The organism is Streptomyces sp. NPDC001348 (assembly GCF_053597535.1).
On sequence record NZ_JBSFIK010000045.1, the window covers coordinates 1 to 57,671 of the forward strand.

Genomic DNA, 57,671 nt, shown 5'->3' on the forward strand with positions numbered 1-57,671 from the left:
CCAGGTGCACGCAGCAGGGCAGGTGCATAGCAGTCCGGGCCGTGGTCCACCCACACCGGTGCGCCTGCCTTGAAGTGGCCGTCGTGCTCTTCTCCATGCGCCACCCGCACACCGTGCTTGCTGCGCAAGCACGGTGACGGTCCGTCCGCTGCGCTCCCGGACCGGCGGGACCCCGTCCCGCTATCAGGCTTCCGCTTCGCTCCAGCCTGACCGGCGGGTCGCTGCGCTCCCCCGCCTGACGGTCCTTCCGGCTGCGCCTCCAGAACTGTTGGGGCCCGCTATCGCGGGCCGGGCTGGCTACGAGAGGAGGGGTCGCTCGTTCGTGTCGGGTTCCGATGTAGTGGCTGCTCCAGGCTGATGCAGCATGTACCGTTGGCTAAAACAAGAGACTCCCCCAACGTCCTTCGGGGGACAGTGCTCGGAAGCGGAAAAGGGAAACTGTATGTGGAGTGCTCAGGATGTGGCGCGGGATCAGGTTAGTCGCCAGGCAAACGGCCTCGATATGGCCGCCGTTGCGGAGAAGGTCGCGGAGGCTGCTGCCCGCGAGCGTGAGACGGCGGAGCAGTTGAGGCGAGGCGGTTCCTTCTCCGAGTTCGAGACGGACCCGGAGCGGCTGGCCGCCATCTGGGCGGCCAGGCACGTGGAGTGGCAGCGCGTCAGGGACTTGGTGGCTCAGGCCGGTTGGGGCGCGTACGAGCCGGAGCGGGACACCGAGGGCTCCACGTGGGCTCGGGAGCGCGAAGAGCGGCGTGACGGTGCTCTCGCGGCCCGGGCCGCGTTCGAGGCGCGGCGTCGCGAGGAGGCGGATGAGCTGCGGGCTGAGCTGTGGCTGTCTGCCGCGTCCAGTCGGCTGATCCGGGCGGTGGCCGATCGGGCCGGGCTCGGGCCTGCCCAGGTCCTGGCGCAGCTCGCGGAGCGGGTCGTGGTGGGCGAGGGCGGTACGGTGTCCGTCCCGCCCTTCACGCCGTCGCGGTGATTTCTCGAAGCGGTTGGAAAACGAGTTGGGGGAGGATTGCTAAATGCGGGGTATTCAGCTCAAGGAACACCAGGCTGACCAGAAAGCGGCTTTCCGCAAGTGGGTGGGATTTCCTGCAAGGTCATCTGTGCCCCCGGAAGGGTCGCGGGGCACGATCGTGTCAGCGACCGGTTCGGGCAAGACGATCACGGCGGCTGCGTGCGCCCTGGAGTGCTTCCCGGCCGGGCGGATCCTCGTGACCGTGCCGACCCTTGATCTGCTCGTGCAGACCGCCCAGGCGTGGCGCTTGGTGGGCCACCGGGCCCCGATGGTGGCGGTGTGCTCGCTGGAGAACGACCCGGTGCTGAACGAGCTGGGGGTGCGCACCACCACGAACCCGATCCAGCTCGCCCTGTGGGCCGGGCACGGGCCGGTCATCGTGTTCGCCACGTACGCCTCTCTCGTGGACCGCGAGGACATCGAGGACCCGTCGGGCCAGGGCACCGTTCGCGGGCCGCTGGAGGCCGCGCTGGCGGGCGGAGAGCGCCTGTACGGGCAGCGGATGGACGGTTTTTCGCTCGCCATCATCGATGAGGCCCACTCAACCGCAGGCGATCTTGGCAGGCCCTGGGCGGCGATCCACGACAACGCCCGCATCCCCGCCGACTTCCGGCTGTACCTGACGGCGACCCCGCGCATCCTCGCCGCGGCCCGCCCGCAGAAGGGCGCGGACGGCCAGGAGCTGGAGATCGCGAGCATGGCCGACGACCCGGACGGTACCTACGGCGCGTGGCTGGCCGAATTGGGGCTCTCCGAGGCGATCGAGCGGGAGATCCTCGCCCCCTTCGAGATCGACGTCCTGGAGATCCGCGACCCCTCGCCCGTGCTCGGGCTGTCGGAGGAGGCGCTGCGGGGCCGACGCCTGGCCCTGCTGCAGACTGCCCTGTTGGAGCACGCGGCGGCGTACAACCTGCGTACGGTCATGACCTTCCACCAGAAGGTGGAGGAGGCGGCGGCTTTCGCGGAGGTGCTGCCGAAGACCGCTGCCGAGCTGTACGTCACCGAGACCGATGACGCGACCATGGTCAAGGCGGAGAAGGAACTGCCCCCGTCCTCGATCGACGCGGAGTTCTACGGGCTGGAGGCCGGCCGCCACGTACCCCCGGACCGGGTGTGGTCGGCGTGGCTGTGCGGCGACCACCTCGTGGCCGAACGCCGCGAGGTCCTGCGGCAGTTCGCCAACGGCATCGACGCGAACAACCGGCGCGTGCACAGGGCGTTCCTCGCCAGCGTTCGCGTGCTCGGGGAAGGCGTCGACATTACCGGCGAGCGCGGAGTGGAGGCGATCTGCTTCGCCGACACCCGCGGCTCCCAGGTGGAGATTGTGCAGAACATCGGCCGCGCGTTGAGGCTGAACCGCGACGGCTCCACCAAGGTGGCCAGGATCATCGTGCCGGTCTTCCTGGAGCCCGGCGAGGACCCCACCGACATGGTCGCCTCCGCCAGCTTCCGCCCCCTTGTAGCGATCCTCCAAGGGCTCCGCAGTCACGATGAAAGACTCGTCGAGCAGCTCGCCTCCCGCGCCCTGACCCATGGCAAGCGCAAGGTGCACGTCCAGCGCGACGAGGACGGCCGGATCATCGGCGCCGACGGCGCGGGTGCCGGCGAGGACCAGGAGCACGACGAAACCCAGGCCGCCGCCGAATCCGCCCTGCTCCACTTCAGCACCCCCCGGGACGCCGCGACGATCGCCGCGTTCCTGCGCACCCGCGTCTACCGGCCGGACTCACTCGTGTGGCTGGAGGGCTACCAGGCACTCATCCGCTGGCGGAAAGAGAACAAGATCACCGGCCTCTACGCCGTGCCCTACGACACCGAGACCGAGGTCGGCACGACGAAGTCCTTTCCCCTGGGGAGGTGGGTGCACCAGCAGCGCAAGGCCCTGCGGGCCGGGGAACTGGAGGAACGGCGCAAGACCCTGCTGGACGCCCCTGAGGCCGGGATGGTCTGGGAGCCGGGTGAAGAGGCGTGGGAGGCCAAGCTCGCCGCGCTCCGGTCCTACCGGCGGGCCACCGGGCACCTCGCCCCGCGCCAGGACCAGGTGTGGGGCGAGAGCGAGGCCGGGGGGCTGGTACCCGTTGGGCAGCACATGGCCAACCTCCGCCGCAAGGGCGGCCTCGGAAAGGACCCCGAGCGGGCGGCGGAGCGCGCGCAGCAACTGGCCGCGATAGACCCGGACTGGAACTGCCCCTGGCCACTGGACTGGCAACGCCACTACCGCGTCCTCGCCGACCTCGTCGACGCCGACGGCCACCTGCCCGACATCGCTCCGGGCGTCCTCTTCGACGGCGACGATATCGGGCGCTGGCTCCAGCGGCAGTCCCAGTCGGGTACTTGGGCGCAGCTGTCGACCGAGCAGCAGGAGCGGCTGTCCCAGCTGGGCGTCACGCCGCTTGAGGCGCCGTCCCCCGCCCCGGCGGACGGGCGCGCGGCGAAGGGCCAGGGCAAGGCGCAGCAGGCGTTCCAGCGTGGCCTGACGGCCCTCGCGCAGTGGGTGGAACGGGAAGGCGCCCACCGGCCTGTACCGCGCAGCCACAGCGAAGAGATCACGCTCGACGGCGAGGCGGCGCCGGTGACCGTGAAACTGGGCGTGTGGGTCTCCAACACCAAATCGAGGCGGGACAAACTCGCCCAGGACCAACTCGACGCACTGCGGGAGCTGGGCATCGAATGGGCGTGACGCTCCCATCGGCAAGGTCCGTCCCGTTTGGCAATGATCCGAGGCTGGGTCAGGGGCGCGGGGACGGGGTGGTGAGGTAGGGAACGAGTTGGGCTTCAAGGTCGGCGATGCGTTTGTCCATGAAGCGGTTGTTCTGGCGTGCACTGGTCAGGCGTTCTTGGATCTGCTGGTTGTCGTGGGTGAGCTGTCGTACGTGCTGCTTCAGCGTGGTGTTCTCGGTGACGATGCGCTGAAGTGAGCCTTCGGGGAGATCGTGTTCGAGGTCGCGGATCTTGCCGAGGAGTTCTGCGATGTGGGTGCGCTGGGTGCGGATTTCGCGGTGGGCCTGGGCGAGTGCGTCTTCGGCGTTGAGTGCACGTTCTCTCCAGGCGGGCTGGGCGCGGCTGCCGCTGTCGGAGACCGCGGGGTGAGGTCTGTTTACGTGGTTGGCCTGCTCGATCAGGGCTCTGGCCTGCTGGTTTTGGTAGAGGAAGGTGCGTGAGACGCGGGCGGTTCGGGCAAGGGCTGCGACGGTGACAGGCGTATGGTCGCGTGCTGCGGCCGCCAGGGCGGCCTGGAGGCGCTCGAGCATCTCCTGCGTGGCGTGGCGGCGGGCCCGGACGGCCGCGTCGGTGCGGGACGTACTCATGGCTTCCCTGTGGGGCCGGATGCCTGCAGTGCGGCGAGGTCTCGGGCGCGGAAGGCGGTGCTCCAGGTGCGGTGGAAGTAGTCCTGGGGGCGCCGCAGGTCCAGGGTGAGGGCTTCGTCGAGGATGCCGAGGGCGGCCAGGGCCTGCTCGAGTCCTTTGATGGCCTTGGCGGTGGGTTCGAAGACGGTGTGGAGGTAGTCGGCGGTTGCGTCGTCGGGGGCGTTCTCGGCGATGGAGCGCCACTGTTCGGCTTTGCGTCGCCAGTAGAGGAGGTCTGCGCCGGAGAGGACGAAGTTGTCGCAGTTCTCGCAGTCGAGTTTCCAGGGGCAGGATCCGCCGTCGACGACGGGTTGGTAGGTGCAGAAGCCCCCGTCGGCGGGGGTGCTGCGGCGGGAGAGGTCCAGGGCCAGGGCGAGGGCTGTCTCGCGGTCCATGGGGGTGGTGTCGCCGGAGAGGAGTTCGCCTGGGTTGGGGGCGCCGGGCCCGGCCACCCAGATGGTGTTCAGGACGTCTTCGAGGTCGCTGTTGGTGATCTTCACGTAGTGCTCGGCCATGCGTTCGGAGAGCTGGCCGAGGTAGCGGCGGATGTGGGTGAGTGTGGCGCCGGCGCGCAGCAGGTTGGTGGCCAGGGTGTGGCGGGCCTGGTGAGCGACGTACGCGCCGCCGAGGTCGAGGTCGGAGATCCAGGTCTTGAAGCGCTGGTTGAAGTGTCCGTAGGAGATCGGCTGCCGGCCGTTGGGGTTACGGACGCGAGAGGGGAACAGGGCCAGGCTGGGGCGTTCGGCAGCTGCCGGGGTGCGGCCGTAGCGCTTTTCGAAGAGCTGGAGTGTCTTGGTGCGGCGGGCATCCAGGCGTTGGTAGACGGGTTCGGGGATGCGGATGCCCTCGTTGTAGTTGCCGACCTTGGTCTGGTCGTGCCACAGCATGGCCAGACCGCGGTAGCGGCCGATGCAGTCCAGGCGCAGTCCGACGACCTCGCTGCAGCGTCGCCCGGTGGCGACGATGGTCTCCCAGATGTCCCGCAGGCCCCGGTCGTTGAGGTCGAGTTCCTCCAGGCGGCGCAGGTTGGTCTCGTCCATCAGCGCGCGGGCGACGTCGTCGCTGAAGGGGTTGCGGGAGCGCTGTTTGAGGCCGGTGCCGCCGAAGGGGATGGCGGTCAGGAAGCCGGTGTCGATGCCGAGGCGTTCGGCGTGGCCGGCGGTGATGGCGCTGTAGAGCAGCTTGCGGGCCTGGTTGAAGACGAATTGGCAGCTCAGGTCGGTGACAGTGGGGGATCGTCCGTCAACCAGGACCAAGCCCAGGGACGGCAGGCCGTGGCGGGCGCGGTGGCGCTGGTCGGCGACGAACCGCTCGGCGTGTTCACGGCGCAGCACGGTGGGGTCATGGCCGGCGTCGGGGGCGTCGGTTTGGAGGAAGACGCCCAGTTCGACGGCGGCGCGGCGCATCTGGTCGAAGGGGCCTCTGGTGCGGGGGCACTGCGGGGATCGTAGCCACTCGGCGAGATGGTCCCAGAGCAGGTCGCGCAGCCACCGCTGGGGAACGGCGGTGATGTTGAAGTGGCTCTGGGCGTTCTTGAAGCGCCGTCCGAAGTGATCGGTCTCCAGGAAGCCGGCGTCCTTGGTGTCCGAGGGGCTGTAGTAGACGCAGCGCAGACCGCTGACGATTTCCCAGATGATCTTGCGGACCTCGGAGTCCATCTGCTTGCGCGTCAGGTCTTTGTAGCCTCCGTCGTGCAGATCCATCAGGGACGTGATGCTGCCCCGCCAGCAGTACCTGACGAGATTCCTGATGCCGTTGGTGGTCCACTCGGAGTGCTGCGCGGACTGGGTATGGGCGTGCAGGCCCCACTGGATCTCGGCCCGCACCAGCGGGGGCAGGCAGTGGAGGTTGACCAGCCCTGGCTGCGTGACCGGCTCCGCAGTGGCGCACCAGGCGCGGAATGCCTCCTCGTCTCCGTAGGCCACCGGGAGCGGCCGGCCGTCCTTGAGGGGGCCGCGTAAGTTGTGCGACCGGGCGTCTCCGGGACGGTTGTCGATCTTGTACCGGTTCAGATGCTGCAGACACAGCCCCAGCGAAGTGCAGGCCAAAAACGAGCACCGCGCCTGGCACAGGCCGTAGCCGGGAAGCGGGCGCTGGGTACGGGACCAGTCCTCGAACCGGGCGCGGTCCATGCCGGCTGCCTCGCCGTACTGCCACCTGGTCTGGTGCTGCTGGCACAGCCGGGTGGTGGGGCTTACCGCCGGGCGGTTGGGACAGATCAGGCACCGGCCGTAGTCCACTCCCCGCGCGGCGGGGAGAGCGGTGGCCGCGTCCATGAAGGCTCGCTTGGTCTGCCCCGCCCGCTCGGCCTGCTCCCACTCCAGGTTGTGCGTGTTGCACAGGTTGTGGCTGACCCGACGGATACGCAGGCAGCCGTCAACAGCGCACTGCCAGGCGTAGACCGGGTGGTAAGGCGGGATGAAGATCAGCGTGTCGCGGAAGAGCGGGTCGAATGCGGGGGCCTCGATGAGGGCTGTGAGCAGTTCGAGCCGGTCGCGGCCGATGCGAGTGGTGTCGGTGCGGCCGGGAAGCAGCGTCAGCGGGATCACGGCCGTGTCCCCCACACCTGCTCCAGTGCCGCGGTGAAGACCGGGTCGTGGACGTCCACGTGGCCGTAGACCTGCTCGACGGTCGCGGCCGAGGCCCAGCCGCCGGCCTCCCGCGCGATCACCGCGTTGCCCCGTGCGGCGTCCAGCACCGCGGTGGCGAAGCTGTGCCGGAAGGCGTGCGGGACCACCCGGCCGATCTGACCACGGGCTGCGGCCCGGCGCAGCATGCCGCGGGCCGCGGCGGTGGTCCATGGCTGGCCTCGGGAGGGGCCGTGCAGGCTGATCAGGAGCATGCCGTGAGCGCTCTGGGCGGGGTACTGGGTGGTGATGTACTCGAAGTAGGTGTGGATCATCGCAGGGCTCGCCCGCCGTACCGTCCCGCCGCACACAGTGTTGTCCTGCCAGACCCAGGGTGTCTTCGTCTTGACCCGAGCCCGGTTGGCGTTGTCCTCGCGGTGGCAGATGTGCACGTGCGGCCCCCGGCACTGACCGCACGCCGCCTGCTCGCGCAGGTGCAGGTCGACCAGACGCAGCCCGCACAGCTCACCGATCCGGAAACCGCCGTCGGCCAGCCACGTGACCACCATCCGGTCCCGCGCGCACGACACCGCCCCCAGCAGCAGATCCCGGGCGCCCTCGGGCAGCATCTTCGGATGCCGACGCACCCGTTCCGCCGGAGCCAGGGGGTTCGCGGGCATGCTGTGCAGGACGTGTCCGAGCATCGCCCGCCGCCTATCCGCCCGCGTCGGCAACCTCGTGACGCGCAGTACCTCCGCCAGTGCGGGGTTCACGCCGTGCATGCCAAGGTGAAGGTAGAAGCCCTTCAGACAGGCCGCTGCGGTCTTCAGTGCGCTGTGTCCGTAAGGGCGCTTGCCTTCCCGCCACGGCAGACCGAACGGCCCCGGGTAATCCGCCCCGAGGGCCGCCATGTAATGCCGAAGGTCCTCAAGCGACACTGCTCCTGTGTCCAGGCCCGCGAACCGCAGCCACCGCAGGTGATCCACCAGCACATACGCGTACGTACGATCCGTACCCGCCGCGCAGGTCCGCAGGAACCCGTCCGCCTCTGCCACGACCGAGCAGTCCGTGTCCACGATCGTGTAGGAAACCCGCCCGCCGACACGCACGATCTCCTGCACCCGTAACTCGCACATCACAAGCCGACCACCCACCCGCGCGCCGTCCCCTCCGAACCGGGAACCGCCCCGGCGGATCCCTCCGGCCCCGAGTCCACACCCCTCCCCCACACCGACGGACCACTCCGCGCGAACGTCACACACACCCAGGTGACGGTTGGTAAAGTCCGTCACCCTCACACGCCAGAATGCCCCCTCGGGTCACGTTGGCGGCAGGCATGCTCAGGGGCAGGCATGGCCGACGGACCGGTGGTTCATCCATACCGCCACATCGCACACCCGCAGCGCACTCACCGTCTCGGGTAGCCCGGCGGCCTGCCTCAGTTCCATCAGCTGGCGGTGCAACGCGGCCTGGTCCTCGCGCAGCGCGGCATGGAGAGCGAGCCAGAAGGACGGCGGCCGACCGACGGCACAGCGGACGATTCGGTCGTAGACGGGGAGCAAGCGGGGACGCTTGCGGGCCAGGACCTTCCCGGCGATGACCCAGTTGACCCCGTACTGCTCGCAGAGCAGATCCCAGGCCTGATCCGCCGGCGAGCCGTCGGCCACGACGACCGCGTCGGCGTCAACCATGTCGATGTCCCTGGGAATGGCGTGCAGCAGACCGGACAGCCGCGCGCCGAGGCGGCCCTCCAGAATGTCCAGCGCGACAGGCGCCGGAACGGTGACCGACAAAGTCTGCACCGCGACCAGGTCCTCCGCCGTGATCCGGTCAGCGACCTCCGGCCGGTCTCCCCCACCCGCCAGATGCTCGAACCGGCTCCCGGTGAACGGCATCCCGCCGGGCGGCAGACCGATACCGAAGTAACGCCGCAGGTCACTGATGACGCGCTCGGAACTCAGCAAGACGCGCAACCGCTGCCCCAACGGCGACAACGCTCCACCGGGAACACCGAACGCTGGGAGGGAAGTGGCCATGAGAACTCCGTCCTTCATCGAGATCGTGAGCGGGTGAGCGGCGCCAGATAGTCCTGTCCGAGAAGCATGCGGCGAACCGGTCGGTGGGTCGCGCAGGGGCACCGGCCATCAGCTGGTGGTGGAGTTCGGATGCGGCTGCGGCAGGGCGTTGACGAGTGGCCTGAGGGCACTGTCCAGCAGCCCAGCGTGTCGGGCTGGTGCGTCGGGCTGTACTCGCATGACGTGCAGGATGTGGTCGCGTACGGCGGCGTTGCGCAAGCTGCCGGACTGCTTGCTGCGCAGGATGTCGAGGAGGCTGGGGCCAGAGGCTTCCTGCAAGGCCTCGATCATCTCCAGTTCTTCGATGTCGACGATCTCCACCGGGTCCGTGTCCGGCTTCGTGAACAGCCCCTTCCTCCGGGCGCGTTCACGGATCACAGTCAGAGTGATGGGGTTGACGGGGAAGCCTTCCGGCAGCACGAGCAGCGGCAGGAAGCGACGGTCGCCCGGAGCAGGTGCACCGGTGAGGTCGGCCTCGTCGTCGCGCAGCGCTGTGATGGTCGCGTCGATCTGGTCAAGTTCCTCGACAAGCTTGTCGATGTCCTGGATCTGTGATTCACCGGGGACGGCGGTGCGGGCTTCGAGGCGTAGCTGGGTGGTGGTGACCTCGATAACGATCCAGGCGCCGGGATAGTCGATCGCGGCGTCGGCGATGCGCTGGCCTGGGGCGGTGTAGGCGGCCCTGAGGTCGGCGTCGTCGTATACACGGCGGGTGGTGCCTTCGTCGCGGGTGATCGTGTGCAGGACCTCGCTGACGTAGACCTCGCTGCAGTGGCGCAGGGTCTGTTTGGCCCGGGCGGCCATCTTGCGGTGGCCGGTGGGCTTGGTACGCCCCGGCGGCGGGAACTCGATGTCGAAGATCGGCAGCCACCCGAAGGGCCGGCTGATCAGGTGGCGGGGATCGAGGATCAGCAGCCGGTCCTCGGGCAGGCGGATCACGGGCCACTGCTGGAAGGGGTCGAAGGACCATTCGGTGCGCTGTTCGGGGCGTTCGCCGCGTACGGCCTCCCGCATGCCGGGCAGATCGTTGGTGATCAGCACCAGGACCGACTCGACGCGCTGCGCGGGCAGGGTCAAGCCAGCCAGTTCGCCCGGCTCGATGACGAACCGTCCCATCGTGGTGCGCAGCCACAGGTAGCCGGCGACGGCCGCCAGGTCCTCCAGGCGGACGCCGGTGCAGTCCTGGTAGGTCTGGCTGAGGTCGACGATTCCCGGCTCGCCGTGGCGTTCGGCGGGCATCTGCAGCCAGCGCCGCGCGTAGCGGGCGAGGACGCCGGGGACGGACCAGCTGCGGTGGAAGTGCTGGTTGGCGATGAGTTCGCGGCCCAGTGTGCCGGGCCGGTCCGTGATGACGCTCGGGCCGGGATCGGGATGGTGGCCCATGACCTGGGTGAGACTGAACAGAGCGCCGACGATGTCGCCGTCGGGTAGGTCGTCCGGCACGGTGTCCGGGGATACCTCCATGGCCCTGCGGGCCAGCAGCATGAGGGCCTGGGGCACGAGCAGCCTGCGGGTCTCGTCCCGGAGCAGGTTCCGAACACGGCTGCGGACCGGCTCATCCAGCCACTCGCCAGCAAAGTGCGCCTCGACGGCCTGCACGGACACGCCCGGAAGCTCCAAGGCGTTGAGCACCTGGGCGCAGAACCGTATGACGCCTTCAAGAGGAAGGCGCTCCAGCTGGCGCACGGCGTAGTCGGCAGGCAGCTCGAACCCGAAGATCTCATCGGGCGTGAGGTACGCCGCGCCCAGGTCGATGGGCGCGGGCGGCACGGTGGTGGCGGGTACCAGCAGGCCGCTGGGGTGCTCGTTCCACCGGGGCACGAGAGCCGTCGCAGTGGATCCCTGCAACACCGGGTGCCCGGCCGAAGGGTTGGTGGCCAGATAGCCGGTACGCAAAGACGCAGGCTCGGCATCCGTGAACATCCTGCTCAGCGTTTCGATCTTCTGGGCGATGCCCTCCGCGGCGTCCATCGGCACTCCCGTCGTGCGTGTGACCACTTGCCATGGACTACCGGCTGCCAGTGAGCCTTTTCCAACCTCAGTTCGAGCCGGTGAGGTGGAGGGTGAGGACTGCCTGGACGAGGTGGGTGATGCGGGTGGTCGAGCAGCGGAGTTTGCGCAGGAGGCGCCAGGTCTTGAGGGTGGCGATGGCGGGTTCGACGAGGGCCCGGATCTTCGCGTGGGATCGATTGACGGCCTGCTGACCTGTGGAGAGCGTCTCCCAGCGACCCCAGCAGGGGGTGCGGACCGTGCCTCCGGCGCCTCGGTAGCCCTTGTCGGCCCAGCACTTGATGCCGGCATCGGCGAGGGTGTCGATGATGCCGTGCTCGCGGGCGGCGCGGACGTCGTGGATGGCGCCGGGCAGGGCTGGTGAGGCCCAGAGCAGTCGGCCTGCCGGGTCGGCCAGGACCTGCACGTTCATGCCGTGCTTCTTGTGTTTGCCGGAGTAGAAGGGCCGGTCCGCGGCGATCCGGTCCGTCGGCAGCAGCGTCCCGTCCAGGAGCACGAACGCCTTCGTCGATGCGCTCTGTACAGCCTCGGCAAGGCTCGGTGCGAGAGCGGCCAGGACGTCCACGGCCTCGGTGATGTAACGGTAGGCGGTCGTGGTCCCGATGCCGAACCCGGCCGCGAGCTGGGCGTACGGATGCCCGTTGCGCAGGTGGGCGAGTGTGAGCAGGGCCTGCCGGTCGGCGCTCAGCCGGCGCCACCGGCTGCCGATCGCGCGGCGGCGTTCCCGGAGACGGGCAGTGAGGAAACGAAGGTGCGAGCTGGACAGGTCCAGCCCGGACGGGTAGACAAGCACGTGAAGCCTCTGGCGGAACGGGTGATCTTGGTCGTGAACCCGTCTACCAGGGGCTTCACTCGTCTGTCACCCCAACTACCGTACCGAATCTGCAGGTTGGAAAAGGCTCACTGGCTGAAGGGCACGCTGCGCGCGTCCTTCCGGCTCGTCGAGCCCAGCGACGCCGCCCGTCACGGAATCGTCGGGCCCGGCGACGCCGCCTCTCACCAGGCGTGTCCCCGGCTGGAGTACCTGGTCTCCGTGATCGCGGTGCACACCGGCAACGGCTTCCTGGCCTTCCCCCGGGGCGGGGAGTTCCACCTCGACTCGCACTGGGGGTAGGGGGGGTGACGGTCTCGGCATGTCAACGAGGGGGAATCCAGAGGCACTCGGCCGCTCCTGTGCGCCGGCGCCCTCGCAGGGCGCTCCCCCGCGTCCAGCAGGCCCTCGACGCGCTCAGGGGACGCAGAAGCAAGCACTCGCCAAGATGGTCACGCCCGCTGCCTTGGCCGGGCCCGGATGCCCTGTGCCGGTGGGTGCCGTCGTACAACATCACCAGCCAACGGGCCGGCCGATGAGCGTTGCAAGGTCATCCGTATCGAAGCGCCTACGGGTAGCGTCGCCGACACGGATGCCCGCGCAGGGTGCAGGTGGTGACGGGCCGCACAGATGATCCGTGCGGCCCGTCTGCCATTCGCCGGTGCTGGTCAGATACGCCGCAGGGCAGCGATCTTGTGGTTGGCGGTGTTGATGGCCCGCTCCAGCGCGACGCGGGCGAACTCCTGCTTCATGGCCTGGGTCATGAGTGTGTGTGCTTCGGCGTAGACGATCCCGGCGGTCGACGGCGGCTCGGGCAGCGCGGTCTCGACGTAGGACTCCGCGCACTCGACGACGCGCTCGAGTTCGGTCCTGATGCACTCGGTGTGCTCGATGCGGCCGCTGATGGCGTTGGCCAGACGCGTGATCTCGGCGAAGTCGGCCTTGCAGCTGGGCGTGCGGGCCAACCGGCACTGCTCCGTGTACAGCCCGTCGAGCGTCGCGGCGGGGCCGGCGAGTTCGGCGGTCTCCTCGTCCTTGCGGCGGATCGCCTTCGTCCAGGCGAGTACCCGCTTGTGGTGGATGGCCGTGAGGGTGCCCAGTGAGCCGGTAACGAGCGAGGAGGCCGCCGTCACGAACACGGTGGTCTGGCTGGGGTTGCTGATGAAGGAGCTGAGCAGCATTGCTTCTTTCCTTGGGTCGGAGCCTGGGCCGCACGCCCGCAAGCGGGGTGGTGAGTGCGGCTGTGAAGCTGGCGGGTCCAGGTGATGACAGGTCAGGCGCTGATGGCGCTGTCGTGGAGCGCGTCCAGGTCGTGGACGATGAACTTACGGTATCCGGCGTCGATCGTGCCGTGGCGCCGGAGGCTGCTGATGGCGTTCTCCACGGTGGAGACGCCCAGTTGGAGTGCCGCGGCGAGGTCCTTCTGGCTCGGGCCGCTGATGGTGGTGCGGCGAGTGACGGTGGGGTCGGGGATGCCGACGGTTTCCGCCAGGTGCGCCAGGAGCGTGCTGACTCGCTGGAAGGAGGCCTGCGCGAAGGTGGCGTAGACCCGTTCGTCCTGCCGGTTGCGGTCCTCCAGGCTGCGCAGCAGCGCCAGTTGGACCTCGGGCCGCTTGCGCTGCAGAAGGTGCATGTAGCTGACACGCCAGGGGATGACGTAAGTCTTCGACAGGCACGTCGTGGTGACGGAGGAGGCCGGCTCGATGAGCTTGGCCTCCCCGACGATCTCGCCGATGCCGCGGAAGCGGACGATCGAGGGAAGCCCTCGTGCCGAACCGAGCGGGAAGCGCTCCTGGCGGACACATCCCTGCACGATGATGAAGACGTCCTGGTCGTCGGGGCCCAGAGGGAGCGGCATGTCCCGGCCGAAGGAGCGGATGCGCTGGTCCCAGTCCTGGCTCATCGACGTCCAGGTGAGCGTGGGCAAGTGTTTGAGGAAGCTGCCCGATGGCATGGCGGCGCGGCCCAGGAGCAGGTCGTTGAGGCGAGGCGCTCCCGCTTTGATGGGCATCTGTCACCCCTCCTTGTGGCAGGGGAGGCGCCGGGCAGGGAGACAAGCCCGGTGGGAGGTGGCGAGGTGACGCGGTGGCAGCCCATCGTTGCGGCGGCGGATGCGGCGGGTACGCACGATGAAACTACCGCTGGCGGCGGTACGCATGACGGTCCGAGTCCCTTACGTGTGGCGGGTGGGTGCGCCCCCATACCGGCGGGCGCACCCTGGTGGGTCCAGCGCCCCCTCCCGTGGAACTCCGTCCGGCATGGTGCTGTGTGGTGTGCTGGAACGGCGCCGGGCGAGAACGTCAGGCAGTAAACGTACCCCCAGCAGAGACAAAATCGCCAGTCACGCAAGGGACTAGTGGACGGCTTTCCCGGCACACAGACCCCACCGCGAGGGTTTTTCCGGCGCGCCCCCGTAAAAGGCGAAAGTGACGCAGGTCACAGAATCCTGGAATTCTGAGCCGCAGCGCATGAATGGCGATATGCGATGCTGCTATTTTGGGCATATTCCCTGACATGCGCGCAGCGAGTATCAGATGAGCGCGGGGGAACCCAGGTGAACGCCCCCCCATAAGGCGGAAGGCCCCAGAGCACCACACCCCAGAGCCTTCCAATGGATCTGGACCCACCAAGGCTCAGATCGCCGTTACAGTTAACCACTGGTCACCGGCCAAGGACACGCCGAACCAAATCTCTCCGCCTCAGAAACCCCAACAAGAGGGAAACCCGGGGTCCTGTCGGAGTACAGCCTCCGCTGCGGGATGCGAGACGAGCACCGGTCTCGTTTGTCCGCTTTGACGGTTTGGCTGCTTACGCTCCCCTGCCGGCCCGATGCCGTCGAGAGCCGAAGGATTACTCCCAGCCATTTGTGATCAACGTTTCACCACGTCTCACGAGTAAGCAAGGACACCCTAACCCGGCACAACCCCAGGCCAAAGGTTCGACCCTAGAACACAAGGCCGAACACGCAACTTCCCATAATCGACCAATGAGGCGCATGGGAATTGGCGAGCACATTGAAGAAGTAATTCCCTGGACGGATTCCCCGGAAGGAAAAATAACCTTTCTGACGCTCGCCTTTCCTCTCCGCCTCCGGTGCCGGCTCCGGACGTCATGTCGATTCATAGCCTTGACTGCACGGCAGGAGGCACAAGCACGCCCTCATGACGCCCCGGTGCGCAGAAACTTTCCTGCCGTCAGATTTGTTCGGTACGGCGCGAGTTACCGTCACGCAGCGCCACGGAAGGAAGCGAACGTCACATGAAGCGCACACATGGTGACACTTGGTGAGTGTCCCGGAGTGCCCTGCCCCACAGACGGGCGGCCGGGCCGCAGCGGGACGGCTACCGTGCCCCGCTCGCCGTATGCGCGGACCGACGGATGCTGCCTGCACTCCCGCCGGGGACCGCAGACAGCGGCCCTCGCACCGCTGCCGGCCGACACCGGCTGTGGATCAGGTGATGCGCACGCTCGGCGGGACCGCCCGGCGCGGGCGCGCCGGGACGAGCCGTCGACCGGACGGCCACCCTCTGCAGTCCCTCCAGCGGGCAGGTCACCGCGGCCTTCGCGGGCGTCGCGAAGTACTACGGGACCGGTGTCGGCATCTGCCCGCCGCGCGGGAACCGCAAGGGCATGGTGGACAAGGCCAACCACACCGCGGCGGCGCAGCGCCGGCGGCCGGACCGTTCCGGACCACCCGACGGCCAAGCAGGCCCGGTCCGGGCCCGGCAAGCCCCGCCTTCCGCATGGACGAACGCCGCCGCAAGGCCGACGGGATGCCCCTCACCGTCGCAGAACTTCGCCGCAGGTGCGCTTCACCGCCCAGGGCGTCAACGCCCGGCACCCACCAGATCTGCGCGTTCTTGCGGCTCTTGCTGAAAGGCCGCTGGATGCTCCCGCCCATCGCAGACGAGCGGCTCTGCCGGGCGGCCCTCCCCTTCCCACTGCCTGGCAGCCAGGGCCCTCACCAGCATCTCCGCCCGGTAGGGGTCCGACGCACCAAGGGCCCCCGCCGCCTCCACGGCCTCCTCCAACAGGGCCAGCCGCCCCTCACGCAACTCCCCTACCAGAAGCGACGCGCTCGCCTCCACCAGGACGTACGCCAGCCTCGACCCCTGCACCTCCGGCTCGGCCCACGCCAAAAGACGGCAAATCCACAGCCCCTCGGCACCACGCACCACCCACCGGTCGGCACTGAACAGCCCGACCCTCGCCAGACCGGCGAAGCAGAACGTTTTCCCGCGGGAGACGGCTCATGGGCTGCGGGCCGCGGAGCGCGTCAGCAGCTCGACCACCTGATCGTGCCCAGTGCCGGAGCGGGCGTCCCGGATGAGCCGGTCCCGGGCGGGCGTGCGGGGCGGGTCGGTGACTTCAAGGCAGCGCTTTGAGGTCCAAGCAGCGCCACAGGCGCATGGAGCGCACCAGCAGGGCACTGCGCACCATGTGTGCCGGCGGTGTAAGCCCAGCACACATGGTGCCCGGCCTCTTCGTCGGTAAGACCGTTGGGCCGCCCCAGCGGCGAGCGCCGCTCTGCTGACGCCCGCTGGTCTCCTGCCCGAAGACGATGCAGGCGACATCCACGCCATGCCGGTACAGCGCCTCCACCAAGCCGAGGCACCCCTCGGGGGGCCGGAACGCGCCCCCCCGCAGGCGGCAGCCGTGCAGGAAGGCAAACGCGGACACCGGGAAACCCACGGTGCGGGACCGGACACCCCCAGAGGCACCTTCCTGGGACCAGCACCGCCGCGCCACCCTGGACCTGCGATGCGGCCATTGATCAGGATGACGAAACCGGCTGCCCATTCAATTCCCGACCCGCTGAACTCGACGGTGCAAGGCGGCCACCAAGCCCTTGGCCGCCGCCTGATTCACACACCGAACCGATGAGCGGAGACGAGAGCCAGTGTTCAAGAAGAAGATCAGTGCGCGCCTGGGAACGGCAGGAACGGCAGCGGTCCTCAGCGCTCTGGGCGCGTTCGGCGGACAGGCGAGTGCCGGCCCTGTGCACCCCGGCAGTGTCACACCCGCCTCCGTGGTGTTCGAACCCTCCTCCGTGGTGACCGACGCCAGCTGCAAGGGGTGGATGAACACAGAGAAGCAGAACGGCAACTGGTTCGCGCAGGGGCTGGTCCAGTCCTGGAACGGCCAGTCGTGCCACATGTACCTGGAGCGCAAGCACAACGGCACCTGGACCATGGTCTCGTCGGTGCACCACGTCGCCGGCAGCGCCGACAACACGGGCTGGTACTGGGACGACTCCGGCTACACCTCACGCGTCTGCATCTACAACGAAAACGGCTCCCAGACATGGAAGTGCGGCGGCGCCGTGTGACGCGTACTCAAGGCGGTAAGAGGCCACGGCACCCTGACCGCCGTCTCACTTCTGCGACGGCGGCAGGACACACGCCCCGCGGAACGGATGGCAGAGTTCCAGCGCCCGGCATCGGGAGCGTGGGTCCCGACCGTGGTCGAAGCCCCACGCTCCAAGCTGCACATCCGGGAAATCAGGCACCGCTCCATCCAGACAGCGGAACCGGCCCCTCCCTTACTTCACCGTCCAGGGAGTCAACACCCACCCACAGAGTCATGCGCGTCCTTGCGGCTCTCCTTGAAGGGCCGCCCGGTGCTCCTGCCCGCCGGGCGCCCCTCAAGTTCCCGCTGCCTGCCAGCCAGGGCCCTCGCCAGCATCTTCGCCCGGTAGGGGTTCGATGCTCCGAGGGCCCCCGCCACCTCCACGGCCTCGTCCAGCAGCGCCAACCGTCGCTCAGGCAACTCCCGCACCAGCGATGATGCGCTTGCCTCCACCAGCACGTACGCCAGCTTCGACCCGTACACCTCCGGCTCCACCTGCGTCAGAAGCCGGTAGATCCACAACCCCTCGGCACCGCGCACCACCCGCCGGTTGGCCCTGAGCAGCCTGACCCTCGCCAGCACAACCACGTCCTGATCCATCGATCCCCCTCGTCTCGCCCACCCCCGGCCGGTGCACGTCACACGGCGAGACAGCACGGCGAACGCGTCGGCAGCCGAGAACGACTGCCGACACGCTGGCCGGAGAATGGATGACGATGAGTGTGGCGCGCGCGCCAACTGCCCACAAGGCCGAACGGACGTGCGCTGCGTCCTACCGAGACCACCACCGAACAGGCATAACGGACCTGACACTCGCGCAAGGCCCGCCTGGCACCCCTGACTCAGACCCAACCACGGCATCTCGTGCACGGAGCACCCGCCTTATGAGACGCGCTGAAGCGCAGCCCGAGCCCTCCCAGCAGTCAGGGCCTCACCATCGGCCTGTCTGTCGAGATGTACAAGGCAATCCCGCCCAGCACAGCCACGCGCGCCATACGCGAGTAGCAGGAGGTTCTGACCAACTCAATCCCCGGTTCAGCCGCCTGCCGGGCAACCCCTGCACCCGGCCGCCGTGGGCTGCGGCAGTCACGTGCCGACGCCGCTGCGCGGTGAAGGACCCGGAGCGTTCGGCGAGCATCGTGAGGACTTCGTCGCAGACGGCGTCCACCGCCTGGTGCTCGATACCGGTGACAATCCCGAGCCGCCACACACGTCCCTACCCGTCTTCGTCCTTCCACTGCCAGCTGATCAGGTCGGAAGCGACGACCAGGTCCACGGTGAGGTCGAAGGTGAAGTTTCCCCGTGATCTCGGACACGTGATCGTTATGCCGCAAGGGCGTGCTGATGCCGCTGTCTGGTCTCGGCCAGGGTGAGGTAGCCAAAGGTCTTGTGCTTGCGCAGGCGGCGGCGGTTGTAGAAGGTCTCGATGAAGTTGAAGACCTCCGCGCGGGCGGTGGCCCTGTCGGGCCAGGTGCGAGTGCCGATTTCTTCTTTGAGCAGGGCCCAGAAGCTCTCCGCGGCGGCGTTGTCGAAGCATGATCCGGTGCGTCCGCAGCTCTGCCGCAGCCCCAACTTCCCTGTTCTTTCTCGGAACTGGGCCGACGTATATTCACTGCCGCGATCGCTGTGGATCACGCAGCCGAGCTCCAGTCCGCCCCGGCCGTGTGCCATGTCGAGTGCATCGACGACGAGCTCGGCGCGGTGGTGGTCGGCCATCGCGTAGCCGACGACCTCGCGGGTGGCCAGGTCCAGCCAGCAGGCGAGGTAGAGCCAGCCCTCGGCGGTGGGCAGGTAAGTGATGTCGCCCACCAGCCTGGTCCCGGGACGCTCGGCACGAAAGTCACGGCCGATCAGGTCCGGGGCCGGCTTCGCCTTCACATCCGGCCGCGTCAGCGAACGCCTCTTGCACCGGCTGATGCCGCGGATGTCGCGCTCACGCATCACGCGGGCGACGCGCTTGCGGTTCACCCGTCGGCCCAGGCGGCGCAGTTCGGCGTGGATGCGCGGGACACCGTAGGTGTGGCGGGAGGCGATGTGCAGCACGGTGATCTCGTGCGCGAGCGCGTCGTCGGCGGCCTGACGAGCGCGGCGGGCGGCCTCGCCCTCGCACCAGGCGTAGTAGGAGGAGCGGGCGACCGTCAGAACCCGGCACAGCAGGACGATCAGGTAGGCCGCCTTCTCCGCGTGGATCAACCGGTAGAGCTCGCTCACCGGTCGTTCTCCTTCACGAAGAAGGCCGTCGCTTTTTTCAGGATCTCGATCGTCTGCTGCTGTTCACGGACCTCCTTGCGCAGCCGCTTGAGCTCCTCGCGTTCGGCGCTGGTCAGCTCACCGGACTCGCTCTCGCCCCGGTCCGCTTTGGCCCGGCGGTACCAGCCGCGCAAGGACTCCCAGCTGATACCGAGCTCCCGGGCGACGGCGGTGACCGTCTTGCCCGAGGAATCGACGAGCGCGATCGCGTCCCGCTTGAATTCCTCGGTGTACCGCTTCGTGTACTTGCTTCCCACCTGGTGCTACCTCCTCTGGAACCTCAAGATCCCAGTCTCCAGGTGTCCACGATCAAGGGGAAGCTTCACCTCCCACCCCACCCTCTTGACGAACTTGCAATCGAAGAATCCTTGTTCGGTATCACGAGTTGCCCTTCCCGATCCCCTGGCGAAGGGCAAGCTGGCATGTCAGAATACAGTTTCGCATGTGTGCACAGTTGGGGGATCGGTGACCACGGAGACAATTCGACTACGTGTTTTCGCTTCGACCGAAGACGATTCCGCGGATGACTTTCTGGCCTCACTCCGAGAAGCAGGACTGGAGCCCAGAACTGTATATGCGCGAGGTAGCGCGCCCCTTGGAGAGATGCTGATCACCGCTACTGCAGGCGCTCATGCGGTGGTGTATGTGATTAATTCGCTCCGTCGAACGCTTCGTCGCGGCGTTGTGATCGACGCGCTGGATCAACAACTGGTGATCAGGGCTGACCCAAGCCTTTCTCGCGGAATGGTAATCATCCGATCTCAGGATGGAGAAGTAACCTTCCGTGATGGAGAGGGAATCCCGGAGTCTCTACTGTCGGCCGTGACCAACCGAAGTACGGCTGACGGACAGGGCGAGCGGCCTGGATCGGCTGGTGTGAATTGAGCGATGCACGCGACTATCCTGTCAGTGAATTTTTCACTGACGCACAGAACCCCGAACTTGCACGTGAAGCATTGAGTCTCTGTCGCGCTTTCCATGACCCCCGATACATAAAGGCCTGGACGTCGAACATTGACGCCACTACTGGTTGGCAGCGTCATTTCGAATGGAACGCTGATGTGCGAATCCAACTCGACCGACTCCTTATGGCTTCATGGGTGGAAAACGACCGGACGGCCAGGGAGATGGCATCCCAGGTGGAGGGCTTTCTGCTCCCGTCCTTCGCTTTGGAGTCCCAGGTTTTCGAAAATCCTGGAAACTCCCCGGGCTATATCATCGGAATATCGCCGGTCGCGGTAAGCCTGACCACGGATATAGCATGGCACCTCTCCGTTGCGTACCGGCACGTCGAAGATACCTACGTGGCCGTGGATCGGAATGCCAGTGCTGTCCTCGATGTCATCGTTCTGGCTTACCTGAGGCTCCTGTCGTCCGGTGTTCGCCAGGGCGCCGCGAAGGCACCCCTCATCGGAGGGGTGCCTTCTGCCTTTCTGCCGCTAACCGCGGGTATTTTCGACGAGCAAATTTGGCTCGATGCGGTCGGAGAATACGACCCCAAAATGTTGATGCCGCTCGGTAGGATCTCCACAGGAAGACGCAGGTTGCAAAGTTTCCTCGAGCGCATGAATGACTTAACAAATGCAGCTGCCTGGATTCACCCAGTTAGTCAACCTAGGGCTGTCTGGAGTGCGGCATTGCGGTTCTCGCTCGCCCACGAGATGGCCCACATTCAGGGTGGTCACCTCATTGGATTACCGGAAGATGACCTTCCTGTAGGTGAGGGGGAACCCGAAACGACTTCTGTGCAGTACGACAAACGGGAAGTGGAAGCAGATCGCGCCACATTCACGGCCAGCCTCGACGCCACCATCGCAGAGGCAGGTGAAAGTCAGCGTACGCCCGGACTGTTCAGACTCCACACGATCGCTGGCGCCAATGTCGCGTCCCAGCGCAGAATCGGAAAGGACCTCAAGGAGGGTTTTGAGATAGCACAATTGGCTGCAATGCCGATGAAGGCCAGAGAGGAACTACGCTGGGATGGACACTCTGGGGCCATCGCTGTCCACAGGGCGACAGAGGCATTCGAGTCCTTCTACTCGGCGATGTTGATGCTTGCGTGCCTCTCTGCATGGAACGGGGAAGAGCATCGGGCGGAACGATTGATGAGATCCGCCCAGCGACGCTTTCATATGCGGACCCATGTGCAAGCCGCAAGAGAACAGGTCCTGTCCGCCAAGTACGGGCACAAACTGTGGAATCAAAAAGATCTCGACTATCGAATCATTCACGACCACTTCGTTACGCACGTGACTGAGGATCTCTTTCCCAGGATCTGACAATTCCTGCTACTAGCATCGGGAATTCAAAGTCTGGCGAATGTGATCCTTTTTCGACATCGCGCTGATTGCGTGATGAAGGACGTGAACGACCTTCACGATGTCGGTGATTCGATTAGTGGCTGCAGCAGAGTTTCGCAGGATGCGCCAGCCCTTATTCACTTACAACGGCTAACACGATGAGCTGAGTTGTCGGTGGGTGATCAGACAGCAGGCGAGCTTGAGGAAGGCTTCGTGGATGTCGGCTCGGCGTTCCCAGCGGACGCGAAGGCGGCGGAAGCCGTGGAGCCAGGCGAAGGTCCGCTCGATCACCCAACGGTAGGTGCCCAGGCCGGTGCCGTGCCGGGTGCCGCGGCGGGCGATGGCGGGGACGATGCCGCGGGCACGGACCTGGTCGCGGTAGATGTCGTGGTCGTAGCCGCGGTCGGCGAACAGTGAGTCCGGCCTGCGTCTGGGGCGTCCCGGTCGGCCGCGGACGGGCGGGACGGCGTCCAGCAGCGGCAGCAGTTGGGTGACGTCGTTGCAGTTGCCGCCAGTGAGGAGGACCGCGAGCGGGGTGCCGTGCCCGTCGGTGATCAGGTGATGCTTGGAGCCGGCCCGGCCCCTGTCGACCGGCGACAGGCCCGTGTGGAGCCCCCTTTTAGACGTCATTTCACTTGGCCAGTCGGCGGTGACATATGAGAGTCGCGGCGATGGCTGTGAAGGCAAGGAAATGTTCCGGCTTGCGCTCGTAGCGGCGGTGCAGGCGGCGGCAGCCGGACAGCCAGGACACGGTCACCTCCCCCACCCAGCGGTGCCGGCCCAGCCGCCGGGACGACTCGATGCCCTTGCGGGCAAGGCGGTGCCGGATGCCGCGAGCCATCGCCGCAGGTGGCGGTAGTCGTATCCCTTGTCACCGTGCAGCTTGGCGGGCCGTCGGCGTCGCGAGCCGCGACGTGAGCGGATGAGTGGGATGCCCCGGACCAGCGGGATGAGTGCCTGGCTGTCGTGGAGGTTGGCGGCGGAGATGCCGACCGACAGAGGCAGGCCCTGGCGGTCCACGATGAGGTGGATTTTCGACCCCTTCTTGCCGCAGTGGGTCGGATTCGGTCCCGTCAGCTGCCCCCTTTGAGGGCCCGGACGCTTACGGAGTCGATCGCGCACCGCGACCAGTCCAGCTCACCTCGGGCACCGAGTTCATCCAGGACCAGGCGGTGAAGCTTGGCCCACACCCTGGCCTCGGTCCACTCGGTGAACCGGCGGAAGGCCGTCACGCCCGACAGCCCGAAGCCTTGTGGCAGTTGGTTCCAGGTGCAGCCTGAGGTGGCCACGAAGACGATGGCAGCCAGCACCTCGCGGTCCCCTCGCCGCCGGTGCCCTCCACCCTGAGGGCGGACCGGCGCCGGCGGCACCACCCGCTGGAACAACGTCCACGGGTCTTCCGGCGCCATCCGCTCGACAAGCGCAGCAGTCATCGCCCCAGACTGCCGCAAGATCACGCCAACTGAAATGGCGTCTTACTCCGATCGTGGCCGTAGGCTCTGTCGCCGACGCAGTGCTGGACGGATTGCTCCTCGGTATCTTTCCGGACCTCGTCCTCATCCCCGCCCCAGCTAGCCCCTGTCCGGCAAATCATTGCCCGCGGCAGGTGAGCCCGGGCAGTGATCCACCGGACGCGACCGGGGAGGGGGCGTCAAGCACATGGAGAACTGGGCGACGTACTCGTCGAAAGGCTCGATGCCGACTTCCGCACGAAGTTCGTCCATGCGCTCGGGCTCTTCACAGGGCCACGGAACCGGCGCCCCGTCCTTCACGCCGGCGATCTGAGTTCCGTAGATCTGCTTGCGGCCCTCGTTGACCAGCGTGCGGTCGCGCAGGAAGGCCAGCTCGCGCGGGCTGGCCGAGCCTGTCGACACCGCCTGCTGCATCAGCTGGAGGGCGCGACGCTGAACGTCGAGCTGCCGGTCGGCGTGCTGAGCGATGAGCCACGCCGCGCGTGCGGCCTCCTCGCCGACCAGTTCCGCCGTCGGCCAGCCGTATTCGTCCATGATCTCGCCCAGCCGGTCACCGTGCCGGGCGGTCAGTCGCCGCCAGGCCAGCTGCTCAGCAGGGTCGTCGCTGTTCGCGCGGACTGCCAACCGGTGATCGGCCGCAGCCATATCCGTGAGTTCCGCCGTCAGCGAGGCAACGCCTTGCGCCACTCTCAACTCCCAAACTGGTTCAGTGTTTTGTGTCCGCCCGCAAGCCTAGAGTTGCAAATCGGGTGTAAAGATCATTCCGGAGAACGGTGACAGGCACCTCGCCGCATAGGGATAATGGATCTACCCTCGGAGCCAGAGCCGGATCGCTGCGACGGTCACGGTGCCCTGGAAGACATAGCCACGCTTGTCGAACCTTGTGGCAACGGCCCGGAAGTTCTTGAGGGCGTTGATCGTGTGCTCGACTTCGTTTCTGCGCTTGTAGATCGTTTTGTCGAAGCCGGTGAGCCGTCCGCCCTTGCTGCCGCGGCGTTGCGGTTGGCCTGCAGGTCGTCGGACATGTCGTCGCGCAGGTGCTCCCCAGCGCGGATGGTCCCCCGGACGCGACACCGGGCAGGTTCCGGCTCAAGTGCTCACCGCGCCCGCGGGGATGGTCCCCTCATCCGGCCCCGCGACGCTCCACAGCGGCTGCTCCCCGCGCCCGCGGGGACGGCCGCCCGCTCCTCGGCCGTGGCCTGCTCCCCGCGCCTGCGGGAATGGCCCCTCGGGAACCTCGCCCGGGGCGACCACGGGGACTCCGCGCGGGTAGGAGCTGATCGTCTCGGCCACGATGCGTCCGGCGGCCGACGAAGGCAGCGATGCGCCGGTCGATGCTTATCCCACCGTCGCTTCCGCGGTCCGAAGGTCGCGGTGGATGGGCGTCCGGGAGTCGGTCAGGGGCACGCCGGTGCCACCCCGCCTGGCGGCGACGATCTCCGCCACGATCGACAGGGCGGTCTCCTCGGGCGTACGGGCACCGAGGTCGAGGCCGATCGGAGAGCGAAGTCTGTCCAGTTCCCGCGCACTCACCCCCTCGGCCCGCAGACGCCTGTTGCGGTCCTCGTGGGTGCGGCGCGAGCCCATCGCGCCGACGAACGCCACCGGCATGCCGAGGGCCAGCTTGAGCAGAGGGATGTCGAACTTGGCGTCGTGGGTGAGGACGCACAGAACCGTGCGGGTGTCGGTCGCGGTGCGCCGCAGGTAGCGGTGCGGCCAGTCCACGACGACCTCGTCGGCATCAGGGAAGCGGGCCCGGGTGGCGAAGACCGGGCGGGCGTCGCACACGGTCACGTGGTAGCCGAGGAACTTGCCGGCCCGTGCCAGCGCCGAGGCGAAGTCCACCGCCCCGAAGACGATCATGCGTGGTGGCGGCACGTTCGACTCGACCAGCAGGGTGAGGCCGCCGGGGCAGTGTGAACCGTCCGTCGATATCTCCACCGTGCCGGTACGGCCCGCCTCCAACAGGGCGCGGGCCTCGGCCGTCGCCGCGCGATCCAGTTCCGGGTGACCGCCGAGAGCGCCTTCGTGCGCGCCGTCGTGCCGCAGTAGCAGGGCCCGGCCCAGGAGTGCGGCCGGGCCGCGAGCGACCCGGGCGAGAGCCGCCGGCCGGCCCTGCGCGGCGGCCGCCACGGCCGCCGCGAGGACCGTCCGGGCGGGCTCCTGGCCGGACACCGGAGTGACCAGCACCTCGATCGTGCCGCCGCAGGTCAGTCCGACGGCGAAGGCGTCCTCGTCGCTGTAGCCGAACCGCTCGAGCACGCTCTCCCCGGTGCGCAGCGCCTCCAGGCACAGGTCGTACACCGCGCCCTCGACGCAGCCGCCGGAGACCGAGCCGATCACGGTGCCAGCGCTGTCCACGGCGAGGGCGGCGCCGGGGCCGCGCGGTGCGCTGCCGCCGACGGCCACCACGGTGGCGACGGCGAACTCCCGGCCCTCCGTGATCCACCGGTCCAGCTCCCCGGCCAGCTCAAGCATCGAGCGCTCCCGTCGCCGAGGTCAGGACCCGGTCCGGCCGGATGGGCAGGACCCGGTGGCGCACGCCGGTCGCGTGCCAGACCGCGTTGGCGACGGCGGCCGCGGCGCCCACGATGCCGACCTCGCCGATGCCCTTGATCCCGACCGGGTCGTTCGGGTCGGGGTCGTCGATCCAGTCGGCCTCGACGTGCGGGATGTCGGCGTGGGTGGCCACGTGATAGCCCGCGAGATCGGCGCCGACGTGGCCGCCCGAGGCGCGGTCCCGTACGGCCTCCTCGTGCAGCGCCATGGAGATGCCCCAGATCATGCCGCCCACGAGCTGGCTGCGGGCGGTGAGCGGGTTGACGATCCGGCCCGCCGCGAATATCCCGAGCATGCGCCGCACGCGCACCTCGCCAGTGGTGACGTCCACGGCCACCTCGGCGAACTGGGCTCCGAAGGAGTGGCGCTCGGCGGGCGCGAGCGAGCCGATGGCCTCGGTGGTGTCCGAGCGCACCGTGATGCCTTCCGGGGGGATGTCGGCGCCCGGAGCCAGTGTGTCGCGCAGTTCCGCGGCCGCGGCGGCGACCGCCCAGGACCAGGAGCGGGTGCCCATGGAACCGCCGGCGATCATCGCCGGTCCGAAGTCGCTGTCACCGATGCGGACGCGGACCCGCTCCGGGGGCACGTTCAGCGCATCGGCGGCGACCAGGGTGAGTGCGGTACGGGCGCCGGTGCCGATGTCGGCCGCGGCGATCCGCACGGTGAAGCCGCCGTCCGGGTACGCGGTCACGGTCGCCGTGGAGGGCGCCGCTCCCGCGGGGAAGGACGCCGCCGCGGTGCCGGTGCCGAGCAGCCAGCGGCCGTCCCGGCGCAGGCCGGGGCGCGGGTCCCGGTCCGCCCAGCCGAACCTGCGGGCGCCCTCCCGGAAGCAGGCGGCCACGTTGCGGCCGGCGAACGGCAGGCCGGACACCGGCCCCCGCTCGGGGTCGTTTCGCAGCCGCACCTCGACCGGGTCGATGCCGCCCTTCTCGGCGAGTTCGTCGAGCGCCGCCTCCAGTGCGAAGGAGCCCGGCGCCTCACCCGGGCCTCGCATCCACGTCGGGGTGGGCACGTCGAGCCGGACCACACGGTTGGCGGTGTGGTGGGCGGCGGCGTCGTACATCACCCGTGCCACCCCGGCGCTCGGCTCGACAAACTCGTGCACGGTGGAGGTGAGGCTGAGGGAACTGTGCTCCAGCGCGCGCAGCCGCCCCTCGGCGTCGGCGCCGAGCCTGACCCGCTGGATGGTGGGACTGCGGTAGCCGGCCAGCGAGAACATCTGGCGGCGGGTCAGGACGACTCGCACCGGGCGCTGCAGTATGGTCGCGGCCATCACGGCGGCCACCTGGTGGGCCCGTACGCCCTTGCTGCCGAAGCCGCCGCCGACGTGCTCCGAGCGCACCCGCACCGACGCCGTGTCGAGCGAGAAAAGGTTCGCGAGTTCGCCGATGACCCAGGTGGCGCCCTGGTTGGAGTCGACCACCTCGAGCCGGCCGCCGTCCCAGTGGGCGGTCGCCGCGTGCGGCTCCATCGGGTTGTGGTGCTCTTCGGGGGTGCGGTACTCGGCGTCCACGACGAGGTCCGACGCGGCCAGTTCGGCGTCCAGGTCCCCCTTCTCCGTCACCGCCGGCATGTGCCCGTCCACCGGGTAGGCGCCCGGATGGCCCGCGACGAAGTCGATGTCGTGGGGCTCCTGTTCATAGTGCACCACGAGCGCCTCGGCGGCCTCCCTGGCCTGCTCGGACGTCTCCGCCACGACCAGCGCCACCGGCCAGCCCAGGTGCGGCACCCGGTCGTGCTGGAAGACGGCACAGGTCGGGTCCGGCTTCGTGCCCAGCAGACCGGTGTAGTCGGTGTTCAAGCGCAGGGCGTTGCGGTGGTCGAGGACGGCGAGGACGCCCGGCATGGCGAGGACCGGGTCGCTGTCGATGGCGCGGATGCGGCCGCGGGCGACCGTGGAGAGCACCAGCCAGCCGTACGCGAGGTCGGTGAAGGGGATCTCACCGGCGTAACGGGCCGCTCCGGTGACCTTGTCCCTGCCCTCCACGCGGGTGTGGGCGGTGCCGACGGAAGGCGTCCGCGTGTGTGCCGCGGTGGTGACGGTGGTCATCGGACGGCCTCCTGTGCGAGTCGGGTGAGCTCGGCCACGACGAGGTTGCGCATGAGAGTCACCTTGTATCCGTTCTGGGCCAGCGGTCGTGCCGCCGCCAGTTCGGCGTCCGCCGCGGCGGCGTAGGTCTCGGCGTCGGCCGGAGCGCCGATCAGGATGCGTTCGGCGGCGAGGGCCCGCCAGGGCCGGGAGGCGACGGCGCCGAAGGCCAGGCGCGCGTCGTGTACGACGCCGTCCCGCACGTCGAGCGCGGCCGCGAGCGAGCCGATGGCGAACGCGTACGAGGCGCGCTCGCGTACCTTGCGGTAGCGGGAGTTGGCGGCGACCGGAACGGGCGGCAGGACGACGCCGGTGATCAGGGCACCTGCAGGCAGGGCGGTCTCGCGGTGCGGGGTGTCGCCGACGGGCAGGTAGAAGTCCGCCAGGGGCGCCTCGTCCGGCCCGTCGGCGGTCTCGAAGTGGACGACCGCGTCGAAGGCGGCGAGCGCGACGGCCATGTCGGAGGGGTGTACGGCGACGCAGTTCTCCGACGCTCCCAGGATCGCGTGGTTGCGGTGTTCGCCCTCTATGGCGGGGCAACCGCTGCCGGGAACGCGTTTGTTGCACGGTTTGGCGACGTCGGTGAAGTAGCCGCAGCGGGTGCGCTGGAGCAGGTTCCCGCCGAGCGTGGCCATGTTGCGCAGCTGTCCCGAGGCGCCGGCCAGCACCGCCTGAGCCAGCGCCGGGTAGCGGCGGCGGACCTCAGGGTGCGCGGCCAGGTCGCTGTTGGTGACGGTGGCGCCGATGCGCAGGCCTCCCTCCGGCGTCGACTCGACGTGGTCCAGCGGGAGTTCGCGAATGTCGACGAGCCGGGCGGGGCGTTCGACTCCGGCCTTCATGAGGTCGACGAGGTTGGTGCCGCCGCCAAGGAAGCGGGTGTCGGGATCGGCGCCGAGCAGCGCGACGGCGCCGGCGACGTCGGACGCCCGTCGGTAGTCGAACTCCCTCATGCCACGGCCTCCTTCGGCTCCGGCCCGAGGCCCGCGCGCCTCGCGTCCGGCTGCGCCTCGGCCGCCTGGGCCACGGCCTCGACGATCGAGACGTAGGCGCTGCACCGGCAGAGATTTCCGCTCATGCGCTCGCGGATCTCTTCGGCCGTCAGCGGCGGTGGTCCGGCATCGGGGCGGAGGTCGTCGGTGACGGCGCTGGGCCAGCCCGCCGCGTGCTCCTGGATCACCCCGATCGCCGAGCAGATCTGTCCTGGAGTGCAGTAGCCGCACTGGAAACCGTCCAGGTCGAGGAACGCCTGCTGCACGGGATGCAGCTGCTCGCCCTCGGCGACGCCTTCGATGGTGGTGATCTCCCGGCCCTCGGCCGCCACGGCCAGTTGGAGGCAGGACACGGCCCGGCGGCCGTCCAGCAGGACCGTACAGGCGCCGCACTGTCCCTGGTCACAGCCCTTTTTTGAGCCGGTCAGCGTGAGACGCTCGCGGAGTGCATCGAGCAGGGTGGTGCGGTGGTCGACGGGCAGTGTGTACTTCTCGCCGTTGATGTTCAGGGTGATGACACTGGACGCCGATGAGGCCATGAGCAGCTTCTTTCGCCTAGCCAGGGCAGATGGGGTATTTCAACGACCGGGGAATCGGGCGGGTGCGCAGGGTCTGCGGTGCGGCACCGCGGCGCAGGAGTGGGGCGACGATGCGTGGTGCTGGAACTTGAAGAGGACCGCGGACTGCCGCAAGGACTCGTCCGCAGCTATCGTGGACGACGACCGGACAACCGTCCGCTAAGTGGGAAACTTATCGGACAGCTGTCCGGTTAGCAAGGGCGAGGTTCGGCCACGAACCCCTCTGGGAGGACGAGTGCCGCAGATGAAGGACGCGCCCCGGCGCTCGGACGCCCAGCGCAACCGCGAACGCATCCTGGAGGTGGCACTCGCCGAGTTGTCCCGCTGCGCGGACACACCGCTGAGCGCGATCGCCAAGAAGGCCGGTGTCGGCCAGGGCACCTTCTACCGCAACTTCCCGAACCGCGAGGCACTCGTCCTGGAGATCTACCGGCATGAGATGCAGCAGGTCGCCGACAGTGCCGCCCACCTGCTCCGGACCCGGCCGCCGGCACAGGCCCTGCGCGCCTGGATGGACCGGCTTTCGGAATTCGCGATGACCAAGGCCGGCCTGGCCGACGCAATCCGGCAGGTCACCAGCGCGCCAGGCAGTCCGGGGAAGCCGGCCCCCACGCCGGTGATCGGCGCGGCGGAGTTGCTGCTCCGCGCCAACGAGCAAGCCGGCACCGTCAGGTCCGGCGTCACTGGGGACGATTTCCTCCTCGCCATCGCGGGCCTGTGGCAGCTCGACCCGCGCGACAACTGGCGGCCCCGGGCCACCAGGCTCCTCGACCTCGTCATGGACGGCCTGCGCACGGGGGCGCCCGGCCGGTGAACAGCGCACCGCCGATCGCCGCCGGGCACGATGGCCGGGCCGTGGTTCGCGTCCACGAACGCCTGCAGCTCAACCGGCACCGTCGTGGCGCAACCCCACGCTGCCGCCGTCCGGGGACTCGTACGTCCGGAAGGTGTCCACCGCGGTCACCCGCTGCCCGCCCTGGGCCGCCGATCCCCAGGAGGTCGTCGGTTCGACATACGACGATCCGCAGCCCAGGCCAGACACAAGGCGATGCAGATCGCCCATCGACGACAACATGAGCAAGCGGTACCAGCAGGCAGCCTCTGCTCTGCTCGCTCAACTCGGGCGACGCACGCATCCGGCATTCCCGGCGTTCTGCCGGACGAGGGCGGCGTTCAGGCCGGTGGCGAAGGCGCACCACCCCGCGTACGGCAGGAGGACATGGGCCGCGGTGGGATCGTGCGGGCGGCGCGGCGAATGAGTTGAGCGTTGCTGAGGTCGAGCAACAGTGTGCCGGCCAGCCCGGCTTTGGGGCTGCGCAGACCGAAGAAGAGCCAGTTCCACCCCGCGTTCAGTGCCAGGTTGACGGCGAGGCTGAGCAACAGGAGCGGGTCCGGCTCGTCGACGGGCCTGCACCCGCCGCGGAGCAACTGCTCCTAGTCGGTGGCATGGCGCGGTCCAACTACCTGCGGCACCGGCTCGCCCTGCACCTGAGCGACCGTGCTGAGGTGATCTCGCCGGTCGACGCCGCGGTGGCGGTGCTCTTCGGCGCCGTCCACTTCGCCTACGATCCGTCCCGCGCCCACGAGGGACCATCCCACCCGGGACCATCCCCGCGGGCGCGGGGATGGTCCCGGGTTCAGCATCGGGCCCGGGTCGACGGGGCGCTGCTCCCCGCGCCCGCGGGGGATGGTCCCTCCGTCTCGGTGGGTGGCACCTCGTCGGCGTTCTGCTCCCCGCGCCCGCGGGGATGGTCCCAGTCGACGTGCCCGGAGGCACGGAGAAGAGGGCTGCTCCCCGCGCCTGCGGGGATATGGTTCCTGCGCAAGCTGGCCAGTGCAGGGGTCCCACAACTGTTTCCCCGCACCCGCGGGGATGGTCCCGAGCTGTTCGGGGTGGTCGTGGCCACCTCCTAGTGCTCCCCGCGTCCGCGGGGATGGCCCCGAGCGGGAGACGTCAGGGCCTGGGCTGAAGAGTCGGGCGTGATCAACGTGGCGAACGCGCTGCCGCAGGTCGCGGCGCCCGCCCTTGCCGCGCCGATCGTGACGTACCTGGGCGGCTACCGGGTGCTGTACCTGGTGGTGGCCGTGATCGCGGTGGGGGCGGTGCTGTGGGACGGATCAGAGAGGTGGACTGGCCGGGCGCAGTGACCGTCACAGGGCTCCGGCGTCCCGGGCCGTCCAGACGCTCGGGTAGATGGGCCTGAAGCCGAGTTCCCGGCGGATCCGCTGGTTGGACGTGATCCCGAACCACGGGTCGGGGTCCGTGAGCTCGTGGAGCCCGGCGGGCACCTCGACGCCGTTGAGCTGGTACAGCTCGACCGTCGTGACGGGGGCGTCATCGGCGATGTTGTAGATCCGGCCGGCGATGCCCGGCGCGTACAGCAGACGCATCAGGCCCTGAGCGACGTCCGCGTGGTGGGCCATCTGCAGGCGCTGGTGCGGCGCCCAACGGGCGGCCCAATGCAAGGAGTTGGCGAGGTGCGGATCGGCCTCGCCGTAGACGAAGGGGAGCCGTCCGATGCGAACGTCCAGGCCCTTAAGCACGAGCAGTTCGCGCTCGGCCTCGGCCTTGGACTCGGGGTAGGCGCCCCACATCGCGCCGCCCGGCCGGCTCTCGTCCTCCTCGGTCAGCGGGCGGCCCCGTCCGACGCCGTACACGTTGTTCGTGCTGACCTGCACGAACCGCTCCACGCCGGAGGCCTGCGCGGCGCGGCCCAGGGCCACCGCGGCGTCCCGGTTGACGGCCCACGCCTCCTCGTCCGGCACCCCGCGGAAGGAGGCGGCGACGTTCACGACGGCGTCCACGCCGGCGAGCGCCTTGCGGAGTGTCTCCTCGTCGCGCATGTCTCCTACGGCGACCTGGGCGCCCAGCTCCGCGAAGCGCTCGCCGCGGGCCGCGTCCCGCACCAGGACTCGCACCTGCTCGCCCGGCTGCCGCTGGACCAGCAGCCTCGGCACGAAGCGGCGTCCGACCTGTCCCGTCGTACCGGTCACCAAAGTCAGCATGATGTGCTCCTCACGCACTGTGTCGCCTGTCGTTGATGACCAGCTTCGGCCGGCGCGGGGACGACCGGGGAGAGATCTCTTCATCAGGGGAGCGGGAGTCCCTGGATAAGCCGGTCGACCTCGCGCACCCTGGAGAGGTGAACCGAGCCGAACTCGCCGACTTCCTGCGCCGCGCTCGTGCCCGCCTGGCTCCCTCCGACGTGGGCCTCACGGCCGGAGCCCGCCGACGTACGCCGGGGCTGCGCCGCGAGGAGGTGGCCCAGCTGGCCGGCATGTCCGTGGACTACTACACGCGGCTGGAACAGTCCCGGGGCCCGCGCCCGTCCCGCCAGATGCTCACCGCGCTGGCCCGCGCCCTGCGCCTGACGGAGGACGAACGCGACCACCTCTTCCACCTCACCGGTGAACAGCCGCCGCGCCGGGAGGAGACCAGCACGCACGTACGCCCGAGCCTGCTCCTGGTGCTGGACCGGCTGCACGACACCCCGGCGATGGTGGCGACCGACTGCGGCGAGGTCCTGGCCCAGAACGCGCTGTCGCGGGCGCTGAGCGGAGACGTCCTCGCCCGCCCGCCCCGAGGACGCAACATGATCCGCCGCTTCTTCCTGGACCCGGCGGCCCAGGAGCTGTTCCCGCCCGAGGACCGCCCGGAGCGCGCCCGCGAGCAGGTCGCAGGCCTGCGAGCGGTGGCCTCGGCCCGCCCCACGGACCCCGAACCCGGCGCCCTCGTCGCCGAACTACGCGCCACGAGCGAGGAGTTCGCCCACCTCTGGGACGAACATCACGTCGCCGTACGCCGCGCCTCCACGAAACGCTTCCGGCACCCTGCGATCGGCATCCTTGAACTCGACTGCGAGATCCTCGTCAACTCCGACCACAACCAGCAGCTCGTCATCCACACGGCCCGCCCGGGCACGGAGTCCTACGAGCGCTTGCAGATGCTGCGGGTGGTGGGCTTGCAGGACCTGACGCCGACCGGCTCCTGACCGCGTGCGCGCCTTCGAGTTCGCTCCCTGACCACCGCACATGCCCCCGATCCCGAACTCCCGTGCCTTCTGGGGCCGGCAGCGGCGCAACGTCTGCCACTGGCACAGGGCGCGGCGGAAACGTCTACCACGTTGACGGGGTCGAGGGTGTCGATGTGAATGGCGAGTGGCCAGCCAATCCATTTGCCGACGAACAGGAAATTGCTGTTCCGGGTCGCATTGATCCGAGCCGCATCATCGGCGTGCGGTTGCGTGATGGGACTTGGATGGACAATCCCAACTATGTTCCTCTGGAGAAGTGATGGATGTACTAAGCCTCACCGCTGCCAGCGACGATGGCCGTCGCGAGGAGATTGACCTTGAAGTCGATGACCCAGGCACGCCGAGCATCAAGCTAGTCCGCGCCAACAGGATGACTAGCGTCCATCAGGGCGGAGATCTCTTCGAGTGCCTCAAGGTTTTGCGCCGTCACCTTGAGGCGGTGGGTCTCCTCGTTTGCTGTCAAGGATCACGACCGACGGTATTTCCATCGGGGATGGGACGTCAGATGTCAAATGGAAGGCTTGCTTATCCATTGCGGCGCGATCCGCCTCTGACCGACGCGGATCTTGTGGATATATTCGCGCCAGCTCAACTTTCCGAGGTGGGTACGGTCGAAGATCAACGTCGAGCTGTAATGGAGTTCTTCGGGTTCTCAAACAAGTAGCTTGGCGGTCCCACCGGATTCGTTTCCGGTGGGAGCGCTGTGGCGTGCTGAAGGGGTCTGACGGCAGTGAGCGTTTTTTTCAAGCTGTCTGTTGAGCAAGGCTGCTGACGGCGCGGGCGGTGCGCCGATGTAGAGAAGCTCCTGGTAGACGAGTGGGTGTCGAAATCCAAGCCGTCCTGCCAGGAGCTTTCGCGTGCTTGTCTACCCAGCCGGCGCCGATCTGTCCATCTCAACCTTGCGCTTCCTCGCCACTGAACTGGCGGCACGTCGCCGTGAACGAGGCACGCGATGGCGCCGCCTGCCAGCTGGACGACAGGCACTGCTGGTGCTGGCCCATCTGCGCTGCGGTCACACCTACGCCCAACTCGCTGCCGGGTTCAGCATAGGCACCAGCACCGCCTACCGCTACGTCGCCGAGGCCGTCGACGTGCTGGCCTCCTTCGCCCCGACGCTCACCGAGACGGTGAAGACCGCCTCCACCAAGGCGTTCGTAATCCTGGACGGCACGCTGTTGCCGATCGACAGAATCGCCGCCGACCACCCTTTCCACTCAGGGAAACACAAGAAGCACGGCATGAACGTGCAAGTGATCGCCGATCCGCATGGGCGACTGCTGTGGGCATCTCCCGCGCTGCCCGGAGCAGTCCACGACATCAGGGACGCGCGAATCCATGGCATCATCGACGCCTTGGAGGCAGTCGGGGTGGAGTGCTGGGCTGACAAGGGCTACCGCGGTGCCGGCGGAACCGTGCGCATTCCCCCTGACCCGCTTCCTGCTACGCCCCCGAGATTCCCCGGACGCTGTTGGTTCATTCGGGGCTCGCGTGACGTCGGCCTTCAAGACCCGCTCGTGGTCTTGAAGGCCGACGTTGTCGTATGGGGTGGGTGCGGATGTCGATGCAACTGAGCGGGCCGAACGAGGTTCCGGCGGGGACGTTGCGGGTGGCTCGCGCCGCGTTCCCGAAGGGCAGTCTGGCGATCCGGGTCAGGGACGAGCTGGGGCCGTTGTTTCGTGACGAGGAGTTCGCGGACCTGTTTCCGGCGCGGGGCAAGCCCGCTTGGTCACCGGGGCGGCTGGCGCTGGTGGTGGTGTTGCAGTTCGTCGAGGGGTTGACCGACCGGCAGGCCGCGGAGGCGGTGAGGGCCCGTATCGACTGGAAGTACGCGCTCGGGCTGGAACTGGGGGACCCCGGCTTCGACTTCTCGGTGCTGTCGGAGTTCAGAGACCATCTGATTGGTGCGGACGCCGGGCGGCGTGTGCTGGACGGCATTCTGGCTGCGGCCGGGGACCGGGGACTGCTGAGGACCGCGGGCCGGGCGCGGAACGACTCGACGCACGTGCTGTCCGCAGCCCGGGACCTGTCCTGGCTGGAGATGGTCGCAGAGTCGCTGCGTGCGGCGTTGAATGCGCTGGCCCAGTCCGCACCGCAGTGGCTGACCCGGGTCGCGGAGCCGGACTGGTTCAAGTACTACGCCACGAGGGCCGAGGATTCGTGTTTCCCCAAGTCCCGCGGCAAGCGGGACGAGGTGGGGGCGCGGATCGGCCGTGACGGGACGCGGCTGCTCGAAGCCGTCTTTTCGCCCGGGGCACCTGAGGGACTGCGGATGCTCGAACAGGTGGAACACCTGCGCCAGGTCTGGGTCCAGTCCTTCCGCCTGGCGGAGGGCGAGGTGAGGCGCAGGGAGCCAAAAGACCGCCCGCCGGGCCCGACGCGCCTGGTCACCCCTATGACACCGAGGCTCGTGGCAGCTTGAAGCGGGACACCCTGTGGGACGGATACAAGGTCCACCTCACCAAGACCTGCGAGCCCGACACCCGAACCTGATCACGAACGTGGCCACCACCGTGGCGACCGTGCCCGACATCTCGATGACCGGCGCCGTGCACGCCCAGCTCGCCCAGGCGGACCGTCTGCCCGGTGAGCACCTGGTCGACGCCGGATACGTCGACGCGCATCTGCTGGTCAGCACCTGCACCCGGCGCGAGTACGGCATCACGCTCACCGGGCCGGTCGCCGGCGTCATCAGCCGCCAGGCCGCCGCGAACAACGGGTTCACCGCCGATGACTTCACCATCGACTGGGCGGGCGAGCAGGTCACCTGCCCCGGCGGGAAGACCGCCACCTGCTGGATTCCCGACCGCTCTCCCGAGGGCATCCCGGTGATCAGGGTCCGATTCAAGGGCGGGGACTGCCGCCCCTGCCCGGTCCGCGAGCAGTGCACCACCTCCAGCCTCGGCCGGCGCCTGACCCTGCGGCCCCGCGAAGAACACGAAGCGCTCCGCCAGGCCCGCACGGAACAGGACACCGACACCTGGAAGGACCGCTACAAGACCCGCGCCGGAGTCGAAGGCACCATCTCCCAGGCCGTCGGGCGCTACGGCTTGCGCAGATCCCTCGATCCAGAGCAGCACGTGCTCCCCGCGCCTGTGGGGATGGTCCCGTGACTGACCGCCACTCCTTCGGGTGAGGGCGGACTTCCCTAGGCTAGGCCACTACGGCGACTGGTCAGGGTCGTGGCGCCGGGCCCGCTGGTGCGAAGGTGCAGCGGCCGAGCCGTACGGCACCGGTCTCCCATCGGGCGCCGTGTCAGGCGCCGGCCGCAGGGGTGTGGAAGTAGTGCCCTTGGTCGAGGTCGTCGAGGAGTCCTGGCTGCGCCGGCTCCCACTCCAGCAGCTTGCGGGTCAGGGCGCTCGACAACGGGGCGTCGAGACCGAGGAAGCCTGCCAGCCAGGTGAAGTGCTCCGGGGCTGCCTCGGGGGTCACGGAGCTCACCGGTACGCCGAGGTGCCGGCCGATCACCTCGGCGACGTCACGGATCGCGACGCCCTCCTCCGCGGCGCCGTGCAGCACCGCTCCGGCCGGGGCGCGTTCGACCGCGAGGCGGAACAGATGCGCGGCGTCGAGACGGTGCACGGCCGGCCAGCGGTTGGTGCCGTCGCCGAGGTAGCCGGAGAAGCCCCTCTCGCGGGCCAGGGCGACCAGCATGGCCATGAACCCGTTGTCTCCTTCGCCGTGACACGTCGGCGAGAGCCGCACCACCGACGAGCGGATGCCCCGCGAGGCGAAGCCGAGCACCTCCTGGGCGGTGACCGCTCGGATGGAGACGGGCGAGCCGTCGTAGGCGGGCATATCCCGCTCGGTCGCCACCCGCCCGGGCGCGAGACCGGCCACGCCGGAGGCGAGGACGAAGGGCCGGCCGGTGCCCGCGAGCGCGTCCCCGAAAGCGTCGACAGCACGGCGGTCCGCCTCGGCGGCGCCCTGGAAGTCGCCGCTGAAGGCGATGTCGTGCTTGAAGGCGAGGTGGATCACCCCGTCCGAGGCGGCGGCGGCGTCCCGCAGCACGTCGAGGTCGTCGACGGTGCCGCGGACGACGTCCGCGCCCGCCGCGCCGAGTGCGGTGGCGGAGGCGTCGGAGCGGGCCAGCCCCAGCACCTGGTGCCCCGCTTCGATGAGTTCGGGTACGACGGCGGATCCGATCCAGCCGGAGGCGCCGGTGACGAAGATGCGCAAGGGTGGCCCCAAACAGTCGATGTCAGTGACTGTCATAGACGTTACACCTCGATGTCAGTCTCTGTCATCACGTAAGATCCTGGCATGGGTAGATGGGAGCCGGACGCGCGCGGCCGACTGGCTGCGGCCGCGCTGGCGCTCTACGCCGAGCGCGGGTACGAGCAGACCACCGTCGCGGAGATTGCCAAGAGGGCCGGGCTCACGGAGCGGACCTTCTTCCGGCACTACGCCGACAAGCGCGAGGTGCTGTTCGCGGGCGCCGGCGAGCTGGAGGAACTGTTCGTGCGCGCGGTCGCCGGTGCTCCCGAGGCCGCGGGGCCGCTCGACGCGCTGGCGGTCGGACTGGACGCCGTCGCCGAGATGTTCGCCGACCGGCAGGAGTTCGCGCGCCGACGGCATGCCGTGATCACGGCGAACGCGGAACTCCGGGAACGCGAGCTGATCAAGCTCGCCTCGCTGGCGGCCGCGCTCACCGGCACCCTGCGCGGCCGCGGTGTCGCCGAGCCGGCCGCGAGCCTGGCCGCCGAGGCGGCGGTCGCCGTCTTCAAGATCGCCTTCGAGCGATGGATCGCCCCGGCCGAGGAACGCCCGATGCGGCATCTGATCCGGGAGTCGCTGACCGAACTCAAGGCTGTGGCCTCGGGCGACTAGGAGTTGTCTTCAAATGTCACGCCCACATCAGGAGCGATGCGAGAGTGACAGCCGCCTGGTAGGACTCGGCGGTCTTGTCGTAGCGGGTGGCGATGCCGCGCCATTGCTTCAGGCGGTTGAAGCACCGTCCGACCACATTGCGCCGCTTGTAGAGCTGCTTGTCGAAGGCCGGCGGGCGTCCGCCCCGGCTGCCGCGCCGGAGCCGGTTGCGGACCTGGTCGGCCCGCTCGGGGATGGTGTGGCCGATGCCTCGCCGTCGCAGCCAGGTGCGGATGGCCCGGGAGCTGTAGCCCTTATCGCCCAGGACGTAGGCGGGCCGCACGCGGGGACGTCCCGGGCCGATGCGGGGCACCCGTATCGCCTCCATCACGGCGGTGAACTGGGTGCAGTCGTTGGTGTTCCCGCCTGTGAGGGTGAAGGCGAGTGGTCGGCCGGCACCGTCGCAGGCGAGGTGGATTTTGCTGGTCAGGCCGCCTCGGGAGCGTCCGAGGCCGGGGCTGCGGGCCCCCCTTTTCGGGTCCCGGCGGCGTGCTGATGGGCACGGACGATGGTGGAGTCGACCGATATGAGCCAGTCGATGTCCCCGGCCGCGTCCGCCCTGGCCTGGGCGGCCCGGAGCATGCGCTCGAACGTGCCGTCCAGGGCCCACCGGCGAAAGCGGGTGTGCAGCGTGGCCCACGGGCCGTACCGCTCCGGCACGTCCCGCCAGGCCGTTCCGGTGCGGAACTTCCACACGATCCCGTTGAGCACCTTGCGGTCGTCCAGCCGCTTCCGGCCCCGCAGCGACACCGGGAGCAGCGGTCCGACGAACTCCCACTCCGCATCAGACAGTTCATGGCGACGTATCACCCGACCATGATCCACTACTCAAGATCAATTGAAGACACAGCCTAGGGCGAGTGGAACACCTGAGGCTGAGGACAGCCCAACCGGCGCCGCCCCCCCCGTTATGTTTTCCGCGGTCCTGCAAGAGGACCGCTGGCCTCCGGGCCCGGCATGACTGTTCCCCCCTGTCGAACGGATGACCTGGGGGGTGGTGTCACCGGGCCTGGGAGGCGCCGTTGGAGACGCTGATGAGAGGTCCGACTACCGCCTGGCCTGGCGCAATGCCCGGCCGCTTGCGGGCGGCAGGTCTGCATAACGTGGATGCGCGCATACGACGCCAACACCCTGGCCAGCACCGCACGAAACCCGCTCGGGAGGATGGGTTGGACGACATCGACGACGTGGGCGTCTTCCTCGGCCTGGACGTCGGCAAGAGCGCCCATCACGGGCACGGCCTCACCCCGGCCGGGAAGAAGGTCTTCGACAAGCAGCTGCCCAACAGCGAGCCGAAGCTGCGGGCCGTCTTCGAGAAGCTGGCCGCGAAGTTCGGCACCGTGCTGGTGATCGTGGACCAGCCCGCCTCCATCGGAGCCCTGCCACTGACCGTCGCCCGGGATGCCGGCTGCAAGGTCGCCTACCTGCCCGGCCTGTCCATGCGGCGGATCGCCGATCTCTACCCGGGCGAGGCGAAGACCGACGCGAAGGACGCCGCGGTGATCGCGGACGCAGCCCGGACCATGCCGCACACCCTGCGCTCGCTCCAGCTGACCGACGAGATCACCGCCGAGCTGACCGTGCTGGTCGGCTTCGGCCAAGACCTGGCGGCCGAGGCGACCCGCACCTCCAACCGGATACGCGGCCTGCTCACCCAGTTCCACCCCAGCCTCGAACGCGTCCTCGGCCCGCGCCTGGACCACCCCGCCGTGACCTGGCTGCCGGAACGCTACGGATCCCCAGCCGCCCTGCGGAAAGCCGGACGCCGCAGGCTCGTTGAGGTGATCCGGCCCAAGGCTCCGCGCATGGCCCAACGCCTGATCGACGAGATCTTCGACGCGCTCGACGAGCCGACCGTCGTGGTCCCGGGCACCGGCACCCTCGACGTCGTGATCCCGTCCCTGGCCCGTTCGCTCGCGGCCGTCGACGAACAGCGCCGAGCCCTGGCAGCGCAGATCGGACAGCTGCTGGAGGCTCACCCTCTTTCCGCGGTCCTGACCTCGATTCCGGGGATCGCGGTCAGGACCGCCGCCACCTTGCTGGTCACCGTCGGCGACGGCACCAGCTTCCCCACCGCCGCCCACCTGGCCTCCTACGCCGGCCTCGCCCCGACCACCAAGTCCTCGGGAACCTCGATCCACGGCGAACACGCACCACGCGGCGGCAACCGGCAGCTGAAACGCGCGATGTTCCTGTCCGCGTTCGCCGCGCTGCACGATCCCGCCTCCCGCACCTACTACGACCGATGCCGGGCCCGCGGGAAGACCCACACCCAGGCACTCCTCCGCCTGGCCCGACAACGCATCAACGTGCTGTTCGCGATGCTCCGCGACGGCACCTTCTATGAACCCAGAACCCCACGCCTCGCTTGACGAAAGACATAGAGGCACCCCCCAACTTCCCACTACGCGCAATGCACGGACAGAGCGGAAGCCAAGATCCCCGACAGCGTCAGGTTCTCAGCCAGAAACGGACATCACCTTACGAACCGCCCACTGAGAGTTGTGGGCTCCACCAAAGCGATCACACTCAGCGAATTCGCGTTGCCGCGTGAACCGCCCAAGGTAGGCCGTCGACCGATTGCTGCACCCAGCATGCGTCAGGTGCGCGCCTGGGGCGTGGTAAAACCCGTGGCGCGTTGGAGGCGCTACTGTCTGCCCTGACGGCCATCTGCACGGGTGCAGCCTGTCGTCACCGTTCCGTCACAAGTAGTCGCCGCACGGAACCCTGCCGCTCTCCCGCCCTGTCTGCACTCACGTACCACGACCACGCGTACCGCGGGGCAACAACCGACGACCGGCACCCGCGGACGAGACGACTCAGGGGGACGACAGCATGCGTCACAGCAACGGCATTCGCAGGGCGGCTCTGGCGACGACGGCGGTCACGGCCGTCGCGGCGGCGGTGACCGGCATCCTGCCCGGCACCGCCATGGCGGCGAGCACCACCACCTCCACCCCGCCGCCCGCCTGCCCGGCCTCCGCCCTCCAGGTCAGCGCCTGGCAGGCCGTCCACCGGCCCGTCGGGACCGGGACCGGTGCGGCGGTCGTGCAGTTCACCAACGTCTCCCGGAGGACGTGCGTCTTGAAGGGGCATCCGACGGTCGCGGGCGCCGGCAACGGCTCCCCCGCCCACAACACCCCGCTCAAGGTCACCCCCACCGGCAGTGCGGCCACCGTGACGGTACGGCCGCACGGCAAGGCGTGGGTGAAGCTGACCTTCGTCCAGGTCCAGGGGGAGGCCGACGGCTACTGCGTGTCGGGCAAGGACCCGGTGACGTATCCGACGATGGTCATCGGGCTGCCGCACTCCGGGAAGCACCAGGTCGCCCTGAACGACGGGGTGTGGGCCGAGTGCGACAACAAGGTGACCGTCACCCCGGTCTCGGCGGTCAAGCCTTCCTGACCCCCCGTCCCCGCAAATCGAGCAGCCTGCATGACGATCGCAAGGCTCTGACCTGCACGTTCACGTGGAACTGCACATAAGTACAGGTCAGCGACTCAGCGCACCGAAAGTGCGCTGAGTCGCTGACCCTGTGGTGGTCAAACTCCGATGACACAAACTCGCGTCCGTCAAAGTCGGATGGCAAACGGTCAAGATCCAGTGGCACGGGACAGGTCGCATCCGGCGTGGAAGGCCTCATGGTCGGGGCGACCACGCGGGCTCAGCGGCGGCCGAGTTCGTCAGCCCAGTTCCGAAGCGGCCGTTCGAGGACCAGGTTGTCTCCGCGGGCCACGGTCTGGAGCAGCTGGGCGCACACGGTCGCTTCGGCTGCGAGGCCGCGGCCGGACTGCCCAGCACGGGAAAGGCGGCGCGGACGCGGGCGGCAGTGTCCGGCCGGAGCAGCGAGTAGGCGTAGAGAGTGGCAGCGTCGAGCCCTTCCGGGGCCTGCCCTCATCTCTCCCAGTCCAGCAGGCGCAGCGGTTCGGTGAGGTTCGCCCAGTGCACATCCACGTGGGCTGTGGCCCAGCAGGACAAGGCCGGGGCCGGGATGCCGACGATCGGGGAAGGCCCGTTCCATGTACTGCTGCCGTACGGCGACGCGGCCGGTGTCGACGGCCGCCTCTTTCTCCAGCGTCCCTGCGAGGTCGTTCCACCAGGAGTCCGGCGGCTGAACCTCGCGCTGGAGGATCGGGTCGCCGTACAGGACCGGTTCATCGACGCGGACCGACGGCTCCGCCCGGTAGGCGATGCCGTCGTCAACGGCGTCGTGGACGGCCAGGAGGCCGGACCGGTGGCCGTCGAGATCGCCGAAAGCGTGCTGGGCATCGAGAGCGCCTTCCCGCAACTTCCCCGCGGCCTTGTCCTCCGGTGCGGACACCAGACGCAGCCAGGCGGGCGCGCCCGTAGCGGTGCGGGCCCGGGGCACCCAGGGTGCGTCCGGTCCAACCCCAGAACTCCGCGCCCGGCTCCACCCGGACGTCCAGGGCCTTCGCGGTGTGCGCGTGGTGGCCGCGCATGCGCTGCTCGGTGTCCGGGTCAGGGGGAGGCGAGTACACCGGTGATCTCTCGCAACTTGGCGGCGGTCAGGGACCCGGTGGCACCTCACCTGTCGGCTGACGGCGGCGCGCACCACCATGTTCGACTCGGTGCCCGACCCGCGCACACGGCGGGGCCGGTGGTACTCACTGACAGCGCTCCTGCTGGTGTGTGCCTGCACCAGGCCATTCGTCACCTCGTATGCGCGCGCGAGATGTCCTTTCAGCGGCCCTCTCCAAGACCAGCACCAAGTAGTGAGTATGACGTTCAAAGGGAACCGGCATGATCGGGCCCATGACCCGCCAGATCGTGATCGTCACCGGGGCTCCCGGGGCCGGCAAGAGCACCCTGGCCCTCCCGCTCTCGGAAGAGCTCGGCTTCCCTCTTCTGTCCAAGGACCACATCAAGGAGACCCTGCACGACTCGTTGGACACACCCGCCGACCTGGCGTCTTCACGCAGGTTGGGCGCCGCAGCCATGAGCCTGATCTGGGCCTTGGCCGCCCGCTGCCCGCAGGCCGTCCTGGAGGCCAACTTCCTACCGCGCCACCCTGACACCCGCCCCCGTCTAGACGCCTTGGCCGCGGATGTGGTCGAGGTCTACTACAGGTACCCGCCAGCCGAAGCAGCTCGCCGTTACGCCGCGAGAGCGACCAACGTACATCCGGTGCACGTCATGCAGGAACTTCCAGCCGACCTTCTGGCCCAGTACGACAAGCCGCTCGGCTACGGCCCTGTCATCACCGTGGACACCACTCGTTCCGCCGATCTGTCGGACATCACCGCCAAGGTCCGCCAAGCGTTCAGGTCCGACCCGGTCAGCTGACACCGCTGCTTTCTTCCCCGACGACGGACTGTCCTCCGAGCGGTGGCCACCTCCTCCAGTGACGTCATTTCACGTGAACATCCGCCGGGCCAAAGATCACCAAGTGCTGCCCAAATCCGCGCCCCAACGCTGCCCCTAGAAGTGAATGAAGCCACCCCGTTCTTGAAAAGCAGAAAATCAATCGGCGGCGGGTCGGCGTGCCGGAAGGGTCGCGATGCCGCCGCATCTGGGACTTCGCCCTTCAAACGATCCTCGTCGAGGGCGAGGGCCTGGACTGGCTGAGCGAGCGTTTCGACTGACTGGCCAAGGCCGGTGATCTTCGCGGATGTGCCCGCGGAACACAGCCGGAACTTCGAGGTCGCTGGGGCGCTCCCTGCGGCTGCTGCTCTCCGGTGAAGCGCGGTTTGACGCCAAGATCGCCCATCGGCACCTTGTCTCAGCCGGATGAGCGGCGTTTGTCCTGACCCCGCGACCGCGCTGAAACCACACCAGGTCGCGTCCACCGCATAGAACCGGGCGTCGTCGGGTCTCGTCGTCAGGAGGACTCAGGCGGGTGCAGCGGGCCTTGGTGGCGTACGTGAGCAGCGAGCCGAGTGGGCGCAGCGACATCGACGGCACCCCGCTGGCCGCCTCGGTCACCGGCCTCGCGCGCGTCGTCTACGGCGTCGAGCAGCCGAGCAACGCCCAGCGTTCCGCTGTACGGCGGGCGGTGCGCCGCGTCGTACCGCCCGTTCATCGGCTCATGCGCACATACGCCCGCCCCTATACCTGTGACGCAGCGAGCAACTGCAGGGCACGCTCATTCATCTGGGGACTGGCGTCTGAGGCGTTGCCGGAATCGACGGGGGCTGGGGGTCGTACTCGATGCGAGTTGGATGGCCTGGGCCGTGTCGTCGTCCGCGAGCAGGGACGCGAGGTACAGGGCCATGTCCAATCCCGCCGATACTCCGGCCGCGGTGATGATCTTTCCTGAGCGCACGTAGCGCTGCGGCACGTAACTGACGTCGAACGTGGTCTGGAGGTAGTCGGCGGAGGCCCAGTAGGTCGTCGCTTCCCGGCCGTCCAGCAGCCCGGCTGCCGCGAGGACGATGCTGCCGGTGCAGACGGAGGTCGTGCACTGCGTGTGGCGGTGCATCTCGCGGATCCAGTGCAGGAGCGGCTGGTTGTTCATCGCCCCGATGGTGCCGCGGTTGCCCGCGCCCGGGACCAGCAGGACGTCGAGTCGGTCGACCTCGGCGATGGAGCGGTCGGCGACCACGGCAACGTCTGCCGTGTCCGTGCGGACGGCTTCGCGTTCCTCACCGATCATGGTCACGGTGGCGTCCGGCAGCCGGGACAGTATTTCGGCCGGGCCGGTGGGATCCAGCAGGCTGTAGCCGTCGTACAGCAGGATGCCGATGGTGGGGCCCGTACCGCCGCTGCGCGGGGCCGCGTGCGCCGCTTCGGTCCGGGCGGCCGTGGCCGTGAGTGCGGCGGTGGCCACGGTCCCGCGCAGGACGTTTCTGCGTGTCGTGGAACAGCTCATGGGGCAGGAGTCTTCTGCCTTGGTGTGTAACGTCGGGGCGGCATGTCCGGCATCCTGCGAAGTCCGTCCCCCGTGACCCCGTAGTGTTCGAGGAACGCCTGCCGCAGCGTCTCCGTCGACCCGAACCCGCAGCGGCGGGCGATCGCCGCCATGGACAGTGCGCTGGAGCGCACGAGGTGCGCCGCCGCTTCGGCGCGTGCCGCGCGTACGGCCCGGGCGGAAGTGGTACCGAGATGCGCGGTGAACAGGCGGGTCAGGTGCCGGGCACTGATGCCCGCCCTGGCTGCCAGGGCCGTGGGGGTCAGGTCTTCGGACAGGTGGCCCGCGATATGGCCCATCAAATCCCTCACCAGCCGATCCTCCGGCGGTGGCGCTGCCAGGAACATCGATATCTGAGCCTGGTCGGCGGGCCGGTGCAGGTGGGTGACGAGTTCGCGGGCGACGGTCCGGGCGCGTGTCGGACCGTGATCGTCCTCGATCAGGGCCAGCGTCAGGTCAAGGGCGCTGGTGACCCCGGCCGAGGTGTAGACGTTGCCGTCACGGATGTCGAGGGGACTTGTGTCCACGGCCACGGCCACGGTGGGGTGGCGCTCGGCAAGCCGGTCTCCCCACCCCCAGTGGGTCGTCACCCGTCTGTGATCGAGCAGCCCGGCGGCGGCCAAGACGTAGGCGCCGGTGCAGACGGAGGCCACACGCCGGCTGTGCGCGGCCAGCCGGCGCACCCGGCCCAGTAACCGCTCGTCCGCCGCCGCGTCCTCGCAGCCGATGCCGCCCACGACCATCAGCGTGTCCAGCCGTCCCACGACCATCTCCAGGCTCTGCCCCGCTGCCAGCAGAACCCCGGCCGAGCTCCGGACAGCCCGGCGGCCGAGGGCGCCCAGCTCGATGGCGTAGGGCGGCTGCGCGCCGTACCGGTTGGCGATGTCAAAGGCCCCGCTGGGGCACGCGATTCCTGCCTCGAGAGCAGAGCGGCGATCTGCTGCCGGCCGTCGATGATGTGTCCCAGCACGCCTGCACGTACGGGCTGGTGACGCGCGAAGACCCGGTCCGGCCGTCGGCGTGCCGTCGAACTCCGGTGGACAGGCCACGTAACCGCACCTGGCCGTGCGACGCCTCTCCCCGGCCAGGTATCTGCTGCACGGGCCTTGACACCCTCTCACGCGACGGCAAAGAATTCCCGCTGCAAACACGTTAATGAAACGATTCAAAATCCGTATTCTCACGCACCTCTCTGCATCGCCCCTCGTCATCGCCGGTCTTCAGGACGCCTGTCCCTCTCGCCTCACACATCGACAGTAGGAGCCCGCATGCCCTCTGCAACGCGCCGGTCCGTCCTGCGCTCGGCCATAGCCGTGGCGCTGGCGCCCACCCTCGGCTCGGCACTTCTGCCCGGGCTCGCTCCCGCGGCGTCGGCCGCCGTCTCGTGGACCGCCAAGTGGATCTGGGCTCCTTCCAGCTCAACGAACCAGTGGGTGGCGTTCCGCAGATCGTTCACCCTGGGCTCCGCGCCATCGAAGGCCGTCACGCAGATCGCGGCGGACTCCAAGTACTGGCTGTGGGTCAACGGCACGCTCGTCGTCTTCGACGGTCAACTCAAGCGCGGCCCCAACCGCACCGGCACCTACTACGACGAGATCGACCTCGCCCCGTACCTGACGAGCGGGCGCAACACCGTGGCACTGCTGGTGTGGTACTTCGGCAAGCAGGGCTTCTCGCACAGCAGCAGCGGCCAGGGCGGTCTGCTGTTCCAGTCCGACATCACCACCGGTTCCACCACCACCCGGCTCGTCAGCGACACCAGTTGGAAGCACACCGTCCACCCGGGCTATTCCAACAACACCAGCGGCACCCAGGTCAACTTCCGCCTGCCGGAGTCGAACGTCTACTACGACGCCCGCAACGCCACCGCCATGACCGCCTGGGAGACGGCCGGCTTCGACGACAGCGCGTGGACCGCCCCCACCGACTTCGGAACCGCCGGCGCCGCACCCTGGAACGATCTCGTCCAGCGACCGGTCCCGCAGTTCCGGTACTCGGGCCTGAAGTCCTACGGCAACGCGTCGTCGCTGCCGTCCACGGGACAGGGCGCCACCGCCATCACTGCCACCTTGCCCTCGAACCTCCAGGTCACGCCCTATCTGAAGGTGAACGCTCCGGCCGGCGCGGTGATCGGCATGCAGACCGACCACTACGCCGACGGCGACGGCCTGGTCGGCCTCACACCCGGGGCGGAGAACAACATGCGTGCCACCTACGTCTGTACGGGCGGGGTCCAGGAGTTCGAGGCACTGGCCTGGATGAGCGGCACAGCGGTGAAGTACACGATCCCCGCGGGTGTCACCATCCTGGATCTGAAGTACCGGGAGTCCGGCTACGACACCGACTTCGCCGGTTCCTTCAGCAGCAACGAGGCCTTCTTCGACACTCTGTGGGGCAAAGCGGCCCGCACCATGTACGTCAACATGCGCGACAACTACATGGACTGCCCCACCCGCGAGCGCGCCCAGTGGTGGGGCGATGTGGTCAACCAGCTCAAGGAAGGCTTCTACACCTTTGACACCCGCTCCCACGCCCTCGGCGCCAAGGCCATCGCCCAGCTGGCCGCCTGGCAGAAGTCCGGAGGCGCGCTCTACTCGCCGGTCCCCTCGACCATCTGGACCGCCGAACTGCCCGTCCAGATGCTCGCCTCGGTGTGGGCCTTCGGCACCTACCACCTCTACACGGGCAACGCCGGCGCCGTCTCCGGCACCTACCCGGCGGTGAAGGCGTACCTCAACCTGTGGACCCTGGACAGCGACGGCTTGGTCAGCCACCGTGCCGGGGACTGGGACTGGGAGGACTGGGGCAGCAACATCGACGCCCGCGTCCTGGACAACAGCTGGTACTACCTGGCCCTCGACACGGCCATCGCCCTCGCCGGTCTCAGCGGCAACAGCGGCGACGTCGCCGCCTGGCAGGCCAAGCGCGACATCATCAAGGCCAACTTCGACCGCGTCCTGTGGAACCCCTCAAAGAACGAGTACCGCTCCCCCGGCTACAACGGCGACACCGACGACCGCGCCAACGGCCTCGCCGTCGTCGCCGGCCTCGCGCCCGCCTCCCGCCATCGCGCGGTCACCGAGGTGCTACGCACCCACCTCAACTCCAGTCCCTACATGGAGTTCTACGTCCTGGAAGCGCTGTACCTCATGGGCGCGGCCACCGTCGCCGAGGAGCGGATGCGCAACCGCTACGCCGCCCAGGTCGCCGACCCCGCCTGCTACACCCTGTGGGAGATATGGGACAAGGCAGGAGGCACCGACAACCACGCCTGGAACGGCGGCCCCCTGTACACCTTGTCGGCCTACGCCGCCGGCGTCCGTCCCACCACGGCCGGCTGGCAGACGTACGACGTCATCCCGCAGACCGGCACCCTCACGAAGATCAACACGGTGACACCGACCGTCAAGGGCGACATCCGTTTCGGCATCACACGCGACGGTGACCAGGTCACTCTGACCCTCACCTCCCCGAGCGGAACCACCGCGCGGGTGGGCGTCCCCACCTACCGCGGCTCGTCACCGGTCGTCAAGGCCAACGGAACCACCGTCTTCACCGGCGGTTCCTCCACCGGCAGTGTGGGCGGCCTCGCATACGCGAGCAAGGACTCCTCGTACGTCTACTTCACCCTCCAGCCGGGCACCTGGACGTTCACGGTCACCGGCGCCGGCCGCCTCGACAACCTCGCCCTCGCCAGGCCCGTCTCCAGCAACAACAGCCTGGAGAACAGCGACTGGGGCAAGAACCGGCTCACGGACGGCAAGCTCACCAGCGTGGCCGGCGCCAAGGGCTACACCAGCAACGACTTCCCCTCCGCCGACGTCAGCGCGAACCCCGTCTGGGCGGAGATTGACCTCGGCGCCGACACCGACCTCGACGCCGTACGGCTCTTCCCCCGCACGGACACTCCGGCGGTCGGTGGAGGCACTGCAGGGTTCCCCGTCGACTTCACGATCCAGGTCCGGACCGACAGCGCCAGCGCGTACACCACCGTCCGCACGGTCACCGCCGAGCCCAACCCGGGCGGACTGGTGCAGACGTACGGCTTCAAGACCACCACGGCCCGCTACGTACGCCTCCAGGCCACCAAACTCGGTACGCCCGCCGTGGACGAGACCACCAAGTACCGCCTCCAGCTCGCCGAACTCACCGTCCCCACCGCCGCGACCACCGTCACCAGCAACTACACGCTGGAGAACGGCGACTGGGGCAAGACCCGGGTGCTGGACGGCGCTCTCACGAGCGTGGCCGGCAGCAGGGGATTCACCAGCATCGACTTCCCCTCCGCCGACGTCAGTGCCACACCGGTGTGGATCGAGATCGACCTGGGCGCCGACCGGGCGATCGGCTCCGTCACCCTCCACCCACGCACCGACACCGGCGGCGCCGGCGGCGGCGCCGCCGGCTTCCCCGTCGACTTCGCCATCCAGACCCGGCCCGATGGAGCCGGTGCTTACACCACCGCCCGCACCATGACCGCCGAGCCCAACCCGGGCGGAGTTGCTCAGACCTACACCCTGACGTCCGCCACCGGCCGCTATGTACGTCTGAGGGTCTCGAAGCTCGGCAGGCCCGCCTCGGACGAGTCCACGAGGTACCGCCTCCAACTCGCCGAGATCCGTATCAAGTAGCAGGCCGTCCCGAAACGGACGACTGCCGGTTATGTGCGGCATGGTGCCCGGCCGTAGGACTGTCTGCAACAGCAAGGCACGGCGCCGTGCGACGGAAGCCGGGGGTGACGGCTCCAGGGCGCCGCCACCCCCGGCAGTAGCTGACCTGAGCCCTGTCCCCCTCCTGCAGAAGGCCGCCGCCGGCGGCTCGCTGACTCCCGCACCTCCACCGTCAGGCCATGCGGGCTCCACCTGGCACCTCGGCAGCCACCTCGCGGCTCGACGGTGCCGCCGTACGTGGCGGCCCGCTGGCGGATGGCGACGAGACCGTGCGCGGCGTCGCCGGACCGCGCCCCGGCGTCGAGTTCGAGCATTGTCGGAGCGTCGGAGGCGTCCGCTCAGGCGGGCTGGGTCGCCGCTCGGGCGACGAGTACGTCAGTTATGTGAACGGGGACAACATGGGGGGGTGACCGCAGCGCTGTCTCCTCCTCTTGTGTCGCGGGGCCGCAGGACCATCGCCACCATCACCGGGCCATTGGACGTGTACGCCGCCCAGTGCCGACTGCGCGGCTATCAGGACGCCCTGGCACTGGCCGGCCTGGACAGAAAGAAGTCCCTGGTCGCCGAGGGTGACTTCGCGCAGGACAGCGGGCGCCGCGCCACGACCGAACTACTCGAACGGCATCCGGAGATAGACGGCGTGCTCGCCGCGTCCGACACGACGGCCGCAGGGGCTCTGCAGGCTTTGCGCGCGGCAGGCCGAAGCGTGCCGCAGAACGTCGCCGTGATCGGCTTCGACGAATTCCCGCTGGCCCAACACACCAGGCCACGGCGCACCACGGTTCGTCAACCGCTGGAGAGATGGGCCGGGCCATGATCCGGCTGCTCCAGGAGGACGTGGAGGAGCCGTCCGTGGCCTACCGCCATGTCATCCTCCGGACCGCGCTGGTCGTCCGCGAGTCGACCTGAGAACGCCCAGCGCTCGGCACCAGACGTGCCCGCGCAGGATTCTGGAGCGTCCCAGCCTGCAGACGCGCTCGTACGCGTGCCGGCCCGCCTCCATAGGCCCCCGAAGTCGTCGGCAACCTTTTTGCCCTGGGCGGCCACTGACCAGTGCACCATCGGCTCGCTCCTGAACGGACAGATGATGACAACGAGGCAGGTTGCGCGGCAGCGCAGGCGCAGACGCAGACTCGTGTTGGGTACCACGGTGGCGGTGGCGACGGCGGGGGTTCTCGCGTGCCTGGTCATGGCGTTGCTCCCTGACCACAAGGTCGACGCGGGGCCGGCCGCGGCCACCCCCCTCGTGACCACCCAGCCAAAAGCCGCCGGCACCTCCGGCCCGGCGTCTCCCAGTGCGATGCCGAGCCCGTCGTCGAGCCCGAGTGCGAGCGGCTCGTCCAGCCCGAAGACCACAGCGAGCCCCAAGGCGGCGAAGTCCTCGTCCAAGGGCGTCCAGAAGACCTCGCGCGGCTCCACCACGCCCCCGTCAGCAGGGCGGATCCGGCCCAACACCTCGTACCAGGGCGTCGCGACCGCCTATGACGCCGGTGTCGGGGATGGGGCGTGTCTGTTCGGTCCGAGCCCGAACATGATGATCGCGGCAATGAACACCACCGACTACGAGACGTCCAGGGCCTGCGGCGCATACGTGCTCGTCCGCGCGGGCAACGGCAAGTCCATCACCGTACGGATCACCAACGAGTGCCCTCTGCCCTGTGCACCCGGGCAGATCGACCTCAGCCAACAGGCCTTCGCCAAGCTCGCCGACCTCAAGGTCGGCCGGCTCCCTATCACCTGGAGCCTGGTGAGCCCCAGCTCCGTCGGCACGATGTCCATCCGGTACAAGACCGGATCCAGCGCCTACTGGTGCGGCATCCAAGTCATCGGTCACCGCAACCCCGTCGCACGATTGGAGGTGAGCACCGGGAGCGGCTGGCGACAGTTGCCCCGCACCAGCTTCAACTACTTCATCGCCGCCGACGGCAACGGCTGCGGCAAGGCGATCCGAGTCACCGACATCTACGGCGAACAACTGACCGTCGGCGGACTCGCGGTGCTGCCGAACGTCGTACAACCGACGCACGTCCAGTTCGCCAGGCACTGACCCGTGCGAGCCCCGGCCCCGGCCAGGCAGTGGGGCATGACCGGCCCCGGGGACACCACGCTCCAGAACATCAGGTCACTGGCCTGGGCGGGGCAGGCATGGAACAGCGAGATTTCCAAGCTCGCGGACAGCTGCGCGCCAACGTCCGGCCCCACTGCACCCGTGAACCGGGGCCGGACGGGGTGGATCATCGAACCGGCCTTCGGTCCGTCGACGGCACCTGGCGGCGACCATCTCGGCCGCCGCCATGAGTTCTACCGACGGCCGCGCCGATGCAGGCGCCGACGAGCGGGCTTATCGGGAATCACATGCGGTGCCGCCGTGGCCCTCCAGGGCCTACCGCCGTCCGGAGCGGCTCAGCCTCCGGCACTGCACCGTCCTCACCCACAGGCACTGCTTCCATCAAGGCCGCCCTCACCCTTCATCCCCGCCGACTACCCGCTGGCCCCTCCCCCACGCGCCGCCGTACCTGAGCGGTCCAATCTGCCCAGGTGCTGCCCGTAGTATGCAGGTCAGCCTGCCGGGAGAACCGGCCCGCATCTCCACCAGTGCCGAGGGACACCGTGGCGGAATCCGACAAAGCGCATGATCCCGGTCGACCGTCGGTGACGTCCGCCGCCACCGACGGCATCCGCGTGCCGTCCGTGGCTGGCGACAGCGACCACGACACCGCCCAGCCCCTCCGCCAGGCCCTGAACCTCTCCCGCCTGGGCTCCCCGCCACGCGTCGTCATCGACATGCGGCGGCAGGTCACCTTCATGGACTCCACCGGCATCAACCTGCTCATCACCGCCCGCCGGGCCACAACCGGGCGGCACGGCCAGCCCCGCCTGGCGGCCGTCCCCGACCCAGTCATGGACACCCTGCGCATCGTGGAACTCGACACGATCATCGACTGCCACCCCACCCTCCGCGACGCCCTCCACCCCTGACCAGTCCGGCCACCGCCTGCGCGCCCAGAGCCTGGTCACCGCCCTGTCCGCTGGACAAGCCACGCGGCGGCACGGTCATCGCTGCTGCGCCGCTCCCATCCACTACCCCGCACCCGCATGCCCGGATCGAGCAGACGTAGACCGATCCCAGCCGCTGGCAGAGAGGAAGAACACTGCCACGCTAGGAAGCTCGTGCATCGTGGCTCTCGCGATTGGCGAGGACCTGTTCCATGTGGGTCTGGGCCCACTGCCTGAGCCCGCGTGTCAGGTGGTGGAGTGAGAGGCCGAGGTCGGTCAGTTCGTAGGTGACGGTGACGGGGACCGTGGGTGTCGCGGTGCGGATGAGCAAGCCGTCGCGTTCGAGAGCCCGTAGGGTCTGGGTCAACATCTTCTGACTGACGCCAGCCAGTAGCCGGGCCAGCTCGGAGTAGCGCATCGCCTTCGGGGCGTGCGATGCGCCGGACTGTTCGGGTGTGTCACCGCCCAGTGCACACAGGATCAGGACGACCCACTTGTCTGAGATCCGATCGAGGAACTGACGGCTGGGGCACACCGCCAGGAACGCGTTGCATTCCGCCTTGGCCTGCGCTTTCTTGGCTGCCTTCGTCGTCACTGATCTCGCCTTTCACCTTCTGGGGTGTTACGCACTTCAGAGTGCCTACTTCCCGACAGGAAGTTCCTCCTCCAACACTGATGCAAGGGGGCTGGAGGCACCACCCCTTGCACGAAGTGAAAGGCACCACGATGAACACGCCCCCCGCACCTCTTCCCGGAGGAACCTGGACGCTGGGTGACTCGTCCGTCACCCGGTTCGGCTACGGCGCGATGCAGCTCGCCGGCCCGTGGGTCATGGGGCCGCCCGCCGATCACGACGGCGCTCTGGCCGTGCTGCGCGAGGCAGTCAGCCTCGGGATCACCCACATCGACTCCAGCGACGCCTACGGACCGCGCATCACGAATGAGCTGATCCGTGAAGCGCTGCACCCCTACCCTGAGCCGTTGTTCATCGCCACCACGGTGGGTGCGACCCGCGACGCGCAGGGCGGCTGGCCCACGGCCCGGCACCCCGAAGACCTGCGGAAGCAGGTCCATGAAAACCTCGAATCCCTCGGCGTCGATACCCTCGACCTGGTCAACATGCGCATGGGCGACGCTCAGGGCCCCCAGGTCGGCTCCATCGCCGAAGCATTCGAGACGCTCGTCGACCTCCAGCAAGAGGGACTGATCCGCCACCTCGGCGTCAGCAATGTCACCGGAGAGCAGGTCGCCGAGGCGCGCAGCATCGCCCCGATCGTGTGCGTGCAGAACGTGTACAACCTCGCCCACCGCCACGACGACGACCTCGTAGATCATCTCGCCGCCGATGGCATCGCCTATGTGCCGTTCTTCCCCCTGGGAGGCTTCACGCCGCTACAGTCCGAGGTCCTCTCACAGGTGGCGAACCGACTGAGGGCGACGCCCATGTCGGTCGCGCTGGCCTGGCTGATCCAGCGCTCGCCGAACATCCTGCTCATCCCCGGCACTTCGTCCACCACCCACCTGCGCGAGAACATCGCAGGCGCCGGTATCTCCCTCTCAGACGAGGATGTGGCCGAACTGGACAGCATCGGCCAATGAACAAAACACAGGTCACCAACCGAGACCGCGCTATCGGGCGGGCCAGAGGAAGATGCCCGCGACGTGGAGGCCGGCCAGGTAGATGATGGCGGTCATCTCGTAGCGGGTGGCGATGCCGCGCCACTGCTTGAAGCGGTTGATGCACCGCTCGACGGTGTTGCGTAGCTTGTACGCCTCCCGATCGAAGACCGGTGGCCTGCCGCCCCGGCGTAGCCGGTGTGTGCGCTGGTCAGCGGCGACGGGGATCACTGCTCGGATGCCGCGCTTGCGCAGGTGCTCGCGGATGGCGCGAGAGGAGTACGCACCAGGGCGGTGAACACGCGCTCCCCGTCGACGGCCCACAACCGCAGCCGGTTGTAGACGCCTCGCCAGTTGCCGTATTTCTCCGGCGGATGCACCCGCTGGATCCCGGTTTGGAACTTGTGGGCAATCGCATCGATCACCTCACGGTGATCGCGCCAGCGGCCACCCCGCTTCGGCATCCGGTCCGGAAGCAGCGGCTCGATTCGCGCCCACTGCGCGTCAGTCAACGGCACACCCAGACCAACGACCGACTTATCCGAACGAAGCCGCCTAAGCGCCGTTTCACCCCCGTGGTCACGAGGGGCGGGGACGTTGTCGGTGGCGGCCGGTATGTTTCGATCATGGGTGTCTATCTGGTGAGTGTCACCGCGCAGGACTGGTCGCGGCCGGGGGAGGACGGGTACGGAGACGTCGCCGTCGCGCTGAACACCGAGCTGGAGCGGCGCGGGCTGCCCCCATACGAGCTGCGGCAGGCCGCACGAGATGCGCCGGGCTGGTTCGAGGAGAAGGTCAGCCCGTCCATGGACGGCTTCGTGGCGCTGTGCCGGGCGCTGCTTACCGACGCGGAGCTGTCGGCCCTCCTCGACTGGGACGTGCTGGTGCCGTTCGCGCTGGAGGAGGAGATCGTGCTCCCCGCCGGCACCGCGTACTCCGGCGAGGAGACAGCGGTCGCCGGGGCGCCGCGGGTGCTCGCCCTGGCCGAGCGGCTGGCCGGCGCCGTCGGACTGCCCGTGGACGCGATACCGGCGGGCGAGAACCTCGCACTGAGCCTGTGGTTCCTGGAGGGCGGGGCGGAGCGGACCGCCCGGGTGCGGCCGGGACCATGGGCCGAGGACCGGGACGCGGCCTTCTACGTGGCGCTCTACCTGCGCGCCGCGCAGTACTCCCTGCGGTACGGCTGCCCGATGACCTACTCCTGAGCCACGGCAGGCCGGAGAAGCCGTATACGGGTCCGGCGGGGGGCCATGTCCACCGCGCGTCCGAGCCCGTGTCCTACCGGAACACCGCCCTACTGATCGTTTCAGAATGCCGTCCTGCGGAGATGCCGGCAGCGCATGGAACAATCCCTTCAGCCACAGGCTCTGAGGGGATGGCGCCGTATGGAACGGGTGGGAGCTGCACGGGAGCTCGCGCTTGGTTACGTCCACGCTCTGAACGCGGTTGACGAGGTCATGAGGGCGGCGATCCCCTCGCTTGAGCGACTCGCAGATGTACTCGGCCTGATCCGTTCGCGCCGGATCATCAGCCGGAGTGGGCGCGTCGGCACCTACTCCTACATGGTTCATGGGGCAGGGTGCCGTTTCGTGTGCGACAACGGCGCTGAGGTCGATGTGGACTTCGCAACCGATGGGAGTGCAATCTTCGACCTCTGGCGGCTGCGCTGGTATGGGCTGAGCCTGCAGGAGCCTCTTGACGTAACGGATGAGGACCTGCGGGCTGCGGTTCGGTCCCTGCAACCGCTTCTGAACGAGGTTCGGCCGGGGTGGTTCAGCGTAGCCAGCTGATCGCTGCAGGATGAGGTGCGCAGGCGACGCAGGCGTATGAGGCTGCAGACCAGTTTGAGCAGGCCCTCGTGGAGATCGGCGCGTAGCTCCTAGCGGGTGCGGAGCCCTTTGAACTGGTGTAGCCAGGTGAAGGTGCGCTCGACCACCCAGCGCACCTTGCCCAGTCCGGAGCCGTGAGCGACGCCGCGTCGCGCGATCAGCGGCTTGCTGCCCCGCTTCCACAGCAGGCGGCGGTACTTCTCGAAGTCGTAGCCCCGGTCGGCATACAGGCGTCGGGGCTTGCGGCGGGGACGCCCCCGCAGGCCCCGGATCGGCGGGACGGCGTCGAGTAGTGGCAGAAGCTGGGTGACGTCGTGCCGGTTGCCGCCGGTGACAGTGACGGCGAGTGGGGGTCCGTGTCGGTCGACGATCAGGTGGTGCTTGGAGCCGAGGCGGGCGCGATCGACGGGTGAGGGACCGACGTGATTCCCCCTATGAGAGAACGGACGCGCGATCCGTCCACGGAGCAATCGTCCAGGTTCAACGAGCCCGCGCGGCGCAGTTCTGTCAGCAGGCCGGCGTGCAGACGTGGCCAGACACCAGCCTCGGTCCAGTCCCGCAGCCGGCGCCAGGCCGTCACCCGGGAACAGCCCACCGTCTCCGCGGGGACATCACGCCACGCGACACCGGTCCGCAGCACGTACACGACGCCGGCGAGAGCCGCCCGGTCGGGAACACGCAACCGCCCGGGATACCGTCGGCGCCGTTCGGGAGCGGGCGGCAACAGCGGGGCCACCCGCTCCCACAGGCCGTCAGGAACAAGATCAGAACGCACCCGGAGACCCTGCCGCCCAGGATCACCGAACGCAAGACCTGCGACTCAACTCATTCTGAAATGATCAGTTAGTCCATCCGCACGGCGGCGGTTCCGCGCCCACGGCGTCGTCGGCGTCCTCGGTTGCGGCGACGGGTCGTGCGCAGCCGTCCTGCACGCAGCCGGGCCGCGGCCTCCGGGGCCTTCTCGGACAGTTCCACGAGAGCCGGATGCGGGGCGGGCGGGACGCAGGGTTCGGAGGCCGCGACGCGGTGGCCGTCCGCGCCGGGCCTGCCGCCGTAGCGCGCCAGGAAGCCGAGCTGGGCCAGTGAGGCGAGGCCGGTGGCCGCGGTCGCGGCCCACTGCGCCGGCCCCTGGGGCAGGCGGTCGAACAGCGCCGCGATCACGAATGCGAGCTCCCCGGTAAGAAGCAGCACCCCGGTGGCCGCCAGACAACCCGGGGCGGCGGCCGCCGGGCGGACGCGGGACGCGCCAGGACCCCCGTGGAACTCGGCGCGGGCGGCGCGAAAAACGGTGTCGCGGGAGGCGACGATGCCGAGCGTCGTGGCGGCGGTACGCCGGCGCAGCGCAGCGAGCAGGGCGTCCGGTAGGGGGTGCCCGGCGG

Annotated in this window: 43 protein-coding genes and 10 pseudogenes (1 of these 53 running past the window's edge); 22 read left to right on the forward strand and 31 right to left on the reverse strand. The window is 68.7% G+C overall.

The window, feature by feature from the left end:
- The first annotated feature begins 502 nt into the window (after positions 1-502).
- A complete protein-coding gene (locus tag ACWC21_RS33950; RefSeq protein ID WP_450887555.1) occupies positions 503-976 on the forward strand; it encodes a hypothetical protein in 474 nt (157 codons plus the stop codon).
- 43 nt (positions 977-1,019) lie between these two features.
- A complete protein-coding gene (locus tag ACWC21_RS33955) occupies positions 1,020-3,695 on the forward strand; it encodes a Helicase associated domain protein (RefSeq protein ID WP_450887557.1) in 2,676 nt (891 codons plus the stop codon).
- 49 nt (positions 3,696-3,744) lie between these two features.
- On the opposite strand, the gene ACWC21_RS33960 is transcribed toward ACWC21_RS33955, so the two are convergent.
- From ACWC21_RS33960 to ACWC21_RS33985, 6 genes are all read right to left on the reverse strand, one after another.
- Complete coding sequence (locus ACWC21_RS33960; protein WP_450887559.1) at positions 3,745-4,323, reverse strand: DUF6262 family protein; 579 nt, start codon at positions 4,321-4,323, stop codon at positions 3,745-3,747.
- Positions 4,320-6,926 carry a tyrosine-type recombinase/integrase gene (locus ACWC21_RS33965; protein ID WP_450887561.1) on the reverse strand — a complete coding sequence of 869 codons (2,607 nt, stop codon included), beginning with the start codon at positions 6,924-6,926 and terminating at the stop codon, positions 4,320-4,322. The genes ACWC21_RS33960 and ACWC21_RS33965 overlap by 4 nt, the downstream gene beginning before the upstream one ends.
- The gene (locus ACWC21_RS33970) at positions 6,908-8,065 is read right to left on the reverse strand and encodes a tyrosine-type recombinase/integrase (RefSeq protein WP_450887563.1); all 1,158 of its coding nucleotides are present in this window, start codon (positions 8,063-8,065) and stop codon (positions 6,908-6,910) included. Before ACWC21_RS33970 ends, ACWC21_RS33965 begins: the two co-directional genes overlap by 19 nt.
- A 204-nt stretch (positions 8,066-8,269) precedes the next feature.
- Positions 8,270-8,893 carry a DUF6308 family protein gene (locus ACWC21_RS33975; RefSeq protein ID WP_450887565.1) on the reverse strand — a complete coding sequence of 208 codons (624 nt, stop codon included), beginning with the start codon at positions 8,891-8,893 and terminating at the stop codon, positions 8,270-8,272.
- A 180-nt stretch (positions 8,894-9,073) separates the two neighbouring features.
- On the reverse strand, positions 9,074-10,975 hold the full coding sequence (locus ACWC21_RS33980) for a hypothetical protein (RefSeq protein ID WP_450887567.1): 1,902 nt from the start codon (positions 10,973-10,975) through the stop codon (positions 9,074-9,076).
- Between the two features lie 67 nt (positions 10,976-11,042).
- Entirely contained in the window at positions 11,043-11,807 is a 765-nt protein-coding gene (locus ACWC21_RS33985; RefSeq protein WP_450887569.1) for an IS5 family transposase, read from the reverse strand.
- Positions 11,808-11,903: 96 nt separating this feature from the next.
- On the opposite strand from ACWC21_RS33985, the gene ACWC21_RS33990 reads away from it, so the two are divergent.
- Positions 11,904-12,128 carry a hypothetical protein gene (locus tag ACWC21_RS33990; RefSeq protein WP_450887571.1) on the forward strand — a complete coding sequence of 75 codons (225 nt, stop codon included), beginning with the start codon at positions 11,904-11,906 and terminating at the stop codon, positions 12,126-12,128.
- 365 nt (positions 12,129-12,493) lie between these two features.
- On the opposite strand, the gene ACWC21_RS33995 is transcribed toward ACWC21_RS33990, so the two are convergent.
- Both ACWC21_RS33995 and ACWC21_RS34000 read right to left on the reverse strand, forming a co-directional pair.
- Positions 12,494-13,006 carry a hypothetical protein gene (locus ACWC21_RS33995; protein WP_450887573.1) on the reverse strand — a complete coding sequence of 171 codons (513 nt, stop codon included), beginning with the start codon at positions 13,004-13,006 and terminating at the stop codon, positions 12,494-12,496.
- Positions 13,007-13,098: 92 nt separating this feature from the next.
- Positions 13,099-13,836: a Crp/Fnr family transcriptional regulator gene (locus tag ACWC21_RS34000; protein ID WP_450887574.1), complete on the reverse strand. Its 738-nt coding sequence runs from the start codon at positions 13,834-13,836 to the stop codon at positions 13,099-13,101.
- A gap of 3,069 nt (positions 13,837-16,905) precedes the next feature.
- Between ACWC21_RS34000 and ACWC21_RS34005 the strand changes: the two genes are divergently transcribed.
- A complete protein-coding gene (locus ACWC21_RS34005; protein WP_450887576.1) occupies positions 16,906-17,154 on the forward strand; it encodes a hypothetical protein in 249 nt (82 codons plus the stop codon).
- A gap of 233 nt (positions 17,155-17,387) precedes the next feature.
- Here ACWC21_RS34005 and ACWC21_RS34010 read toward each other — a convergent pair whose 3' ends face one another.
- The 3 genes from ACWC21_RS34010 to ACWC21_RS34020 all read right to left on the reverse strand — a co-directional run bounded on the left by ACWC21_RS34010 (position 17,388) and on the right by ACWC21_RS34020 (position 19,681).
- Positions 17,388-17,774: a hypothetical protein gene (locus ACWC21_RS34010; protein WP_450887578.1), complete on the reverse strand. Its 387-nt coding sequence runs from the start codon at positions 17,772-17,774 to the stop codon at positions 17,388-17,390.
- A gap of 723 nt (positions 17,775-18,497) precedes the next feature.
- Positions 18,498-19,385 (reverse strand): IS3 family transposase, encoded by an 888-nt coding sequence (locus ACWC21_RS34015; RefSeq protein ID WP_450887580.1) that lies wholly within the window; start codon positions 19,383-19,385, stop codon positions 18,498-18,500.
- Entirely contained in the window at positions 19,382-19,681 is a 300-nt protein-coding gene (locus ACWC21_RS34020; RefSeq protein WP_450887582.1) for a transposase, read from the reverse strand. Before ACWC21_RS34020 ends, ACWC21_RS34015 begins: the two co-directional genes overlap by 4 nt.
- Before the next feature lie 624 nt (positions 19,682-20,305).
- On the opposite strand from ACWC21_RS34020, the gene ACWC21_RS34025 reads away from it, so the two are divergent.
- Positions 20,306-21,703: a hypothetical protein gene (locus ACWC21_RS34025; RefSeq protein ID WP_450887584.1), complete on the forward strand. Its 1,398-nt coding sequence runs from the start codon at positions 20,306-20,308 to the stop codon at positions 21,701-21,703.
- 171 nt (positions 21,704-21,874) lie between these two features.
- Here ACWC21_RS34025 and ACWC21_RS34030 read toward each other — a convergent pair.
- From ACWC21_RS34030 to ACWC21_RS34065, 8 genes and pseudogenes are all read right to left on the reverse strand, one after another.
- A pseudogene (locus ACWC21_RS34030) lies at positions 21,875-22,339 on the reverse strand (IS5 family transposase); the annotation flags it as partial.
- Between the two features lie 16 nt (positions 22,340-22,355).
- Positions 22,356-23,157, reverse strand: a pseudogene (locus ACWC21_RS34035) (IS5 family transposase).
- 225 nt (positions 23,158-23,382) lie between these two features.
- Positions 23,383-23,883 (reverse strand): annotated as a pseudogene (locus ACWC21_RS34040) (DUF6624 domain-containing protein); the annotation flags it as partial.
- Positions 23,884-24,003: 120 nt separating this feature from the next.
- A pseudogene (locus ACWC21_RS34045) lies at positions 24,004-24,195 on the reverse strand (IS5/IS1182 family transposase); the annotation flags it as partial.
- A gap of 339 nt (positions 24,196-24,534) precedes the next feature.
- Complete coding sequence (locus tag ACWC21_RS34050; RefSeq protein WP_450887586.1) at positions 24,535-25,674, reverse strand: XdhC family protein; 1,140 nt, start codon at positions 25,672-25,674, stop codon at positions 24,535-24,537.
- Positions 25,667-27,805 (reverse strand): xanthine dehydrogenase family protein molybdopterin-binding subunit, encoded by a 2,139-nt coding sequence (locus ACWC21_RS34055; protein ID WP_450887588.1) that lies wholly within the window; start codon positions 27,803-27,805, stop codon positions 25,667-25,669. The genes ACWC21_RS34050 and ACWC21_RS34055 overlap by 8 nt, the downstream gene beginning before the upstream one ends.
- Positions 27,802-28,794 carry an FAD binding domain-containing protein gene (locus ACWC21_RS34060; protein WP_450887590.1) on the reverse strand — a complete coding sequence of 331 codons (993 nt, stop codon included), beginning with the start codon at positions 28,792-28,794 and terminating at the stop codon, positions 27,802-27,804. Before ACWC21_RS34060 ends, ACWC21_RS34055 begins: the two co-directional genes overlap by 4 nt.
- Entirely contained in the window at positions 28,791-29,372 is a 582-nt protein-coding gene (locus tag ACWC21_RS34065) for a (2Fe-2S)-binding protein (protein ID WP_450887592.1), read from the reverse strand. The genes ACWC21_RS34060 and ACWC21_RS34065 overlap by 4 nt, the downstream gene beginning before the upstream one ends.
- A gap of 283 nt (positions 29,373-29,655) precedes the next feature.
- Between ACWC21_RS34065 and ACWC21_RS34070 the strand changes: the two genes are divergently transcribed.
- Positions 29,656-30,225 carry a TetR/AcrR family transcriptional regulator gene (locus ACWC21_RS34070; RefSeq protein WP_450887594.1) on the forward strand — a complete coding sequence of 190 codons (570 nt, stop codon included), beginning with the start codon at positions 29,656-29,658 and terminating at the stop codon, positions 30,223-30,225.
- Between the two features lie 69 nt (positions 30,226-30,294).
- Here ACWC21_RS34070 and ACWC21_RS34075 read toward each other — a convergent pair whose 3' ends face one another.
- Together ACWC21_RS34075 and ACWC21_RS34080 are read right to left on the reverse strand one after the other, a co-directional pair.
- Positions 30,295-30,474 carry a hypothetical protein gene (locus tag ACWC21_RS34075; RefSeq protein WP_450887596.1) on the reverse strand — a complete coding sequence of 60 codons (180 nt, stop codon included), beginning with the start codon at positions 30,472-30,474 and terminating at the stop codon, positions 30,295-30,297.
- Positions 30,475-30,584: 110 nt separating this feature from the next.
- Positions 30,585-30,839 (reverse strand): tryptophan-rich sensory protein, encoded by a 255-nt coding sequence (locus tag ACWC21_RS34080; protein ID WP_450887598.1) that lies wholly within the window; start codon positions 30,837-30,839, stop codon positions 30,585-30,587.
- Between the two features lie 552 nt (positions 30,840-31,391).
- On the opposite strand from ACWC21_RS34080, the gene ACWC21_RS34085 reads away from it, so the two are divergent.
- Positions 31,392-31,559, forward strand: a complete 168-nt coding sequence (locus ACWC21_RS34085; RefSeq protein ID WP_450887600.1) for a hypothetical protein — start codon at positions 31,392-31,394, stop codon at positions 31,557-31,559.
- Between the two features lie 3 nt (positions 31,560-31,562).
- On the opposite strand, the gene ACWC21_RS34090 is transcribed toward ACWC21_RS34085, so the two are convergent.
- Positions 31,563-32,417, reverse strand: coding sequence for an NAD-dependent epimerase/dehydratase family protein (locus tag ACWC21_RS34090; protein ID WP_450887602.1), 855 nt, complete (start codon positions 32,415-32,417; stop codon positions 31,563-31,565).
- A gap of 137 nt (positions 32,418-32,554) precedes the next feature.
- On the opposite strand from ACWC21_RS34090, the gene ACWC21_RS34095 reads away from it, so the two are divergent.
- The 4 genes and pseudogenes from ACWC21_RS34095 to ACWC21_RS34110 all read left to right on the forward strand — a co-directional run.
- Positions 32,555-33,403, forward strand: a complete 849-nt coding sequence (locus tag ACWC21_RS34095) for a helix-turn-helix transcriptional regulator (protein ID WP_450887604.1) — start codon at positions 32,555-32,557, stop codon at positions 33,401-33,403.
- A 155-nt stretch (positions 33,404-33,558) separates the two neighbouring features.
- Positions 33,559-33,705, forward strand: a complete 147-nt coding sequence (locus ACWC21_RS34100) for a hypothetical protein (RefSeq protein WP_450887606.1) — start codon at positions 33,559-33,561, stop codon at positions 33,703-33,705.
- 597 nt (positions 33,706-34,302) lie between these two features.
- Positions 34,303-34,869, forward strand: a pseudogene (locus ACWC21_RS34105) (transposase family protein); the annotation flags it as partial.
- A 131-nt stretch (positions 34,870-35,000) separates the two neighbouring features.
- Positions 35,001-36,504, forward strand: a pseudogene (locus ACWC21_RS34110) (IS1182 family transposase); the annotation flags it as partial.
- Between the two features lie 193 nt (positions 36,505-36,697).
- On the opposite strand, the gene ACWC21_RS34115 reads toward ACWC21_RS34110, so the two are convergent.
- A complete protein-coding gene (locus ACWC21_RS34115; protein ID WP_450887661.1) occupies positions 36,698-37,621 on the reverse strand; it encodes an SDR family oxidoreductase in 924 nt (307 codons plus the stop codon).
- A gap of 84 nt (positions 37,622-37,705) precedes the next feature.
- Here ACWC21_RS34115 and ACWC21_RS34120 point away from each other — a divergent pair, with 84 nt between their 5' ends.
- The gene (locus tag ACWC21_RS34120) at positions 37,706-38,272 is read left to right on the forward strand and encodes a TetR/AcrR family transcriptional regulator (protein WP_450887608.1); all 567 of its coding nucleotides are present in this window, start codon (positions 37,706-37,708) and stop codon (positions 38,270-38,272) included.
- A 16-nt stretch (positions 38,273-38,288) separates the two neighbouring features.
- Here ACWC21_RS34120 and ACWC21_RS34125 read toward each other — a convergent pair.
- Positions 38,289-39,118 (reverse strand): annotated as a pseudogene (locus ACWC21_RS34125) (IS5 family transposase).
- A gap of 362 nt (positions 39,119-39,480) precedes the next feature.
- Here ACWC21_RS34125 and ACWC21_RS34130 point away from each other — a divergent pair.
- Positions 39,481-40,683, forward strand: a complete 1,203-nt coding sequence (locus ACWC21_RS34130) for an IS110 family transposase (RefSeq protein WP_450887610.1) — start codon at positions 39,481-39,483, stop codon at positions 40,681-40,683.
- 463 nt (positions 40,684-41,146) lie between these two features.
- Positions 41,147-41,716 carry a DUF4232 domain-containing protein gene (locus ACWC21_RS34135; RefSeq protein WP_450887611.1) on the forward strand — a complete coding sequence of 190 codons (570 nt, stop codon included), beginning with the start codon at positions 41,147-41,149 and terminating at the stop codon, positions 41,714-41,716.
- A gap of 259 nt (positions 41,717-41,975) precedes the next feature.
- Here the strand turns inward: ACWC21_RS34135 and ACWC21_RS34140 are convergent, their stop codons facing one another.
- The gene (locus ACWC21_RS34140; protein ID WP_450887613.1) at positions 41,976-42,632 is read right to left on the reverse strand and encodes a hypothetical protein; all 657 of its coding nucleotides are present in this window, start codon (positions 42,630-42,632) and stop codon (positions 41,976-41,978) included.
- Positions 42,633-43,084: 452 nt separating this feature from the next.
- Between ACWC21_RS34140 and ACWC21_RS34145 the strand changes: the two genes are divergently transcribed.
- Entirely contained in the window at positions 43,085-43,615 is a 531-nt protein-coding gene (locus ACWC21_RS34145; RefSeq protein ID WP_450887615.1) for an AAA family ATPase, read from the forward strand.
- 799 nt (positions 43,616-44,414) lie between these two features.
- On the opposite strand, the gene ACWC21_RS34150 is transcribed toward ACWC21_RS34145, so the two are convergent.
- Together ACWC21_RS34150 and ACWC21_RS34155 are read right to left on the reverse strand one after the other, a co-directional pair.
- The gene (locus ACWC21_RS34150; RefSeq protein ID WP_450887617.1) at positions 44,415-45,140 is read right to left on the reverse strand and encodes a DJ-1/PfpI family protein; all 726 of its coding nucleotides are present in this window, start codon (positions 45,138-45,140) and stop codon (positions 44,415-44,417) included.
- Positions 45,137-46,090 carry a GlxA family transcriptional regulator gene (locus ACWC21_RS34155; RefSeq protein WP_450887663.1) on the reverse strand — a complete coding sequence of 318 codons (954 nt, stop codon included), beginning with the start codon at positions 46,088-46,090 and terminating at the stop codon, positions 45,137-45,139. Before ACWC21_RS34155 ends, ACWC21_RS34150 begins: the two co-directional genes overlap by 4 nt.
- 357 nt (positions 46,091-46,447) lie before the next feature.
- On the opposite strand from ACWC21_RS34155, the gene ACWC21_RS34160 reads away from it, so the two are divergent.
- The 4 genes and pseudogenes from ACWC21_RS34160 (at position 46,448) to ACWC21_RS34175 (ending at position 52,828) form a co-directional block, all read left to right on the forward strand.
- Positions 46,448-49,810, forward strand: a complete 3,363-nt coding sequence (locus tag ACWC21_RS34160) for an alpha-L-rhamnosidase-related protein (protein ID WP_450887619.1) — start codon at positions 46,448-46,450, stop codon at positions 49,808-49,810.
- Positions 49,811-50,196: 386 nt separating this feature from the next.
- Positions 50,197-50,758: pseudogene (locus ACWC21_RS34165) on the forward strand (substrate-binding domain-containing protein); the annotation flags it as partial.
- A 175-nt stretch (positions 50,759-50,933) separates the two neighbouring features.
- Positions 50,934-51,896 (forward strand): expansin EXLX1 family cellulose-binding protein, encoded by a 963-nt coding sequence (locus ACWC21_RS34170; protein ID WP_450887621.1) that lies wholly within the window; start codon positions 50,934-50,936, stop codon positions 51,894-51,896.
- 605 nt (positions 51,897-52,501) lie between these two features.
- Entirely contained in the window at positions 52,502-52,828 is a 327-nt protein-coding gene (locus ACWC21_RS34175) for an STAS domain-containing protein (protein ID WP_450887623.1), read from the forward strand.
- Between the two features lie 181 nt (positions 52,829-53,009).
- Here ACWC21_RS34175 and ACWC21_RS34180 read toward each other — a convergent pair whose 3' ends face one another.
- Positions 53,010-53,441, reverse strand: a complete 432-nt coding sequence (locus ACWC21_RS34180; protein ID WP_450887625.1) for a winged helix-turn-helix transcriptional regulator — start codon at positions 53,439-53,441, stop codon at positions 53,010-53,012.
- Between the two features lie 131 nt (positions 53,442-53,572).
- Here ACWC21_RS34180 and ACWC21_RS34185 point away from each other — a divergent pair, with 131 nt between their 5' ends.
- Positions 53,573-54,445, forward strand: a complete 873-nt coding sequence (locus tag ACWC21_RS34185; RefSeq protein ID WP_450887664.1) for an aldo/keto reductase family oxidoreductase — start codon at positions 53,573-53,575, stop codon at positions 54,443-54,445.
- A 30-nt stretch (positions 54,446-54,475) separates the two neighbouring features.
- Here the strand turns inward: ACWC21_RS34185 and ACWC21_RS34190 are convergent.
- Positions 54,476-54,987 (reverse strand): annotated as a pseudogene (locus ACWC21_RS34190) (transposase).
- Positions 54,988-55,089: 102 nt separating this feature from the next.
- On the opposite strand from ACWC21_RS34190, the gene ACWC21_RS34195 reads away from it, so the two are divergent.
- Entirely contained in the window at positions 55,090-55,668 is a 579-nt protein-coding gene (locus ACWC21_RS34195) for a hypothetical protein (protein WP_450887626.1), read from the forward strand.
- A 180-nt stretch (positions 55,669-55,848) separates the two neighbouring features.
- Positions 55,849-56,253 (forward strand): DUF6896 domain-containing protein, encoded by a 405-nt coding sequence (locus tag ACWC21_RS34200; RefSeq protein WP_450887628.1) that lies wholly within the window; start codon positions 55,849-55,851, stop codon positions 56,251-56,253.
- A gap of 92 nt (positions 56,254-56,345) precedes the next feature.
- Here the strand turns inward: ACWC21_RS34200 and ACWC21_RS34205 are convergent.
- Positions 56,346-57,067, reverse strand: a pseudogene (locus tag ACWC21_RS34205) (IS5 family transposase); the annotation flags it as partial.
- Positions 57,068-57,135: 68 nt separating this feature from the next.
- On the reverse strand, positions 57,136-57,671 hold the 3' portion of the coding sequence (locus ACWC21_RS34210) for a hypothetical protein (protein WP_450887630.1). It continues 253 nt past the right edge of the window; only the last 536 of its 789 coding nucleotides appear in the window; its start codon lies off the right edge, out of view — the gene reads right to left on this strand; it ends in the stop codon at positions 57,136-57,138.

Bases quoted from the DNA above. Each gene is read 5' to 3' on its own strand.
- ACWC21_RS34185 (WP_450887664.1), top strand. From the start codon at position 53,573: ATGAACACGCCCCCCGCACCTCTTCCCGGAGGAACCTGGACGCTGGGT.
- ACWC21_RS34000 (WP_450887574.1), bottom strand. From the start codon at position 13,836: ATGCCCATCAAAGCGGGAGCGCCTCGCCTCAACGACCTGCTCCTGGGC.
- ACWC21_RS34170 (WP_450887621.1), top strand. From the start codon at position 50,934: ATGATGACAACGAGGCAGGTTGCGCGGCAGCGCAGGCGCAGACGCAGA.
- ACWC21_RS34060 (WP_450887590.1), bottom strand. From the start codon at position 28,794: ATGAGGGAGTTCGACTACCGACGGGCGTCCGACGTCGCCGGCGCCGTC.
- ACWC21_RS34005 (WP_450887576.1), top strand. From the start codon at position 16,906: ATGAACACAGAGAAGCAGAACGGCAACTGGTTCGCGCAGGGGCTGGTC.
- ACWC21_RS34075 (WP_450887596.1), bottom strand. From the start codon at position 30,474: ATGGGCGATCTGCATCGCCTTGTGTCTGGCCTGGGCTGCGGATCGTCG.
- ACWC21_RS34145 (WP_450887615.1), top strand. From the start codon at position 43,085: ATGACCCGCCAGATCGTGATCGTCACCGGGGCTCCCGGGGCCGGCAAG.
- ACWC21_RS34070 (WP_450887594.1), top strand. From the start codon at position 29,656: ATGAAGGACGCGCCCCGGCGCTCGGACGCCCAGCGCAACCGCGAACGC.
- ACWC21_RS34055 (WP_450887588.1), bottom strand. From the start codon at position 27,805: ATGACCACCGTCACCACCGCGGCACACACGCGGACGCCTTCCGTCGGC.
- ACWC21_RS34090 (WP_450887602.1), bottom strand. From the start codon at position 32,417: ATGCTGACTTTGGTGACCGGTACGACGGGACAGGTCGGACGCCGCTTC.
- ACWC21_RS33950 (WP_450887555.1), top strand. From the start codon at position 503: ATGGCCGCCGTTGCGGAGAAGGTCGCGGAGGCTGCTGCCCGCGAGCGT.
- ACWC21_RS33970 (WP_450887563.1), bottom strand. From the start codon at position 8,065: ATGTGCGAGTTACGGGTGCAGGAGATCGTGCGTGTCGGCGGGCGGGTT.
- ACWC21_RS34010 (WP_450887578.1), bottom strand. From the start codon at position 17,774: ATGGATCAGGACGTGGTTGTGCTGGCGAGGGTCAGGCTGCTCAGGGCC.
- ACWC21_RS34120 (WP_450887608.1), top strand. From the start codon at position 37,706: ATGGGTAGATGGGAGCCGGACGCGCGCGGCCGACTGGCTGCGGCCGCG.
- ACWC21_RS34135 (WP_450887611.1), top strand. From the start codon at position 41,147: ATGCGTCACAGCAACGGCATTCGCAGGGCGGCTCTGGCGACGACGGCG.
- ACWC21_RS33980 (WP_450887567.1), bottom strand. From the start codon at position 10,975: ATGGACGCCGCGGAGGGCATCGCCCAGAAGATCGAAACGCTGAGCAGG.
- ACWC21_RS34150 (WP_450887617.1), bottom strand. From the start codon at position 45,140: ATGAGCTGTTCCACGACACGCAGAAACGTCCTGCGCGGGACCGTGGCC.
- ACWC21_RS33995 (WP_450887573.1), bottom strand. From the start codon at position 13,006: ATGCTGCTCAGCTCCTTCATCAGCAACCCCAGCCAGACCACCGTGTTC.
- ACWC21_RS34065 (WP_450887592.1), bottom strand. From the start codon at position 29,372: ATGGCCTCATCGGCGTCCAGTGTCATCACCCTGAACATCAACGGCGAG.
- ACWC21_RS34200 (WP_450887628.1), top strand. From the start codon at position 55,849: ATGGAACGGGTGGGAGCTGCACGGGAGCTCGCGCTTGGTTACGTCCAC.
- ACWC21_RS33960 (WP_450887559.1), bottom strand. From the start codon at position 4,323: ATGAGTACGTCCCGCACCGACGCGGCCGTCCGGGCCCGCCGCCACGCC.
- ACWC21_RS34050 (WP_450887586.1), bottom strand. From the start codon at position 25,674: ATGCTTGAGCTGGCCGGGGAGCTGGACCGGTGGATCACGGAGGGCCGG.
- ACWC21_RS34195 (WP_450887626.1), top strand. From the start codon at position 55,090: ATGGGTGTCTATCTGGTGAGTGTCACCGCGCAGGACTGGTCGCGGCCG.
- ACWC21_RS34160 (WP_450887619.1), top strand. From the start codon at position 46,448: ATGCCCTCTGCAACGCGCCGGTCCGTCCTGCGCTCGGCCATAGCCGTG.
- ACWC21_RS33955 (WP_450887557.1), top strand. From the start codon at position 1,020: ATGCGGGGTATTCAGCTCAAGGAACACCAGGCTGACCAGAAAGCGGCT.